This is a genomic window from Bradyrhizobium sp. P3_C3 (assembly GCF_056402655.1).
The window spans coordinates 1-53,499 of sequence record NZ_JBFUGY010000047.1 but is presented as its reverse complement, the minus strand read 5'-3'; the positions used below and the strand labels follow the sequence as shown (position 1 = coordinate 53,499).

63 protein-coding genes and 5 pseudogenes (1 of these 68 only partly in view) are annotated in these 53,499 nt (G+C 60.0%); 33 read left to right on the top strand and 35 right to left on the bottom strand.

Features of this window, described 5'->3' with window-relative positions:
- Both AC1DW2_RS36470 and AC1DW2_RS36465 read right to left on the bottom strand, forming a co-directional pair.
- Window positions 1–172: pseudogene (locus AC1DW2_RS36470) on the bottom strand (M24 family metallopeptidase) (its annotated part extends 245 nt beyond the left edge of the window); the annotation flags it as partial.
- A gap of 50 nt (window positions 173–222) precedes the next feature.
- The gene (locus AC1DW2_RS36465; protein ID WP_135217137.1) at window positions 223–882 is read right to left on the bottom strand and encodes a GntR family transcriptional regulator; all 660 of its coding nucleotides are present in this window, start codon (window positions 880–882) and stop codon (window positions 223–225) included.
- Window positions 883–1,109: 227 nt separating this feature from the next.
- Between AC1DW2_RS36465 and AC1DW2_RS36460 the strand changes: the two genes are divergently transcribed.
- The 10 genes and pseudogenes from AC1DW2_RS36460 to AC1DW2_RS36415 all read left to right on the top strand — a co-directional run bounded on the left by AC1DW2_RS36460 (window position 1,110) and on the right by AC1DW2_RS36415 (window position 9,931).
- Window positions 1,110–2,129, top strand: a complete 1,020-nt coding sequence (locus tag AC1DW2_RS36460; RefSeq protein WP_208088271.1) for a TRAP transporter substrate-binding protein — start codon at window positions 1,110–1,112, stop codon at window positions 2,127–2,129.
- A 75-nt stretch (window positions 2,130–2,204) separates the two neighbouring features.
- On the top strand, window positions 2,205–2,714 hold the full coding sequence (locus tag AC1DW2_RS36455; protein ID WP_071915797.1) for a TRAP transporter small permease: 510 nt from the start codon (window positions 2,205–2,207) through the stop codon (window positions 2,712–2,714).
- A gap of 22 nt (window positions 2,715–2,736) precedes the next feature.
- Window positions 2,737–4,017 (top strand): TRAP transporter large permease, encoded by a 1,281-nt coding sequence (locus tag AC1DW2_RS36450; RefSeq protein WP_071915796.1) that lies wholly within the window; start codon window positions 2,737–2,739, stop codon window positions 4,015–4,017.
- A gap of 30 nt (window positions 4,018–4,047) precedes the next feature.
- Window positions 4,048–4,542, top strand: a complete 495-nt coding sequence (locus tag AC1DW2_RS36445; protein ID WP_208088270.1) for a type II 3-dehydroquinate dehydratase — start codon at window positions 4,048–4,050, stop codon at window positions 4,540–4,542.
- 13 nt (window positions 4,543–4,555) lie between these two features.
- Window positions 4,556–5,212: a hypothetical protein gene (locus AC1DW2_RS36440; protein WP_208088269.1), complete on the top strand. Its 657-nt coding sequence runs from the start codon at window positions 4,556–4,558 to the stop codon at window positions 5,210–5,212.
- A pseudogene (locus AC1DW2_RS36435) lies at window positions 5,212–5,652 on the top strand (sugar phosphate isomerase/epimerase family protein); the annotation flags it as partial. The gene AC1DW2_RS36440 and the pseudogene AC1DW2_RS36435, both read left to right, overlap by 1 nt.
- A 46-nt stretch (window positions 5,653–5,698) precedes the next feature.
- Entirely contained in the window at window positions 5,699–6,028 is a 330-nt protein-coding gene (locus tag AC1DW2_RS36430; protein WP_208089629.1) for a hypothetical protein, read from the top strand.
- 9 nt (window positions 6,029–6,037) lie between these two features.
- A complete protein-coding gene (locus tag AC1DW2_RS36425; protein WP_477008372.1) occupies window positions 6,038–7,768 on the top strand; it encodes an FAD-binding protein in 1,731 nt (576 codons plus the stop codon).
- Between the two features lie 562 nt (window positions 7,769–8,330).
- Window positions 8,331–8,750, top strand: coding sequence for a CopG family transcriptional regulator (locus tag AC1DW2_RS36420; RefSeq protein ID WP_208088267.1), 420 nt, complete (start codon window positions 8,331–8,333; stop codon window positions 8,748–8,750).
- A 5-nt stretch (window positions 8,751–8,755) separates the two neighbouring features.
- Window positions 8,756–9,931 carry an extracellular catalytic domain type 1 short-chain-length polyhydroxyalkanoate depolymerase gene (locus tag AC1DW2_RS36415; RefSeq protein WP_208088266.1) on the top strand — a complete coding sequence of 392 codons (1,176 nt, stop codon included), beginning with the start codon at window positions 8,756–8,758 and terminating at the stop codon, window positions 9,929–9,931.
- Between the two features lie 14 nt (window positions 9,932–9,945).
- Here the strand turns inward: AC1DW2_RS36415 and AC1DW2_RS36410 are convergent, their stop codons facing one another.
- The 3 genes from AC1DW2_RS36410 to AC1DW2_RS36400 all read right to left on the bottom strand — a co-directional run bounded on the left by AC1DW2_RS36410 (window position 9,946) and on the right by AC1DW2_RS36400 (window position 12,455).
- Complete coding sequence (locus AC1DW2_RS36410) at window positions 9,946–11,037, bottom strand: sensor histidine kinase (protein ID WP_208089537.1); 1,092 nt, start codon at window positions 11,035–11,037, stop codon at window positions 9,946–9,948.
- Between the two features lie 29 nt (window positions 11,038–11,066).
- Window positions 11,067–11,858 (bottom strand): alpha/beta fold hydrolase, encoded by a 792-nt coding sequence (locus AC1DW2_RS36405; protein WP_041959899.1) that lies wholly within the window; start codon window positions 11,856–11,858, stop codon window positions 11,067–11,069.
- 369 nt (window positions 11,859–12,227) lie between these two features.
- Window positions 12,228–12,455, bottom strand: coding sequence for a hypothetical protein (locus tag AC1DW2_RS36400; RefSeq protein ID WP_041959901.1), 228 nt, complete (start codon window positions 12,453–12,455; stop codon window positions 12,228–12,230).
- A gap of 442 nt (window positions 12,456–12,897) precedes the next feature.
- Here AC1DW2_RS36400 and AC1DW2_RS36395 point away from each other — a divergent pair, with 442 nt between their 5' ends.
- The 3 genes from AC1DW2_RS36395 to AC1DW2_RS36385 all read left to right on the top strand — a co-directional run bounded on the left by AC1DW2_RS36395 (window position 12,898) and on the right by AC1DW2_RS36385 (window position 14,932).
- The gene (locus tag AC1DW2_RS36395) at window positions 12,898–13,059 is read left to right on the top strand and encodes a DUF2934 domain-containing protein (RefSeq protein ID WP_071910726.1); all 162 of its coding nucleotides are present in this window, start codon (window positions 12,898–12,900) and stop codon (window positions 13,057–13,059) included.
- Window positions 13,060–13,819: 760 nt separating this feature from the next.
- Window positions 13,820–14,404 carry a phosphatase PAP2 family protein gene (locus tag AC1DW2_RS36390; RefSeq protein ID WP_041959903.1) on the top strand — a complete coding sequence of 195 codons (585 nt, stop codon included), beginning with the start codon at window positions 13,820–13,822 and terminating at the stop codon, window positions 14,402–14,404.
- 129 nt (window positions 14,405–14,533) lie between these two features.
- The gene (locus AC1DW2_RS36385) at window positions 14,534–14,932 is read left to right on the top strand and encodes a cupin domain-containing protein (protein ID WP_049802973.1); all 399 of its coding nucleotides are present in this window, start codon (window positions 14,534–14,536) and stop codon (window positions 14,930–14,932) included.
- A 246-nt stretch (window positions 14,933–15,178) separates the two neighbouring features.
- Here AC1DW2_RS36385 and AC1DW2_RS36380 read toward each other — a convergent pair whose 3' ends face one another.
- From AC1DW2_RS36380 to AC1DW2_RS36350, 7 genes are all read right to left on the bottom strand, one after another.
- Window positions 15,179–16,042, bottom strand: a complete 864-nt coding sequence (locus tag AC1DW2_RS36380) for a transglutaminase family protein (protein WP_208088265.1) — start codon at window positions 16,040–16,042, stop codon at window positions 15,179–15,181.
- On the bottom strand, window positions 16,039–16,380 hold the full coding sequence (locus tag AC1DW2_RS36375) for a SemiSWEET family sugar transporter (protein WP_080588637.1): 342 nt from the start codon (window positions 16,378–16,380) through the stop codon (window positions 16,039–16,041). The genes AC1DW2_RS36380 and AC1DW2_RS36375 overlap by 4 nt, the downstream gene beginning before the upstream one ends.
- Before the next feature lie 30 nt (window positions 16,381–16,410).
- Complete coding sequence (locus AC1DW2_RS36370; protein WP_166350969.1) at window positions 16,411–16,584, bottom strand: hypothetical protein; 174 nt, start codon at window positions 16,582–16,584, stop codon at window positions 16,411–16,413.
- Window positions 16,585–16,676: 92 nt separating this feature from the next.
- Window positions 16,677–17,165, bottom strand: coding sequence for a YciE/YciF ferroxidase family protein (locus tag AC1DW2_RS36365; protein ID WP_038935021.1), 489 nt, complete (start codon window positions 17,163–17,165; stop codon window positions 16,677–16,679).
- A gap of 104 nt (window positions 17,166–17,269) precedes the next feature.
- Window positions 17,270–17,482 carry a hypothetical protein gene (locus AC1DW2_RS36360; protein ID WP_038935022.1) on the bottom strand — a complete coding sequence of 71 codons (213 nt, stop codon included), beginning with the start codon at window positions 17,480–17,482 and terminating at the stop codon, window positions 17,270–17,272.
- 202 nt (window positions 17,483–17,684) lie between these two features.
- Complete coding sequence (locus AC1DW2_RS36355; RefSeq protein WP_306330529.1) at window positions 17,685–18,953, bottom strand: hypothetical protein; 1,269 nt, start codon at window positions 18,951–18,953, stop codon at window positions 17,685–17,687.
- Between the two features lie 26 nt (window positions 18,954–18,979).
- Window positions 18,980–20,158, bottom strand: coding sequence for a zinc-dependent alcohol dehydrogenase (locus AC1DW2_RS36350; RefSeq protein WP_041959905.1), 1,179 nt, complete (start codon window positions 20,156–20,158; stop codon window positions 18,980–18,982).
- A 137-nt stretch (window positions 20,159–20,295) separates the two neighbouring features.
- Here AC1DW2_RS36350 and AC1DW2_RS36345 point away from each other — a divergent pair, with 137 nt between their 5' ends.
- From AC1DW2_RS36345 to AC1DW2_RS36330, 4 genes are all read left to right on the top strand, one after another.
- A complete protein-coding gene (locus AC1DW2_RS36345; protein ID WP_244433023.1) occupies window positions 20,296–21,039 on the top strand; it encodes an SDR family NAD(P)-dependent oxidoreductase in 744 nt (247 codons plus the stop codon).
- Between the two features lie 202 nt (window positions 21,040–21,241).
- Window positions 21,242–21,364 carry a hypothetical protein gene (locus AC1DW2_RS36340; protein ID WP_256461343.1) on the top strand — a complete coding sequence of 41 codons (123 nt, stop codon included), beginning with the start codon at window positions 21,242–21,244 and terminating at the stop codon, window positions 21,362–21,364.
- 897 nt (window positions 21,365–22,261) lie between these two features.
- The gene (locus AC1DW2_RS36335; protein WP_038935029.1) at window positions 22,262–22,714 is read left to right on the top strand and encodes a YidB family protein; all 453 of its coding nucleotides are present in this window, start codon (window positions 22,262–22,264) and stop codon (window positions 22,712–22,714) included.
- Window positions 22,715–22,748: 34 nt separating this feature from the next.
- Window positions 22,749–23,012: a GlsB/YeaQ/YmgE family stress response membrane protein gene (locus AC1DW2_RS36330; RefSeq protein WP_038935031.1), complete on the top strand. Its 264-nt coding sequence runs from the start codon at window positions 22,749–22,751 to the stop codon at window positions 23,010–23,012.
- 43 nt (window positions 23,013–23,055) lie between these two features.
- Here the strand turns inward: AC1DW2_RS36330 and AC1DW2_RS36325 are convergent, their stop codons facing one another.
- The 4 genes from AC1DW2_RS36325 to AC1DW2_RS36310 are packed head-to-tail and all read right to left on the bottom strand — an operon-like array spanning window position 23,056 to window position 25,863.
- Window positions 23,056–23,799, bottom strand: coding sequence for a hypothetical protein (locus AC1DW2_RS36325; RefSeq protein ID WP_039147009.1), 744 nt, complete (start codon window positions 23,797–23,799; stop codon window positions 23,056–23,058).
- A complete protein-coding gene (locus tag AC1DW2_RS36320) occupies window positions 23,796–24,212 on the bottom strand; it encodes a phage holin family protein (protein ID WP_038937498.1) in 417 nt (138 codons plus the stop codon). Before AC1DW2_RS36320 ends, AC1DW2_RS36325 begins: the two co-directional genes overlap by 4 nt.
- On the bottom strand, window positions 24,209–24,889 hold the full coding sequence (locus AC1DW2_RS36315; protein ID WP_039147013.1) for a hypothetical protein: 681 nt from the start codon (window positions 24,887–24,889) through the stop codon (window positions 24,209–24,211). Before AC1DW2_RS36315 ends, AC1DW2_RS36320 begins: the two co-directional genes overlap by 4 nt.
- 11 nt (window positions 24,890–24,900) lie before the next feature.
- Complete coding sequence (locus tag AC1DW2_RS36310; protein ID WP_039147015.1) at window positions 24,901–25,863, bottom strand: hypothetical protein; 963 nt, start codon at window positions 25,861–25,863, stop codon at window positions 24,901–24,903.
- Window positions 25,864–26,772: 909 nt separating this feature from the next.
- Between AC1DW2_RS36310 and AC1DW2_RS36305 the strand changes: the two genes are divergently transcribed.
- Window positions 26,773–26,985, top strand: a complete 213-nt coding sequence (locus AC1DW2_RS36305) for a DUF6894 family protein (protein ID WP_477008371.1) — start codon at window positions 26,773–26,775, stop codon at window positions 26,983–26,985.
- Between the two features lie 67 nt (window positions 26,986–27,052).
- On the opposite strand, the gene AC1DW2_RS36300 is transcribed toward AC1DW2_RS36305, so the two are convergent.
- On the bottom strand, window positions 27,053–27,763 hold the full coding sequence (locus AC1DW2_RS36300; RefSeq protein WP_039156768.1) for a Crp/Fnr family transcriptional regulator: 711 nt from the start codon (window positions 27,761–27,763) through the stop codon (window positions 27,053–27,055).
- 538 nt (window positions 27,764–28,301) lie between these two features.
- Between AC1DW2_RS36300 and AC1DW2_RS36295 the strand changes: the two genes are divergently transcribed.
- The 3 genes from AC1DW2_RS36295 (at window position 28,302) to AC1DW2_RS36285 (ending at window position 29,306) form a co-directional block, all read left to right on the top strand.
- Window positions 28,302–28,481, top strand: coding sequence for a hypothetical protein (locus AC1DW2_RS36295; protein WP_038936801.1), 180 nt, complete (start codon window positions 28,302–28,304; stop codon window positions 28,479–28,481).
- Between the two features lie 188 nt (window positions 28,482–28,669).
- On the top strand, window positions 28,670–28,867 hold the full coding sequence (locus tag AC1DW2_RS36290) for a hypothetical protein (protein ID WP_080588752.1): 198 nt from the start codon (window positions 28,670–28,672) through the stop codon (window positions 28,865–28,867).
- A gap of 286 nt (window positions 28,868–29,153) precedes the next feature.
- Window positions 29,154–29,306, top strand: coding sequence for a hypothetical protein (locus AC1DW2_RS36285; RefSeq protein ID WP_157788456.1), 153 nt, complete (start codon window positions 29,154–29,156; stop codon window positions 29,304–29,306).
- Between the two features lie 408 nt (window positions 29,307–29,714).
- Here the strand turns inward: AC1DW2_RS36285 and AC1DW2_RS36280 are convergent, their stop codons facing one another.
- The 3 genes from AC1DW2_RS36280 to AC1DW2_RS36270 all read right to left on the bottom strand — a co-directional run bounded on the left by AC1DW2_RS36280 (window position 29,715) and on the right by AC1DW2_RS36270 (window position 31,708).
- Window positions 29,715–29,987 (bottom strand): hypothetical protein, encoded by a 273-nt coding sequence (locus AC1DW2_RS36280; protein WP_039147023.1) that lies wholly within the window; start codon window positions 29,985–29,987, stop codon window positions 29,715–29,717.
- Window positions 29,988–30,146: 159 nt separating this feature from the next.
- On the bottom strand, window positions 30,147–30,416 hold the full coding sequence (locus tag AC1DW2_RS36275) for a hypothetical protein (protein ID WP_039147026.1): 270 nt from the start codon (window positions 30,414–30,416) through the stop codon (window positions 30,147–30,149).
- Window positions 30,417–31,270: 854 nt separating this feature from the next.
- On the bottom strand, window positions 31,271–31,708 hold the full coding sequence (locus AC1DW2_RS36270) for a YybH family protein (protein ID WP_038936809.1): 438 nt from the start codon (window positions 31,706–31,708) through the stop codon (window positions 31,271–31,273).
- A gap of 819 nt (window positions 31,709–32,527) precedes the next feature.
- Between AC1DW2_RS36270 and AC1DW2_RS36265 the strand changes: the two genes are divergently transcribed.
- From AC1DW2_RS36265 to AC1DW2_RS36250, 4 genes are all read left to right on the top strand, one after another.
- Complete coding sequence (locus tag AC1DW2_RS36265) at window positions 32,528–32,680, top strand: hypothetical protein (protein ID WP_155794972.1); 153 nt, start codon at window positions 32,528–32,530, stop codon at window positions 32,678–32,680.
- 369 nt (window positions 32,681–33,049) lie between these two features.
- Window positions 33,050–33,259, top strand: a complete 210-nt coding sequence (locus AC1DW2_RS36260; protein ID WP_080703855.1) for a hypothetical protein — start codon at window positions 33,050–33,052, stop codon at window positions 33,257–33,259.
- 140 nt (window positions 33,260–33,399) lie between these two features.
- The gene (locus tag AC1DW2_RS36255) at window positions 33,400–34,476 is read left to right on the top strand and encodes a glycosyltransferase family 4 protein (protein WP_208088261.1); all 1,077 of its coding nucleotides are present in this window, start codon (window positions 33,400–33,402) and stop codon (window positions 34,474–34,476) included.
- 12 nt (window positions 34,477–34,488) lie between these two features.
- Window positions 34,489–35,484 (top strand): L,D-transpeptidase family protein, encoded by a 996-nt coding sequence (locus AC1DW2_RS36250; protein WP_477008370.1) that lies wholly within the window; start codon window positions 34,489–34,491, stop codon window positions 35,482–35,484.
- A gap of 396 nt (window positions 35,485–35,880) precedes the next feature.
- Here AC1DW2_RS36250 and AC1DW2_RS36245 read toward each other — a convergent pair whose 3' ends face one another.
- From AC1DW2_RS36245 to AC1DW2_RS36215, 7 genes are all read right to left on the bottom strand, one after another.
- The gene (locus tag AC1DW2_RS36245; RefSeq protein WP_477008369.1) at window positions 35,881–36,159 is read right to left on the bottom strand and encodes a hypothetical protein; all 279 of its coding nucleotides are present in this window, start codon (window positions 36,157–36,159) and stop codon (window positions 35,881–35,883) included.
- A gap of 63 nt (window positions 36,160–36,222) precedes the next feature.
- Entirely contained in the window at window positions 36,223–36,486 is a 264-nt protein-coding gene (locus tag AC1DW2_RS36240; protein ID WP_039147035.1) for a GlsB/YeaQ/YmgE family stress response membrane protein, read from the bottom strand.
- Between the two features lie 9 nt (window positions 36,487–36,495).
- On the bottom strand, window positions 36,496–36,960 hold the full coding sequence (locus tag AC1DW2_RS36235; protein ID WP_038936814.1) for a YidB family protein: 465 nt from the start codon (window positions 36,958–36,960) through the stop codon (window positions 36,496–36,498).
- Window positions 36,961–37,033: 73 nt separating this feature from the next.
- A complete protein-coding gene (locus AC1DW2_RS36230) occupies window positions 37,034–37,654 on the bottom strand; it encodes a general stress protein (RefSeq protein ID WP_038936815.1) in 621 nt (206 codons plus the stop codon).
- Window positions 37,655–37,691: 37 nt separating this feature from the next.
- Complete coding sequence (locus tag AC1DW2_RS36225; RefSeq protein ID WP_039147037.1) at window positions 37,692–38,012, bottom strand: PepSY domain-containing protein; 321 nt, start codon at window positions 38,010–38,012, stop codon at window positions 37,692–37,694.
- 444 nt (window positions 38,013–38,456) lie between these two features.
- Window positions 38,457–40,238 (bottom strand): thiamine pyrophosphate-requiring protein, encoded by a 1,782-nt coding sequence (locus AC1DW2_RS36220; RefSeq protein WP_039147039.1) that lies wholly within the window; start codon window positions 40,236–40,238, stop codon window positions 38,457–38,459.
- A complete protein-coding gene (locus AC1DW2_RS36215) occupies window positions 40,235–41,260 on the bottom strand; it encodes an aldo/keto reductase (protein WP_038936817.1) in 1,026 nt (341 codons plus the stop codon). The genes AC1DW2_RS36220 and AC1DW2_RS36215 overlap by 4 nt, the downstream gene beginning before the upstream one ends.
- A 189-nt stretch (window positions 41,261–41,449) precedes the next feature.
- Here AC1DW2_RS36215 and AC1DW2_RS36210 point away from each other — a divergent pair, with 189 nt between their 5' ends.
- Window positions 41,450–43,978, top strand: a complete 2,529-nt coding sequence (locus tag AC1DW2_RS36210) for an excinuclease ABC subunit UvrA (protein WP_208088260.1) — start codon at window positions 41,450–41,452, stop codon at window positions 43,976–43,978.
- On the opposite strand, the gene AC1DW2_RS36205 is transcribed toward AC1DW2_RS36210, so the two are convergent.
- Both AC1DW2_RS36205 and AC1DW2_RS36200 read right to left on the bottom strand, forming a co-directional pair.
- A complete protein-coding gene (locus tag AC1DW2_RS36205; RefSeq protein WP_477008368.1) occupies window positions 43,907–44,203 on the bottom strand; it encodes a hypothetical protein in 297 nt (98 codons plus the stop codon). The two genes, AC1DW2_RS36210 and AC1DW2_RS36205, sit on opposite strands and share 72 nt — an antisense overlap.
- A 41-nt stretch (window positions 44,204–44,244) precedes the next feature.
- Complete coding sequence (locus tag AC1DW2_RS36200; protein ID WP_080703857.1) at window positions 44,245–44,472, bottom strand: response regulator; 228 nt, start codon at window positions 44,470–44,472, stop codon at window positions 44,245–44,247.
- 401 nt (window positions 44,473–44,873) lie between these two features.
- Between AC1DW2_RS36200 and AC1DW2_RS36195 the strand changes: the two genes are divergently transcribed.
- Window positions 44,874–45,389, top strand: coding sequence for a phasin family protein (locus AC1DW2_RS36195; protein ID WP_038936820.1), 516 nt, complete (start codon window positions 44,874–44,876; stop codon window positions 45,387–45,389).
- Between the two features lie 104 nt (window positions 45,390–45,493).
- On the opposite strand, the gene AC1DW2_RS36190 is transcribed toward AC1DW2_RS36195, so the two are convergent.
- Window positions 45,494–45,694, bottom strand: a complete 201-nt coding sequence (locus AC1DW2_RS36190) for a hypothetical protein (protein ID WP_148311915.1) — start codon at window positions 45,692–45,694, stop codon at window positions 45,494–45,496.
- A gap of 543 nt (window positions 45,695–46,237) precedes the next feature.
- Here AC1DW2_RS36190 and AC1DW2_RS36185 point away from each other — a divergent pair.
- Window positions 46,238–46,408 (top strand): hypothetical protein, encoded by a 171-nt coding sequence (locus AC1DW2_RS36185; protein WP_166350983.1) that lies wholly within the window; start codon window positions 46,238–46,240, stop codon window positions 46,406–46,408.
- 45 nt (window positions 46,409–46,453) lie between these two features.
- On the opposite strand, the gene AC1DW2_RS36180 is transcribed toward AC1DW2_RS36185, so the two are convergent.
- Both AC1DW2_RS36180 and AC1DW2_RS36175 read right to left on the bottom strand, forming a co-directional pair.
- On the bottom strand, window positions 46,454–46,630 hold the full coding sequence (locus AC1DW2_RS36180; RefSeq protein WP_477008367.1) for a hypothetical protein: 177 nt from the start codon (window positions 46,628–46,630) through the stop codon (window positions 46,454–46,456).
- Window positions 46,631–46,812: 182 nt separating this feature from the next.
- A pseudogene (locus AC1DW2_RS36175) lies at window positions 46,813–47,040 on the bottom strand (helix-turn-helix domain-containing protein); the annotation flags it as partial.
- Between the two features lie 14 nt (window positions 47,041–47,054).
- Here AC1DW2_RS36175 and AC1DW2_RS36170 point away from each other — a divergent pair.
- A pseudogene (locus AC1DW2_RS36170) lies at window positions 47,055–47,282 on the top strand (ABC transporter substrate-binding protein); the annotation flags it as partial.
- Between the two features lie 92 nt (window positions 47,283–47,374).
- On the top strand, window positions 47,375–47,998 hold the full coding sequence (locus tag AC1DW2_RS36165) for an AMP-binding protein (protein ID WP_208089628.1): 624 nt from the start codon (window positions 47,375–47,377) through the stop codon (window positions 47,996–47,998).
- A 160-nt stretch (window positions 47,999–48,158) separates the two neighbouring features.
- Here the strand turns inward: AC1DW2_RS36165 and AC1DW2_RS36160 are convergent, their stop codons facing one another.
- The gene (locus tag AC1DW2_RS36160) at window positions 48,159–48,326 is read right to left on the bottom strand and encodes a hypothetical protein (RefSeq protein WP_374762047.1); all 168 of its coding nucleotides are present in this window, start codon (window positions 48,324–48,326) and stop codon (window positions 48,159–48,161) included.
- Between the two features lie 180 nt (window positions 48,327–48,506).
- Between AC1DW2_RS36160 and AC1DW2_RS36155 the strand changes: the two genes are divergently transcribed.
- Together AC1DW2_RS36155 and AC1DW2_RS36150 are read left to right on the top strand one after the other, a co-directional pair.
- Window positions 48,507–48,788 (top strand): hypothetical protein, encoded by a 282-nt coding sequence (locus tag AC1DW2_RS36155; RefSeq protein ID WP_148311916.1) that lies wholly within the window; start codon window positions 48,507–48,509, stop codon window positions 48,786–48,788.
- A 389-nt stretch (window positions 48,789–49,177) separates the two neighbouring features.
- On the top strand, window positions 49,178–49,402 hold the full coding sequence (locus AC1DW2_RS36150) for a hypothetical protein (protein ID WP_039147044.1): 225 nt from the start codon (window positions 49,178–49,180) through the stop codon (window positions 49,400–49,402).
- Window positions 49,403–49,406: 4 nt separating this feature from the next.
- On the opposite strand, the gene AC1DW2_RS36145 is transcribed toward AC1DW2_RS36150, so the two are convergent.
- Window positions 49,407–49,862 (bottom strand): hypothetical protein, encoded by a 456-nt coding sequence (locus AC1DW2_RS36145; protein ID WP_063777775.1) that lies wholly within the window; start codon window positions 49,860–49,862, stop codon window positions 49,407–49,409.
- Window positions 49,863–49,953: 91 nt separating this feature from the next.
- Window positions 49,954–50,247: pseudogene (locus AC1DW2_RS36140) on the bottom strand (cysteine hydrolase family protein); the annotation flags it as partial.
- A 2,442-nt stretch (window positions 50,248–52,689) separates the two neighbouring features.
- On the opposite strand from AC1DW2_RS36140, the gene AC1DW2_RS36135 reads away from it, so the two are divergent.
- Window positions 52,690–52,875 carry a hypothetical protein gene (locus AC1DW2_RS36135; RefSeq protein WP_038936825.1) on the top strand — a complete coding sequence of 62 codons (186 nt, stop codon included), beginning with the start codon at window positions 52,690–52,692 and terminating at the stop codon, window positions 52,873–52,875.
- The last annotated feature ends 624 nt before the right edge of the window (window positions 52,876–53,499 follow it).

Here is a 53,499-nt window from a genome sequence, read left to right as displayed (position 1 = left end):
TGGGCAGATAGCGGCTGATGCCGATCGCTTCCATGTAATCGAACTGGAAGTGATAGTAACCGCCGAGCAGGTACTGAATGTTGTGCTTCGCGGTGACGATCAGCACGTCGATGCCGAAATCGTCGAGCAGGCCGTCGAGCCTTGCCGTGGAGAACGGAATTTTCGAACTCATTGATCGTTCTTCTTCGCTGACGACTTGATCTCTTGGGCGGGCGAAGGCGGTCAGCTGTCCTTCCAGGAGGACAGCGCATGCGCGACGCAGCCATTGATGTGGTCGCTGAGGACGGCCCTGGCGCTCTTGATGTCACGCTTCAGAGCGGCTTCCAGCAAGGCCTTGTGCTGGTTGATCGTCTCCGTGCCGCGGTAGCGCAGCGCATAGCGGAAGTATTTGTCGAACACGATCGCATGGGTATGCATCAACTCGCGCGACCCGCAGCTCGAGATCAGCGCCTGGTGGAATTCGCCGTCGTAGCGCTTGCGCAGCTCGGGATCGTCGCCTTCCTTGAGGACGGTGCGTTCGGTCGCCGCCAGCTTGTGATGCGCGGACACGACGCGGCCCTCCCACTCGACGTCGCCGGCCCGGAATGACTCGGCCATCGCGTGATGCTCCAGCAGGATGCGCAGCTCGGCGAGCTCGCGCAGGTTCTGGATCGAGATCGGCGCCACCTCGAAGCCGCGCTGGCCTTCGGCGACCACAAAACCCTCGGACGTGAGGCGATTGAGGATCTCGCGCAGCGTCGAGATGCTGACGCCGTAATCTTCCTTCATGGCATCGAGCTTGAGACGCCCGGCAGGCGTGAGCACGCCGAAAATGATGTCGGAGCGAATGCGCTGATAGCCGCTGTCGCCTGCCGACATTGGCCGTTCCTCGAGTGTCGTCATGCGCTCTAGTCCCGCTGTCCGGATTGCCGGCCCGCCGTGCGGCGGCCGAACCATCAATGTTGCCAGCAATATAGCAGACCGACGACACATGACGTCTACTGAAATCTCATATGAAATTGATTTTGTCGTTTGACATGGAAATATATGTATGATGTGTAAATAAACGGAGGGTACGGAAAACAAGGCCTTAAGCCGCCGTTCGTGCCCCGGTGAACAGGGAGGAAACGATGAGCTTGTTGATACGGGCGCTGTCTGCGACGGCGATCTGCGTGGCGCTGACGGTCGGCGCATCCGCCGCTGACGACATCCAGGAGCGGACGATCAGGTGGGGCCACCTCAACAACACCGATCACCCTGTCAGCTTTGGCGTGCAGAAGTTTGCCGAGATCCTGCTGGCGAAGAGCGGGGGCAAGATGAAGGTGCGAGAGTTCGCAGCCTCCCAGCTCGGCAATGAGTTGCAGCAGCAATCGGCACTGCGCGGCGGCACGCAGGAGATGCTGTCGGCCTCGACCACCTCGCTCGCAACCGTCATTCCGGAATTCGGCCTCGTCGACTTCCCGTTCCTCTTCAACACGACCGAGCAGGCCGACGCGCTCGCGACCGGTAAATTCGGCAACGCGATGATTGACACGCTGCCGTCGAAGGGGCTGATCGGTCTCGGCTATTGGGGCCTGGGTTTCCGCAATGTCACCAACAGCACCCGCCCGATCACGAAGGTCGAGGACTTCAGCGGGCTCAAGCTTCGCGTGATTCCGAACCCGGTCTATCTCGAAAGTTTCAGCGCCTTTAAGGCCAATCCGGTCCCGATGGCCTTCGGCGAGCTGTATTCGGCGCTCGAGACCCGCACCGTCGACGGCCAGGAGAATCCCTACACGGTCATTCTCTCGAACAAGTTCTACGAAGTGCAGAAATACGTCTCCGCGACCAACCACACCTTCACCCTGAACATCATTCTGGTGAGCAAGGTGTTCTGGGACAAGCTGTCGCCGACCGAGCAGCGCCTGATGCGCGAGGCTTATGCAGAGAGCCGCGACTACCAGAAGGAGCAGACGCGCCTTCAGACCGAAAAGGCGCTGGCGGAATTGCAGGCCAAGGGCATGCAGTACAATGCGATCGCACCTGAAGAGACCGATCGCATGCGTAAGACAGTGCAGCCGGTCGTGGACAAGATCTCGGCCAATCTTCGGTCCGAGACGGTGAAGCTCTTCAACGACGAGGTCGAGCGCATCCGCAAGGACGTGAAGTAGCCGACGTCTCCATCACGCAGGCGGCGGGGCCGGCCACTGGCCGGCTCACACCCCTCATTTGCCCGGACGTCACGCATGGCGCGAGCTCTTGACCTCTACTGCACGTTCCTGAAAGCCGTCATTGCCGCGTGTCTTGCAGTGATGGTGGTGCTGGTGTTCGGCAACGTCGTCCTGCGTTACGGCTTCAACTCCGGCATCACGATTTCGGAGGAGCTGTCGCGCTGGCTGCTGGTCTGGCTGACCTTCCTCGGCGCCATCGTCGCGCTGCGCGAGCACGCGCATCTCGGCGTCGACAGCCTGGTCCGCATGCTGCCGGCTTACGGAAAACGCATCTGCTTCATCATCAACTATTGCCTGATGCTGTTTGCCGATTGGCTGCTGCTCTCGGGCAGCTGGCGCCAGACCATCATCAACATCGACGATCGCGCGCCGGCGACCGGCCTTTCGATGGCCATCTTCTACGCGGTCGGCGTGATCTTCGGCGTATCGGCCGCAGTCATCCTTCTCTACGACCTCGTCCGCGTGCTCACGGGACAGGCCAGCGAGGCCGATATGGTGGCAGTCAAGGAATCGGAAGAGCACTGATGCTGACCATCGGGATCACGCTATGACGATCGCCGTCTTTACCTTATCGCTGCTCGGCGCCATGGCGCTCGGCATGCCGATCGCCTTTGCGCTGATCGTCTGCGGCGTCGCCCTGATGAGCACGATCGACATGTTCGACGCCCAGATCGTGGCGCAGAATGTCATCAACGGCGCGGACAGCTTTCCGCTGATGGCCATTCCCTTCTTCATGCTCGCGGGTGAGATCATGAACAAGGGCGGCCTGGCCAAGCGTATCGTCAATGTCGCGCTCGTTGCCGTAGGCCATTTCCGCGGGGGGCTTGGCTACGTCACGATCCTCGCGTCCTGCATCCTGGCTTCGCTCTCGGGTTCGGCCGCGGCCGATGCGGCTGCGCTCGCGGCTCTACTGGTGCCGATGATGGTTGCGGCAGGGCACAAGAAGTCCTATGCGGCGGGTCTCGTGGCGGCGGGGGGCATCATTGCCCCCGTCATCCCGCCCAGCATCGGCTTCGTCATCTTCGGCGTCGCCGCGGGCGTTTCGATCTCGAAACTGTTTCTGGCCGGCATCGTGCCCGGGCTGCTGCTCGGCGCTGGGCTTTGCATGGCGTGGGCGTGGGTGGTGCGGAAAGAGAACCTGACGCCGCCGCCGCGAGCCTCGGGGGCTGAGATCATCAAGGCCGTCGTCGATGGTTTCTGGGCGCTGATGCTGCCGGTCATCATCGTGGTCGGCCTGCGTTTCGGCATCTTCACGCCGACGGAAGCCGCGGTGGTTGTCGCCGTCTACTCCCTGTTCGTCGCGACCTGCATCTACCGTGAACTGAAACTGTCGCAGCTCTACGCCATCTTCGTCTCCTCTGCCGTGACGACGAGCATCGTGATGTTCCTTGTCGCCGCGGCGCTGGTATCGTCCTGGCTCATCACCGTGTCCGAGATATCCGCACAGGTCGTGACCCTGCTGAAGCCCTTCATGGGCAACAACACGCTGTTGATGCTCGCGATCATGGTCGTGGTGGTCATCGTGGGGACGGCGCTCGACATGACGCCGACGATCCTCATTCTCACGCCGATCCTGATGCCGATCATCAAGGCGGCGGGCATCGACCCCGTCTATTTCGGCGTCCTCTTCATCATCAACAACGCCATCGGCCTGATCACGCCACCGGTCGGCATCGTGCTCAACGTCGTCTGCGGCGTCTCGAGGATCAGCATGGAGGATATCATCAAGGGCGTCTGGCCGTTCATGATCGCGCAACTGATCGTCCTGTTCGCGATGGTGCTATTCCCGGGACTGGTGACGATTCCGGCGAAATGGTTCGGCGGCTAGTCACATATGTCGACAAAGGAGAGGCGAACAATGGCCGCTAAGATCATGATCCTCAATGGACCCAATCTGAACTTTCTCGGCATCCGGGAGCCGCACATCTACGGCCGGACGACGCTGAAGCAGATCGAGGTCAGCTGCCAGGCCCTGGCCGACCAGCTCGGCGTATCGATCTCATTCCACCAGACCAATATGGAGGGTGAGCTCGTCAATCTGATCCAGTCCGCCTATGGCAACGCGGATGCGATCATCATGAATCCGGCGGCCTATTCCTTCACCTCGATCGCGCTGATCGACGCACTGAAGATCTTCGAGGGTATCAAGATCGAGGTGCATATCTCGAACATCCATGCCCGGGACGAGCTTCACCGCCACTCGATCACGTCGAGTGCCTGCACGTCGGTTATTTGCGGCTTGGGTCCGTACGGCTATCTCGCCGCGATCCTGGCAGCCGTTCAACGGCTTGGACAATTGCCTGAAACCATTCCGCAGGCCTTGCACGGGCTTGCCGCCGCTGCCACGGCGTAAGGAGGAGAGCAACATGCGCGGTGCAGGATTTCTCGCCATCTGGAGCGACGTCGAGGCGCACGACCTGACCGATTACCGGCACTGGCTGACGCGCGAGCACACCACCGAGCGCGTGACGACCAAGGGCTTCCGCGGGGTGCGCGTCTTCCGCGCGGCAAGGGACGACATCAACCGCTTCTTCATCCTGTACGAGCTCGATGCGCCCGAGGTGCTCGACGGCGAAGCGTACCTCGCGCGCCTCAACGCGCCGACGCCCTGGTCGCAGCGCATCATGCCAAAGCTCAGCAATTTCATGCGGGGCGGGGGCATCATGGTCGCGCGCGCGGGGCGAGGCGAGGGGGCCACGATCATGGCGCTGCGGATCGAGGCTTTGCCCGCGGACGCCCGAAAACTGGCTGAGGCGCTCGTTGCATGCGACGGAATTGCCGCCATTCAGATCGGCGCGACCGACGAGGCGCGCACATCGGTGCCGACGGCCGAAAAGGGCATGCGAAAGGACGAGGGCTTTTTCGCAGGCCTATTGCTGATCGAGGCGCTCGACGTCGCCGCGTTGCAGGCCGCCTTGCAGCAGGCGCGCGCGATTGCGCCCGACATCCTGGGCCGGGCGAGCGAGCCGGAAGTCTACCAAGGCATGTTCGCGCTCGACGCCCGCATCGCGGACTTCGGCTGATGGCCGTCTTCTCGCTCGCTGCCCTGACCGTGCTCGATCTCGCGCCGCCCGAGATGATCGAGCTGGCGGCCCGCTGCGGCTACGAGAAAGTCGGGCTCAGATTGCTGCCCGCGACGCAAGGCGGAATTGCCTATCGCCTGATGGACGATGCGCCGCAGATGCGAGAGACGCTGCAGCGGTTGCAGTCGACGGGCGTGACCGTCGCCGATATCGAAGTCGTCGCGTTCAGGCCGGCGACGGACGTCGCGTCCTTCACGCCCTTCTTCGAGGCGGGCGCGCGCCTCGGCGCCAAACATATTCTCGTTGCGGCCTACGATCCGGACCTGGCACGGTTCTCGGACCGCTACCGGCAGTTTTGCGAAGCGGCTGCACAGCACGGCCTGACATCCGATCTCGAATTCATGCCCTGGACCAGCGTTCCGGACCTGAAGACCGCGATGCGGATCGTCGCCGATATCGATCACCCCGCGGCCGGCGTTCTGGTCGATGCGCTGCATTTCGATCGATCGCAAAGCGCTTGCGGATATCAAGGCTATCCCGGCGAAGCAGCTTCACTACTGGCAACTCTGCGACGGTCCGGCCGAACGCCCGGCGACGACCGAGCAGCTCATTCATGCCGCACGCGAGGAACGGATGTTTCCAGGCGAGGGCGGCATCGATCTCGTCGGACTGACACAAGCCATGCCCGACAGCCTGACCATCAGCATCGAGGTCCCGACCGTTCAGCTGGCGAAGACCGTCGATGCCGTAACACGGGCACGCCGGGCGCTCGCGGCGGGCAGGGCCGTGGTCGAGAGGGCGCGCGCCGCTTCGTAAGAGGGTGGGATGCCGCAAGCCGATCGCGTCTGGGACATCGAGACCGACCTGCTGGTCATTGGCGCAGGTGCGGGGGGCATGACGGCGGCGCTGGTCGGCGCCCTCGAAGGGCTCGGCGTTATCCTCAGCGAGAAGTCGGACATGGTGGGCGGCACGACCGCAACCTCCGCCGGCACCGTCTGGATCCCGGGCAACCGGCAAGGGCGGCGCGCTGGAACGCCTGATACGGTCGAGGCCGCGCGCACCTATCTCGCCGCGATGCTCGGCGAGCACGCGACCGACCAGCGCGTGGATATGTTCCTGAAGGCCGGCCCGATCGTTCTCGATTATCTCGAGCAGAAGACGAGCGTGAAGTTCGCGGCACCGCCGGTCCATCCCGATTACAAGCAGCTTCGTGGCGCTGCGATCGGCGGTCGCGCGCTCGGAGCCGTGCCGTTCGACGGCCGCGAGCTCGGCGACGATTTCGTGCGAGTCAGGCCGCCACGTCGCGAATTCATGGTCCTCGGCGGCATGATGGTCGGGAAGGCGGACATTCCGGCGCTGCTGGCGCCCTTCCGCAACTGGACCAACTTTCGACACGCCGTCGGCCTTCTCGCCCGGCATGCGCTGGATCGGCTGCGCCACAAGCGAGGAACGCGCCTGATCATGGGCAATGCGCTGGTCGCGCGACTGCTCGACAGCATCCGCCGCGCCGGCGTCGAGCTGCGATGTGAGACGGCGCTTCGCGAGATCATTTGCGAGGGCGACGACATCGTCGGTGCGGTCCTCACGTCTCCGACCGGAGAGGTCGCCATACGCGCCCGCAAGGGCGTGGTGCTGGCAACTGGCKGCATCGGCTGGAGCCGCGAGCTTCGCGAACGGCTGTTTCCACATGCCGCGCGCCGCTTTTCGCTCGCGCCCTCATCCAATACAGGTGACGGAATCCAAGCCGCCGAGCGTGTCAACGCCATCATCGAGCGTGACCTCGAGAGCCCGGCCCTGTGGATGCCGAGCTCGGTGATGGCGCAAGCCGACGGCCACGTCTCGGTCTTCCCGCACATCATGCTCGATCGCGCCAAGCCGGGACTGCTCGCCGTCAACAAATCCGGCCGACGCTTCGTGAACGAAGCGGACTCCTATCACGACTTCGTCGCCGCGATGCTGCGTTCGAACGCATCTGCCTCGTCAGCCACGCCGGCCTTCCTGATCTGCGACAGGGCCTTCATCAAGGATTTTGGCATCGGACTGGTTCATCCCGGGACCAAAGACCTGACCGAGTTCTTGCAAACCAATTATTTGATCGAAGCCGAAACGATCGCAGAACTGGCACAGAAAATCCCTATCGATCCAGATCAGCTTGCTGAAACGGTCGAACGATACAATCGGTATGCCGAGAGCGGGGTCGACGAAGATTTCGGGCGCGGTTCAAGCGAATTGAACCGGTTCAATGGCGACGCCCGGAGCAAGCCGAACCCTTGTCTGCGCCGGATCGGCCCAGGACCGTATTATGCCGTCGCCGTATGGCCCTCGGACCTCGCCAGCAGCGCCGGTCTACGCACGGATTCCTGCGCACGCGTATTGTCTCGCGACGGCACGGTTCTATTCGGTCTCTACGCCGTCGGGACCGATTCATCCTCGATCTTCCGCGGCACATATCCGGGGCCCGGCACCATGATCGGCCCGGCCATGGTCTTCGGCTGGTGCGCCGCGATGGACGCAGCGGCAAAGCTACGCGGGCTTCTCGATCTGGCGCCGCGCTAGAAGCTACGGCCCCCGCCTGAGCGACGCCGTCCGAGATGGTCAATGCACCCATGCCACCGCTGCCTCCGCTCGCGGAGCGGGCGAAGCGAAGGCGGGAACGGCGCGAGCGTCGTCGCGAAGGACGCGAACGAGCTCTAGCGACCGCGTCCTGAAGGCGTAAGCGCGCCAGAAGGCCGTGAAATCCAGGTGGTAGATCATGGCCGCGACGAGCGAAAGCAGCTGTCCACCGCCGCAGAAGATCGTGATGGTTTTGAATTCCTCCGCGCCGTCAGTCGAGCGGACCGCGCTCGACGTTACGGCAGGGCTCGTTAAAGGTCTCAAGCGGAATTAGGTTCGTCGGCCTCCCATGCCGGGATCGGAGTAAACGAAGGCAACCATCCAGCTAAGGCCGCAGGCATCTTACCCTGCGTTCTGCTCGACCGTCTCGATCGTCATCGAGACGGTTTTCGCCGCCGCGGACAAAGCCCGGCACTTTCTCCAAAGTTCCATCACGTGCCCTCTTGTAAGGACCGCGTGCCATCCATATACCAGCCATACAGATGGTAAATGGATGGCGAGAAGCATGCCTTCGAATATTCAAGAACTGAGGCCGAAGCCTCCGGAAACCGAAAAGATCACCATCAATCTCGGCTTCGTCGATCTGGGCCACGTCGATCTGATGGTGAAGGACGGGTTCTATTCGAACCGCACGGATTTCATCCGGACGGCGATCCGCAATCAGCTCGAGCGTCACGCCGACGTGGTCAAGCAATCTACCGCCCGTAAAGGCTTGGATCTCGGCCTCCGGAATTACACGCGCGCGGATCTCGAAGCGGCGCAGCGAGCCGGCGAGATGCTGCACATCAATGTGCTTGGCCTTGCCAGCATCGCGCAGGACGTTACGGCCGAACTCGCCCGCGCAACTATCGGCTCGGTTTCCGTGCTCGGAGCCCTCCATGCCACCCCCGCGGTCAAGGCCGCTCTCGCCGACAGAACAAGGTGAACACGATGTTGAATCACGACACGCTGCGCGAAGCCACGCGGTTGACGCGAGCGGGGCAACTGACCGAAGCCACGGCGCTGCTGCAGCGCATGCTCAAAGGCGAGCATGCGCCCGCTGCGGCATCGCTCGTCCCGCAGCTCGTCGGCCTTCCAGACGGCGTTCCGCCCACCATCGACCTCAAGTCTAGCCGCCTCGGCTGGGCCGACCTCAAAGCTCCGGCTACCACGGCACGTTTGCACCGGCCGCTGTTCGATCGGGCCAAGGGCGGCACCTGGCTTGGTCTGCGGGGTGCCAAGCACGCGCCTGCTTCGATCACCGACATCGCGCCGGAAGGAACGAAGTTTATCGACGGCACCTACAGCAACGAGGCCGGAAGCCGAAGCTACAAGCTGTTCGTCCCCAGCGGCTACCAACGAGGTCAACCGCATCCGCTGGTCGTCATGCTGCATGGCTGCACGCAGTCGCCGGACGATTTCGCAGCCGGCACCAGAATGAACTTCATCGCGGAAGAACAGAACTGCCTGGTGGTTTATCCGGCACAGCATGGCGGCGCTAATCCGTCCAAGTGCTGGAACTGGTTTCGCGCGGCTGACCAGCGCCGCGACGAAGGCGAGCCCTCGCTGATCGCGGGCATCACTCGCCAAGTCATGCGTGACTACTTAATCGATCCAAAGCGCGTCTTCGTCGCCGGCCTCTCAGCTGGAGGCGCCGCTGCAGCAATCATGGGAGCCACCTATAGTGATCTATACGCTGCAGTCGGGATCCATTCCGGCCTCCCTTGCGGAGCCGCCACCGATATGCCCTCGGCGTTCACCGCCATGCGGCAAGGGGGCAAAGGCGCTCGTCCTGCGGCGACTGGCCCGATGATCCCGACCATTGTTTTTCACGGCGATCGCGACACCACCGTGCATCCAGGCAATGGCGCCCAGGTCGTCGAACAGACTATCGGAGCGACCAAGACGCAGAAGAAAGTGCATCGCGGGCAAATTCCGGGAGGGCATGGATATACCCGAACGACCCACGTCGACGGCCAGCGGGAGATTTTGGAGCACTGGAACATCCACGGCGCCGGCCACGCTTGGTCCGGAGGGAGCCCCGCCGGATCCTATACGGACGCAGAGGGGCCGGATGCCACGAAGGAAATGCTGCGATTCTTTCTGGAGCATCCGCACGCCGGATGAATCTTGAAGCGGAGCTACTCCGACGGCATCGTGAATGTGAAGCGCGTCTCCTTCGGCGACGACGAGACGGTCAAAGAGCCGTCATGCGCCTTCGCGATCTGAGAAGCGATATATAGCCCCAATCCGAGTCCTTGCCTGCTTGCGCGGGCCTCGCCACGAAAGAACGGCTCGAACAGCTTCTCCATCGCCGCTTCCGGTATAGGCTGGCCGGCGTTGGCGACCCAGAGCTCGAAAGAACCGCCGCGCGTTTCGGCGTGAACGACGATCGGCTGGTTAGAGGTGCCATGCGTCAAGGCGTTGCCTAGAAGGTTGGAGAGTAGCTGACCAACACGCGTCCGGTCGCAATCAACCGGCCGGTCGATCGCGAAGTCCGCAAGGATTTCCCTCCCGGGCGATCCCATACGCAGTTCGTCTACGACCTGCTCGAGTTCAGGTTGGAGTGGCTTTCGGGTGTCGCGCCGCAGGGTGATGCCACCGCCCAGCCTGCCACGCGCGAAGTCCAGCACGTTGTCGATCATCGCGCTCATCCGGATGACGGTCGACTGCAGCATCGCGGTGACCCGGTGCTCCTGCTCGCTCTGTACCGTCCGATCGAGGATACGGGCGCCGGCGCTAATCGAGGCGAGCGGATTGCGCAGATCGTGACCGAGAACGGCGATGAATTGTTCGCGAAACCGCGACGTCTCATTTTCCAGCCGCAGCACCTCCTGCGTGGCCTTTTCCGCCGTCACGGCCAGATCCTTGGCCGACAGAAGCTCCGTTTCGTACCGGCGCCGGTCGGTCGCCTTGATCAGCGCGATGCGGATGCCCAGCGCGTTCCCGTTCGGATCGCGGCGCTCATTGGCGTTCGCGATGATCTGCAGCGGATCGCCCGCGGCCGTAAGCATGTCGATCGCGAACTCGTTGAAGAAACCCTGCATCCGGAGTAGGGGCGCGATATGGGTTTCGAAATAGATACGCCCAGGAAAGGTGAGGAAATCACTGAAGCGCTTCCCGAGCATCGCGTCCGCGTCGTGACCGGTCCATGCGAGGAACGTCCGGTTCACGTGCTCGATGCGCGTGTCGGCGCGCAGCGTGATGTAGCCGCACGGCGCATTTTCGATCATGTCGTCGAAGTCGAGACCGGCGACGCTCACTAGACGAACGTTCTCATGGCGTCGACCACCTCTTTAGGGGCGCTGAGATTCGGACAGTGTCCGGTCGCGTCGAGGACGATCATCCGGCTGCCCGGGATGTTGCGGTGGACGAACTCGCCGACCTCAAGCGACGCGATGATGTCCTCCTTGCACTGGAGGATCAGCGTTGGAACGGCGACGCCGGCCAGGTCCTTGCGGTTGTCGGAGGTGAAAGTGACTCGGGCGAACGCCTTGGCGATCTCCGGATCGGTTCGGCAGAAGCTGTTCGTCAGTTCTTCGCCGAGTTCGGGCCGGTCGGGATTGCCCATGATTGCGGGCGCCATCTGGGTCGACCAGCCCATGTGGTTGGACTCAAGGAACTGCAGCAATTCCTCGATCTGCGCGGCACCGAAGCCGCCGACGTATTCGTCATCGTCGATGTACCGGGCAGAGGGGCCGACTAGGACCAGCTTGCCGAACATTCCGGGAGCCTTCTGAGCGGCAAGTACGCCGATCATGCTGCTGACGGAGTGGCCGACGAAGATGGCATCCTCCAGTTCGAGTTCGCGCCCGATTTCGACAAGGTCGTCGGCATACCCCGATAGGCTGGAGTATTTGGTCTTATCGTAAGCGGCGAGATCCGACCCGCCTGCGCCGACCTGATCGAACGTTACCGTCTCGAAGTCGTTCTCGAACGCCGGAGCCACGAACCGCCACATGTTTTGGTCGCAGCCGAACCCGTGACCGAACACGATAGCCCGGTCCCCGGCTCCTCGAACATTCACGTTGTTTCGCTCGATTACGCCTGACATCGAATACCTCGGAAATTACGGCGCGATGCCCCATCTGCACCTTATCCGGGATCAGGTCGAGCTTGCGAGTCCTTAGCGCGGAACCCTGTCATTTATCGCTGTTCGACGGACCAGTTCGATCCGACTGATGCTGGCCAGGTCTCCTTGCCGTCGTTGAGTGCATCTACAAACCGAGTTGTGGCCCTACCGGCCGTCATCCTGGCGGCCGAGGTATTACCTTTGAAAAGTCTGGTTGTTCGAGCCCCTCGGCCTGCTGACATTCGCACGGCATTCCGGCGCCGCATTGACAGCCCTTCTCATTCCAAGCTTGGAAAGGGTGGTTCTCGCACACGCAGCCCAGCCCAAAGCAGATCTGGCAGTCGGGATCTATCAGGTGACTAACTCCAACGAACAGTCGGCACACAATCTCTTATAATCGCTGATGGCTGTGTTCGAGAGCATCAAGACACGGTGTTCACCACGCCTAACCATTGCTTCCACCGACTCCAGCAGCACCTTGCTCGCAACCTCGGGATCACCGAGGTTGCCCGTCCGCTCCAGGTAATCCCAGGCGATCTGGATCGAGTTTTCCATGATAACGGGCAGGGGCTCACTCATGCGAGGAAACGACCCTAAGCTTGGCGAGTTCCTTGCGTCTCCGTGCTCTCCGATTCGTGGCGCCCGCACCGGCAATTTAGGCAGCCGTACCTATGGTGGCTCTGCGCCACGACGGCGGCCGACGCCGAATGAGGGCGTTTTTCCGAAGAACAGCGGCCAAAGTCGTCTGCGACCAAATAGACGGTCTCGTCACCGTTCGGGGCGATCGACATAAGCCGTCGAGACTGACGCATAAGCAACTCACACGACGGAACCGGGATTCAATTTGTCGACGTCCGATTCGTCGCTGTTACAGTGCGTACGCAGTTGGAGCGCAACACAGAGTCGGCAAAACAGCGCGACGGCCTGAACAAGAGGCTTCTTTGGTTCACAGGCAGGTTTATGGGGGGATGACCGGATTAGTAACCCCTCCGATTGCCCCTACTTGGGCTGGAGAAGGCCCATGAATAGGCGAATCGATGAAGCCGTTGCGGCCCGCGCCTACGAGTTGTGGGAGCAGGCAGGCAAGCCGGACGGCCGAGAAGAAGACTTTTGGCGCTTGGCCGAACAGGAATTGCTCAACGAGGATCAAGGCTCACCTCGACGCACACCGGATACGCTTTAGGCGAGGAGCTACCCGTCATACCCGAGCTTCCCGGCTATCACTGTCCTGCGCGACGCTTAGGTAATTTGGCGGGCGGTCTTTCGAAGACACAAGGCAGAACCGGCAACGGACTGGCCGCAGACGGATCGTCCGTCATCCCCATCGGGAAGCCAAAGGGTTTGGAACGCTTTCCGTACAGATCTTTTGATTTAGTCGCGGTTCAAGCGCTTGTTCGGAGGGTTGCGGCACCCTGATAGAGAGAAGATCGAGTTAATGGCTTCTGTCAAAGCGGAATTGGATAGATACTTTGAATTGTTCCGGCGACGGGTGCCTACGAAGGTGTCGGCCTTCATTCTGTGGCTACGAGAACCATCCTCGTTTTGGGTCCGTGTCGTTGTCGCCGGGTTGCTCATCCTAGGAGGCGTCTTCAGCTTTCTGCCTATCTTCGGCCTCTGGATGCTGCCTCTAGGCCTTCTTCTTATCGCACAGGACATCCCTATTCTACAGAAGCCTCTTCTCATGGCTTTGAGGTGGATCGAGGCCAAGTGGGAGCAGCTGAGAGCGCTCTTTAAGAAGAAACCATCAGGCTGATGGACATGATCCGGCACGCTCACTCTATCCGGAGCGTCACCCGATAAGCGGGCGCCAAACAACTGCACGACCTGCGTATCGGTGCCGCACAAGTCACCTTGCCGCGCGGTGAAACACCTCGCGATGACAGCACAATGAACTTGGAACCTGCACCGGAGTTAACGATGGCAGATCGCAGAGTGACGAGGTGATGGCAGCAGTCAGGGTCAAACCCACGAAGCCCGACGTGGTGATCGCGCGGACCGTGTCGCGCAACACCAATCATCGTACCGAGATGGTCTCGCGCGGGCTGACTTGGGGCGCCGACGAGAAAATCCTTCTGGCGCTCGCGACCGTCGGCTGGTTTGCGACGCGTGGTAGGTCGGAGCAGCTGCAGCGGGCGGGCAATCATGCGCTGCTCGTTACGGTCGTGGTCTCGCTGATGCCTCATGGTATGAAGTCGGTATTCGATCAGACCCGCCCGGACCGCAAGACTGTGCTGGGTCACATGCACGGGGTCTCATTTTCCGGAAAGCGCGATGACGCGTTTCCCTCGGGACACGCCCTCCATATGGGCGCGCTGGCCTCCGCCGCCGGCACTTTAACGCCTCTCCCGCGGAGAATGATTCGAGCCTTAGCGATCGCCCTTTCCCTGACGCGGATAGTCGTGCTGGCGCACTGGGCTAGCGATGTGGTCGCGGGCTTCGCGCTGGGTGCCATCATAGAGCGGCTGCTGCGCTTGTGGACCGGCTATCCGCTTTGGACATCGGAGAAGAGCGACCGTGTCCATTTTTGAGAACGTCAAGGAATACATGCAGCGCGCGACCGGCCTGCGCCGTCCAGGCAGGAAGGAAGCTCCGGAACTCGCTTGTGCCCGAAAGCCTCACACGTTCCGCTTCAAGGATGACGGCTCGGACCCAATCACTTGCGATGGCCGTTCATCATCTACCGTGGCGCCGTCGATTTTGGCGACGGGCACGACCCGGCGGCCGTGATGGAGGATCTCTTCGAGGCCAACAGCTGGGGCGACACTTGGCGCGACGGCATCTACAGCTATGTGCATTATCACTCCCGAATTCATGAGGTGCTTGGCATCGCCCGCGGCAAGGGCCGGGTACGCTTCGGCGGCAACAAGGGCCGGATATTCACGCTGAAGGCTGGCGACGTCGCGATCCTGCCCGCCGGTACCGGCCATCAATGCCTGTTCGCCGAAGAGGACTTCCTCGTCGTCGGCGCCTATCCACCGGGACCTACGACGAATGCACGAAGGTCGAGGATCGGCCGCGCGCGCCGAAGGGCTCTCGACCCGCGGAGATCGATCTGAAATGCCGGAGGATGTCGCGCCTACATCCTAGTCCCGGATGGCCTAGTTAGCAGCTTGTCGATCTCCCCTTGAAGAGGCCAAGGAGCGGGTCGAAAAGCAAGTGGACGGCCATGACGTGCCGCCTGCAGGATTTGCGATCTCAAAGCCCAAGAGTAAGGCGCTGCCATTTACTCTGCCGATACTGGACTCGGGGACGATCCTGCCGTGCACTCGACGTATCGATCGGTGGAATAATCCGGAGATGCGTTAGGCGGTGACCGAGACAGTCACGCCCATGCTCAAGAAGCTATCGCTTGGGCCAAAGAAGCTTCCTGATACTGGCATGCACTGGCTGATATCGCGGGCAACTGCGACGGGGATCAGATTTCGACCACCGACGCTGCGGTTCGTCGGGTCGAAGGTGACCCAGCCCGCACCTGGTAGGAACACCTCGGCCCAAGCATGGGTCGAGCCAGCATCGCCCGAACCTAGGAGCTGATGGCTCGGGTCGTGGAGGTAGCCGGAGACGAGCCGCGCGCCGAAGCCGAGCTTTCGTGCGGATTCGGCGAACAAGACTGCAAAGTCGCGGCACGATCCCCACCCGCGGTCGAGTGACTCCTCGGGAGATTGCGTGCCCTCGATTTCACGGCTTTGGTACCGAACGCGCTGGGCGACTCCGGCGTTCAGGTCTTTGAGCAGTGAAAGCGTATCGGTTGGGTTGCTACGTATAAACCCTCTCGTCCAGTTTTGCAGTCGCCCGCCCGGATCAGGGTATTGGGCAATAGTTAATGCGCCGAGGTCGGTCCATTCTTCGTCGGAGTAGCGGAACGGGTATGAAATGGCCGAGGCAGCGATATCGAACACCGGCCAATCGACTGCATCGAGAAGAATATCGGCTTCGCTGCCAATAACGAGCGTCGGGGCTGTGTCTGCAAAGTTGATCAGGGCGACAGTGTTGCCAAACACATCCTGGGCCCACTTGGTCACAGCGTCCGGCGTGATCGTCAAGATGTGTGACATCAGCCGCAATTCGCGGCTTTCGCGAGGGCGTAGCATCAGGCGGTGTGGAGCGAGATGTACTGCCTCTCTAAAACGATAGGTGGTCGTATGGCGGATTCGTAGCGCCGTCATCTCGGCCTCCGTTTGTCAGGCCCATGGATTCTACAGCGGCCTCGCGACCTGAGATCCCGTATCTTGCAGCAGAAACGATGGCCGCGAGCGTGGCGCAAATCACGTTCGCGCCGACGATCATCCAATCGAATAGCACCGTAGACGATCCAAAACCCGAGACCGAGGGTCAGCGCCCAGAGCATGAAGAGCGAGAGATCCTCCGTGGACCCGCGTGGCCACGCCTCGCGGACCTGCGGCACATAGGAAAGCGACGCGAGTAACGCCGGTATGCCGCCTAGATAGCAAACCGGGCCATCGAGCACGTTCGGGCGACCCACGACGTGCCAAGTGCCATGCATCCGATTAAGTCATACGGCCAACTAGACCAACTAGGCGTTAGGCGCGGCCTTTGTGGGCTGCGTGCTACTCACCGGGTCAGAAGCCGGCAAGCTGTCTTTCAAGCCTCTCTCAAGTTCATCGTCTTGCTTCTTATCACGGCGCATTTCCTGCTTGGGATCGGCGGCGTGTTTGTCAGTCGGCGCCGAATTGAACTTTTCACTCATGTGATTGTCTTTCTAAATCGAAACGCAACGCTGCATTGAGAGCCGGGAAGGGCCGTCCGAAGGGCGGCGCTTCCCGATCCTTACAGGGTGGTTCAGGCTGCTTCCGCGTTGACTGCCGTCTCAGCAAGCTTTGTCAGCGCATCGTCGGTCTTCTTCTCTTCGGCCAACGTCTGATCCAACAACTTGACCGCATCCTTCATACCAAGCTTCGTGGCCCAGCTCTTAAGCGTCCCGTACCTGGATATCTCATAATGCTCGACCGCCTGAGCGGCAGCCAAGAGCCCGGCATCAAGTGCCGGCTCACCCTTGTACTCGTCCATGATCTCGGTGCCCTCATCGAGAATGCCTTCGATCGCGTCACACTTCTTTCCGCGCGCCGGCTTTTCGAGAAGCTCGAAGATCTGTTCGAGGCGAACGATTTGACCTTCGGTCTCATCGTGATGTTTTTCAAATGCCGCCCGAAGTTGATCGGAATTGGCGGCCTTCGCCATCTTCGGCAGAGCCTTATAGATCTGTTTTTCGGCGTAGTAGATATCCTTGAGCGTATCGAGGAAAAGCGCATTTAGATCTTTGTCGGCCATTGGAACGCTCCATAAGCAAAAGGATTGATGCACGGCAACATGAGGTTGAGACGATTGTTCCTAGCCAAAAGCAGCCCGGCCGATTCTGGCTTCAGCGAGCCGCCCTACGTCGCAAGAACTGCAAAGATGTTGACGATCGGGCCGCTTGCCCTCTGATGTGCAAGCGGGATGCGGGCTGGCGGGTTGTCGAAGGCGCTACGCATATCCAGCCCATGCTCGGCAAACGGATCGTTGCGCAACTCAGAGAAAACTAGGGTCAGGCGCACGACGAATTCTTGTGGTTGCGCCTTCTGTACGAAAATCGTCGATGAGATCATGTGCGCCCTGACGTGCGAGAAGCTGGCCCGACTTGTCCGGGGTATCGGCCTCACGGCAGAGCTTCGTGCTCTCACTGTTCGTCAGTCATGGGTCGAGATGGGCATTCCAGGTCCAACGGCCTTCCCGTGCAGGCCAGTCCAGGATTGAAAGGCCAATATAACGAGCCTGACCTTGACTGAGCATTGTCTCTAACGCTCAGGATCAGGAAACTGAAGCAAGCCACCAGTCGCCGATCGCTCGCGTCAGAGCGATCCAAAGGCTCGAGGGGAGATCAGGCACGGCGATGCGGACGCTGTAACGGTCGGTCGTCAGGTCGTGAAACCATTCGGTCGCGGCAAAATCAAAGCCGAAACTTCCAGCGTGACGGATTGGAAAGCCGACTTCGCTTAGCTCCTCGCTCATGGCTGCGGCCGCCTGCCGGGCTGCCGCTTCGTCGAGAGGTTCGCGAGATCCCAACGTGACGTATAGTCCGTGAACGGGCTGCAACTGCGACGGCACGCCTCGCAGCCTCAAGGCGAAATGCCGGGAGGAGAAACGACCGTTGCGAAGGATCGAGGCCATACGCCTCCTCGTCAGGCGACGGTAAGCGGATGTGCCTACGAATGGCGGAAAGTGCGCGGGTAAGGCTGCGTTGCCCAGGAGCCTTATGGCGTTGCGCGTTTCCGCCATAAGCTCTTCGAGGCATGAGGAAGGAATCCGCTGTGTCGCGAAATCGCTGCGGATCAACGTAATGGAACCTAGCCGCCCGTACTCCGCACCCAACGAATCCAACTTATTGTGACTCCGGACCAGGATCAGCGGAACGCCCCGGCGCCTCGACCACCTGATTACCTGCTCAATACGTCCCGAACTGCCGGTGAAACATGTTGTGTCGAAGATGATGAGGTCGAAATGCGGCTTTCCGCAATTGACGACATCGCCGAAATCGCGAGACGCGATGCATGAATCCAGCAACAGGACTCTGCGAGAGGTACTGTCCGTCGAGAAACTCTGGATCGACCCGATTACCAGGTGCAGTTGCTGCGCATAGCCGTCGATCAGTTCTAATGTTTCCCCGTAAGAGCCTGGCAGCGCAACGACCTCGCCACCTTTCATCGACTTGGAGAGTGCGAGGAGTAGCGAAGCAATCGCCCCCATTCCCGATGCTGTGTAGAGCGTTTGTCGAACGTGCCGCTCATCGAGCGCATAGAATGACGGTCCTTCTACGGCCAGGTCAGCGCGTTGATAGTCATATTGAAACTTGAAGGGCCCGCTGGATGGACGCGCGCTGCCGGCCCATGCGGTCTCGGTGGCGTTCCACTCCTGCATCTCATGCGCGGCTCTGAGGGCTGCGGTTAGCTGAAATTTACGACGAATGACTTCGGCGACCGAATCAGGGAGATCCAGTGATAGCGGTGCAGCCAGGCAGCTGTTCAGAAGCTTCAGTTCTTCCAGCTTGCGATCGAAATACGCGTCTGTGCTCTCCATCATAATCCTGCTCGGATAGCCGGCAGTCGTCAGGCTCCGAAAGGCTTCATCACAACTTTGATGCAACCGTCCTTCTTGTCCCGGAAGGTCTTGTAAAGTTCCGGCCCCTCCTCGAGTGTTGCCCGATGGGTGATGACGAAGGATGGATCGATTTCGCCCTTTTGGATGCGCTCCATAAGCTTCGGCATGTAATGCTGGACGGGGGTCTGGGCCATCCGGAAGGTGAGGCCGCGATTAATGGCGCTGCCCATAGGAATCTTGTCCAGATACCCGCCATAGACGCCGACGATCGAAACCGTGCCGAAATTTCGGCAGCACTCGATCGCCTGTCGAAGAACGTGCGGCCTGTCCGTTCCCATGAAGGTCGCGACCTTGATCCGGTCGATCACAGAGCCAATGCTGGCAGTGGTTTCAGGCTCGGTGCCAACGGCGTCGATGCAGGCATCCGCGCCGCGCCCGCCGGTCAACTCCTGGATGCGATCGTAGATGTCGTCGTTCTGGAAATCGAGTGTGATTGCACCCGATTGTCTGGCGAGTGCCAACCGTTCAGGAACGGTATCGATCGCTAGCACGCGCTCCGCCCCCAACAAAAACGCGCTCTTGATAGCGAACTGCCCGACAGGACCGCATCCCCAGACAGCCACTGTTTCGCCGCCCTTTATGTTGCAGAACTCGGCGGCCATGTAGCCGGTCGGAAAGATGTCCGACAGGAACAGCACCTGTTCATCGGTGAGACCTTCCGGGACCTTGTAAGGACCGACATCGGCGTAGGGCACGCGCAGGTACTCCGCCTGACCGCCGGCAAAACCACCGAGCATATGCGAATAACCGAACAAACCGGCCGGAGAATGCCCCCACATCTTCTCGGCCATCTTGGCGTTGGGGTTGGACCGCTCGCATCCGGAGTAGAAGCCGTTCTTGCAGAAGAAGCATTCACCGCAGGAGATCGTGAAGGGCACCACGACGCGGTCGCCGACGTTGAGCTTGGTATTGGCTTTGCCGACTTCGACGACCTCGCCCATCGTCTCGTGGCCCACCACGTCGCCTTTTTCCATGCTCGGCATGACGCCGTCGAGCAGATGCAGGTCCGAACCGCAGATCGCGCAGGCAGTCACCTTGATGATGGCGTCGCGTCCATGCTCGATCTTGGGATCCGGCACGGTCTCGCACCGGATGTCGCCTTTGCCGTGCCAGGTGAGAGCTTTCATGTAGGGAACTCCAAGCGAATGATGACGGCTAAGCTTGCTTGCGTCTCGAAGTCCTATCGCGTTAGGAACGGCGGCTGCCTAGCGCGATTGGAAAGGTAACTTGGGAGATAGCGGAGAGCCGAGATGGACAGGCAATCGTGACCGGCGCATCGACGGGAATCGGTTACCAGTTTGCGCGCATATGTGCGCGCGAAGGGTATGACCTTCGGATTGCCGCAGACGAGGTGGAAATTGAAAAGGCGGCCGCCGACCTGCGACGTGAGCCTGGCGCGGAGGTCGTCGAGGCGCTCCACCTCGACCTCGCCAAGCAGGAAGGCATCGACAAGCTCCACGCGGCCATCGGGGGCCGTCCGATCGACGTGCTCACGGCGAATGCCGGGCGTGGACTTGGGCATCCGTTTCTCGATCAGGACCTCGCCCGCATTCGCGATGTCATCGACACGAATGTGACCGGGACGACTTGTTTGCTGCATAGGCTCGGAAACGACATGAGCCGGCGTAATCAGGAGCGCATTTTAATCACGGGCTCGATTGCCGGCTTTACGCCCGGCAGCTTCCAGGCCGTTTACAACGCGTCGAAGGCCTATCTGAATTCACTGTCGTTTGCGCTTTGCGAGGAGCTTCGCGATACCGAAATCAGCGTGACCTGCCTCATGCAGGGCGCGACCGAGACCGAGTTTTTCAAGCGCGCCGACATGCTCGACACCAAGGTGGGCTCAGAGGACAAAGACGATCCTGCCATGGTCGCGCGCCAGGGCTTCGACGCCATGGTGAAAGGCGAGGGCGATGTTGTCCAGTCTGCAGTGGCAAATGTGACGCCCGCGGAGATGCTCGCAAAACAGCATCGTAAAATGGCGGAACCTGGCTCCGCCAAGCATTAGCCGGCGAACAGGAGGAAATGTCATGCTTACGAAATCAATGCTGGTTGGCGCCGTCTTGGCTTTCAGCTCAACTATCGCTTTCGGCGGCCCTTGCAATACAGCTAACCGCGATGCCGGCTCTGGACCCGTCACGACGGGCCAAGCGAGTACGAGCACGGGCACCCCCTCGCCAAACGCCAAGGAGCATCCGCCAACTTCTGCCATGAGCAAGTCGAGCGAGAACACCGCAACCTCGTCGCAGGACGCCCAGCGCCAGATGCAAAGCCAGCCGACGGCAGCTGAACAGTCGAAGACGACCACCGGCGCCCGCGACAATGATTGCTAGGCGGAAAAACTCCCAGGCCGAGCGCGAGAGGTTGGTGGTGGCCCTGCTTCTCGTGCTCGCCGTCTAGTAGAGGAAAGCCAGAGGATCCATATATTCTGCCGTCGCCGTATCGGTGCATAGGATCGTAGGGTTACACAGCGGTTGTCTTTCCTCGGCGTGGAGGGCGAGGAGTTCATTGATGGATGAAGCGGTGAAATGGACGGAACAACCAGTCGTGGGCCGACCGGCGCACGGCTACGTGCGCGTTCGCGGTGCTCGCTGGTTCAGCACAAGAGCTAGTTGCCAAAGGTACAGCGAGCACGCCGTGCAGCGCAGTACTTAGGATGTCGACCGACTATCAGTTATAGTCAATCGGGCCTCAGATTGGCGGCAATCGCCGCCAAAAGCGGACTTCAAATCAAGAATAGGAAGGGTCTTTTAGATCGGATCGACGACGTTCAGTGTGGGCGCGCGGACTTTGGCGGCATACTCGTTTACGACGTCAGCCGTTGGGGGCGCTTCCAGGACATTGATGAGAGCGCGTATTATGAGTTCTTGTGCAAGCGTAAGGGTGTGCGTGTTGAGTACTGTGCAGAGTTGTTCACGAACGGAAGCTTTTCCAGCATCGCGAAGAACCCAAAGCGAGGCATCGGAAACTCCGCCGCAGCAGTTCGCAGGGAATTGTCGAGATAAGGTTGAAGCGCGAGAATCATCGACATTGGCCCCAGAACGTTGGAACATCTAACGGCCATGACGGCCCCCGCATACAACCCTCAGAGATGACCTGCGCTTCTGTTCTCCCATCGACTAAGGCGGCTTCGGCCTAAGACTTCCGGGCGGTAGGCTGCGTTCGCGTGCCTAGGAACAGAACCGATGCGTCAGAGTTCGAGCTGTCTAACCTTATCACGGAGTTGCAAAATGACCCGCGGAATGCCGTCCATGACTGCGCTTTTAGGACTGCTCGCCATTGCCGGATATCAGAATCGAGACAAGCTGGCGGAGTTGCTAAAGGGCCCGGGAGCGGGGGCGTTAGAGCCCCGTAGTTCTCAACAGCCGCTTGGTGGGCTGCTCAGCAATCTTACGGGCATGCTCAGCGGGGCCGGAGTCAGCGGACTGCTTCAAGGAGGGATCGGCGAGCTGCTGGAGAAATTCAATCAAAATGGCCGCGGTGACGTAGCTCAGTCCTGGATCAGCGCAGGGCCCAATAAGAACATTTCGCCTCCGCAGCTGAGGGAAGCAATAGGCCCAGACGTGTTGGAAAAGCTTGAACTGGAGACCGGGCTTTCTCAAGAGGAGATTCTCGCAAGGCTATCCCGGGAGCTCCCCTCAGCAGTCGACAAATATACGCCGGAGGGACGCCTACCCAATTGAACTGCCGCCACGTCGCTTTTGAAAGGAATGAAGAATGAGCATTCTTTGGACCATCGTTATTGGCTTCATCGCCGGGGTGATAGCCAAGTTCATCATGCCGGGGGACAACGAACCAGCCGGGTTCATCCTAACGACCATCCTTGGGATCGTTGGTGCCTTCGTTGCGACTTACCTTGGGCAAGCCCTTGGCTGGTATCGTCCTGGCGAAGGCGCAGGGTTGATAGGCGCCGTGGTCGGCGCGGTCATCGTGCTATTTGTCTATGGCTTTGTGGTCGGCAGACAACGAAGACCAATCTGATGAAAGTGGGGGCATCAAGGCGAGCTCCGTTCATTCCGCAACCTTAGCCGGGTAGGGGGGACCTTACTTTGGCGGTGGCTGCCTCGGCGGCATCCATGCCGGTTTGCTTTACCCTATCCAGGGCTTCGGCACCTTTGTCGCCGACTTCTGCGATCACTGTATCTGAGGCTTCACGCAAGGCCTGCGATACCGCGCCGGCGCGACGATTAAGGTCGGCCTTCATTTCGTCGGCGACTTTGCCGATATATTCGTTCTCAATTTCGGAAGCGCGAAACGCGCCTGCGACTGCTGCCCCGATCGCCATGCCCACAATCCCAAGCACTAGGGGTTGTCTTTCAAGCAACTCAGTTAGTGACGATTGCGCACCGGTGAGTGCTTCCTTACCTGGAAGCGCATTGCCGAGCTTGCCAAAGTTCTCCTGCAAGAAGGCGACGCCATCGTCGAACCGATCCTGAACGCTGTCGGCAGCTCCTGAGACTGCATCGGAATCCGCTGCGGTGGCGCCGCGCAAAGTTTCGCCGACGCCCAGCGATCCCTCGTCGTCCATTTCAGGTGCCGTTGGAGGCGCCACAGTCTGCTTAATAGCCGACGCTGCCGACCTGAGAGGACTCGTCCCAGCATCGGCCACGGGTGAAACTGCATCCACAGCCGAGCGGGTCGCGGTCTTCAGCTTCTGGTCGCCAGCCACCAGCCAAAGCGCTCCACCTCCGATAAGCGCAGCGGCAAGGGGGTTTTCCCGGGCCGCCGTCACCAAATTGTCGATAAAACCGCTCTTTGTGTTGCTCATCGCACCATTCCTTTCATGGTGTCCTTATCCTTTTCAAGCTGGCCGATCGTTTCTTGAGGTGCCAGATTGCGCATATCAAGTCGTTTGATGCCGACTGCAAAGAGCACGGCAGCGATTACCGCCGCTATGAACGCCGATGTGAGATACGATACCGGTTGTGACCATCCTGCGGAGACCAACGCCGCGGACAGGGCAAACAGTGCCATGACGATCGCCGGAATCACCAGAACGGCACCACCTGCAATCAAACCCAGCGCGCCACCGAGTTTCTGAAGCTTGTCGCCAACCTCCGCCTTGGCCAAGTCTATTTCGTTCTGGAAGAGCTTGGCAAACTGCGACATGGTATCGCCCAGCAGCGTCGAGATGGCCCGAAACTCGCCCCGGCTGGTTTTGATATCGTGCTCGATGCTCATGGTACGGTGTTGCCCTGTGAGGATGACGTCTGTTGCGAACTCGGACCGGGCCGCGCGGAACCTTGAGGCCAAGTTTCTTCTCTCGCCGAGAACGGGGCGTCACGGGACTTATGAGCGTCTTCCGACGACGATTTGTCCGCTGTGCCACTCCGCTTTGATGATGACGATTGCTCGCCGGATGCTTTTAGGAAGCGGACCGCTGCGAAGCCTGCCAGCACTGATATTCCGAGAAAGGCCGCGGGCTGACGCTTGGCGAAATCAGTTGCGCCTTCTACGAGATCCCGGAAGCTGCCATCGCGGATCTTCTGGGCGGCTTCTTCGACATAGTCGGCAGCAGAACCGATGCCGCGTGCAGCGAACGGTACGTCGCTCTCGAATGCTCGGCCGGCTTCACGCATGTTGCCTGCGAGGCGCTCAACGAAATCGGCGCCCGTCCGCTGCTGCTCGCGGGCCTGGCTCTGGATCTGGTCCACAGTCCCTTCCGTCACCCCTTTTGCTGCATCCGCCGCTTCGCTGAATTTGTCCCGCGCGAGATCGGCCGTTGCCTGAAAGGCATCGCCAGCGCGCTGCTTCATCTCTGCACCGGCTTCACCGATCTGTTCCTTCAGATCCTTCGAGGGGCCCTTGTCTCGGTTAGGCGCGAACTGCGTAATGTTGTTCGGGTCCACATCGTTCATGATGGTTTCCTTCAGGTGTTGGTGTTTTGGGAGGGGCTAAAGGCGGCTTTGACGACGTCGTCCGCAGCCTCTTTCAGAATGCCCGCGACATCCTGCGTCATACGACTGGCGTGGGTGCCGAGATCGGCCTCGGCGACCTTTTGCGCCGCCGCGTCGGCTGCCGACGTGGTTGTCTCTTTCGCTGCCTCGAATCCGGATTGGGCCGCAGCGGCCGCAGCCTGCTTCACGCCATCGCTGGCCCGACCCATCACCTTGCCTTCAACCTTGGTCTCGGGAAGAGCCGCAGCGATGATAGCGCCGATCGCGATGCCCAAGCCTCCGATCAGAGCAGCATTGTCGCCGATGGTCTGACGGGCCTGGTCAGGCGCGTTCGTCGCCGCATCCTTGGCTGCGTCGATGCCACTCTTGAGTTTTTCACCTGCAAAACTGGCAGCCTTTGTTGCGCCTGTCCGCAGATCATCCGCAAGGCCGACGGCCCGATCTTGTGCGTCTTCAGCCATGCCAGCGGCTCGGCTTCGAGCGGAGGATAGCTTTTCTGTGGCGTCGCCCTGCATGGCCCGGGCACCCTCCGTCAACTCCTCGAGCATTTCTCCCGCTCTATCCATTGCCGGACCGGAAGCGTCCGCAGCGCGATCACGCACTGTCTTCGAGGTCAGGGCAAGCCCGGCGCCGATCATCAGAAGTGGCAACGGGACACCTCGCGCCAATCGCAGCAGCGGAATTCCTACCGCAGCGCCCGCGGCCACTGCGCGCATGGGATTGCTCATGATCTGCTGCTTGAGCCCTTCAATCCAGCTTTGGGTCTTGTGGCTGACATATTCGGAGACTTCGGATTTAATGTGCTGCGGCGAGACCTTGTGGCGGATGTCCTCGGCGGTGTCCGATATCTGGTCTCTTAGTCGCCCTACCGTAGCTGCCAGCTCTGCGCGGCTGCGTTCGGACTCATGCCTCAACTCCTCCACTGATCGCGCCATCGCTTCACCCTCTTGCTTTATTCTTGTGCTTCATTTCTTGGATCTAAGGACGAACACACGCTTTGTTGAATCGTTCCTAACTGAACAAGGGTGACGCGCCGCCGGCCAAACTCTCCGCTGCGCGCAAGACTTTGGTACGTGAAAAAGTCGGAGCAGCGGTGGCGTGCCGAGAGGGGAGCTCGGGGAATGTCGCGTCCGATCGTAGGATCTCGCAGGACTCGCGCTTGCGCGGGCGGGCACAAGCGATCCGATACGATCGGCGGCACTGCCTGCCTTGTTAAAGTTATCGCAGCTCAAATCGAGACATTCTGCCGCGGCTGGCGGAAATGCGTTCGAGCAAATTCGCTTCCCACCTAAGCCAGGAGCCTTGTGGTTGTTACCGGGCATACTCCCTGTACCGCGAGGAGCGCGGGCTTTGGGACGGGTTTGAGTTCAACGAACGACGTCCTGGCCGGGAGGTCGCGATCGAGACTGGGCCTTTTCGCTGGAGAGGCGTGCTCAAATGTCGATTTTCCGCGAAATGCTTTCCCAGGAATAGTTGACCAGTGTTGTCTGGGCCGGCACAGAGCGCTCGAGGGCTCAGCGCGAGCGGGGACCACCTTAAACGTGCGCTAACGGAGCTGCCGCTCAACGCGGGGTGGCGCTTACTTCTCAAGCGGACCAGCGATGGTGCTCTTCTTGGTGCGCATGCTCGTTGAGCCGTTCGGCGAGCTGGTCGGCGAGCTCTTCTGTCTCGGTATTTGCTTTCCGAGCGCGGTGGCCTAATTAGGAACGCCACCCTGTAGCTGCTCTTGTCCCTCTATCACCGGGACCGATCAAGGCAACCCCTGACTGAGAGACACGACCGCGCTCCCGCCCAAACGGAGGAGCGTCTATGCCGCGCTACTACTTCCATATTTTGAACGGAAAATGCTTATCGATGACGTCGGCGTTGAAGTGGCCGACACCGAGGCAGCGAAACTTGAGGCAGTGAAGTACGCAGGTAATGTCCTGACGTCTGAGCATCCCACCGACATGTGGAAGGGGATACCATGGGAGTTGAAGGTCACGGACGGCCCTTCGCCCAAGGAAGGTCGAACTTTGCTCACCCTCACGCTAACCGCTGAAATCAACCCCACTTAGGTGCTTTCTGTGGACGCAGTCGCGCGACGAAGGCATCGGGCCTCGCGCGCGGCTTCGAAGGTGGCGGCTATCTGCTCAAACTCTTCGATTGCTCCACCAGCGTCGTGTAACATTCGCAAGATAAACGTGCGAGAATCTGCCGATCGAGGATGCTGATTTCTCCACGGGCGTAGTGAATGGCGCCGGTGTTCTGTATTTTTCTTGCGACCTCTGTGACCGAGGTGCGCCGCACGCCCAGCATCTCGGCCAGGAACTGTTGGGTTAGATTAATGGTGTTGCTTCCTGCGGTGTCAGCCGTTTGGAGGAGCCATCGGCAGAAGCGCGCTTCAATGACATGAACGGCATTGCAAGCGACATTGATCCGGGCTTGAGATAACAGGATTTCGTTGTAGCCTACGCAGAGGTTTCGCAGTGTGGTGCTTTCTCCCGTTGCCTTGCGAAATCGGCTTGCCGGAATTCTTGTCACCTCGGCTTTGAGCTGCACAACGACCCGAACAAGAGAAATATGCGCGCCAAGTCCGGCCATGGCTCCAACAACGCCTTCCCGGCCAACGGTCGCGGTTTCGATCGCCCTGCCGTCCTTCAAGACGGCTAGCAGCGAGAGCATGCCCAGGTGTGGGAAGTAGACGTTTTCGGTCTCGTCTCCGGCTTCGATGAGGATTACACCCTGGTCGAGTTGCTCGACGACCATGTAAGGTGAGAGCAAACTAAATTGAGCGTGCGGCAAAGATCCGAGAAGATTGTTGGTATGTTTCGCCGAAGCGCTGTTTTTGGCCAATGCGGCTCCCGCCCGGTCGGTCGGGCCGATCTCCGCGGGACGGATGCGCTCCGAGAGCACGCAAGCGGGAATAGCTTGTATAGGGAACTTTAGGTCAGCCTGTCGGTCCGATTTCCGTCACAGCGACGCTACAGGTCGGGGAAACTCACGACGGGAAAAACCCTCTACATAGGGCAAAGTCTAGGGCGAGACTTCGTTCCTGGCCGCGGCGAAGTATTTGGGACTCGCTTTTCTTGGTCCGATATCGGACACTCAGGGGGTCACCGCGAGGACATTGGCTGTTATCGGTGATGAGAACGCCGGTTGCGCTCCCGCCCTCTCTCACAGGGAGCGGCGCCATGCAGCAGCAGCGACGCCGTTTCAAACAAATACTCTCACTCGAAGGACGTCTCGCTCAAGAGGCGAGGCGCCTGCGAGAAGAAGCCGAGAGTCTTCCACTTGGCAGGTTACGCGACGAAGCCATTCGCCGAGCGCGCCAAGCGGAGACCGGCTCGCACATAAGTGAGTGGCTGCTGTCTCCCGGACTTCGCGCGCCCACGTGAAGGATTACCGCGCGTACCTCCTCGATCAGGACGGACACATTTTCGGCGCCCATGGCTTCGATGCTGTGGACGATGAAGAAGCCTTGCAAAAGGCAAGGCGCCTCGTCGACGGTCACGACGTCGAGATCTGGCAACTCGCGAGAAAAGTCGGGCAAATCAAGACCGCGATTGACTAGCTGCTCGTCCTGCTTTGATTTTGGGAGCTCCGGAGTCTGTTTCATTAACTTTTGGCGTTGGTGCAAAAGTGAACTTATGTCCGGTATCGAACAATGCTAACGTCGGTCATCACCGCACGGTCCTTGGCTCTTATCGGTGATGAGAACGCCATTAGCGCTCCCGCCTTCCTCAGGAATGGAGCAGCGCCATGCAGCGACGCCGTTTCAAGCAAACAGTCCCCCTTGAAGATCGCCTTGCAGATGAGGCGAAGCGCCTTCGTGAGAAGGCTCGCTCGCTTCCGCCAAGTATCGAGCGGGAGCGCGCAATCCGCAAGGCCCGGCAAGTAGAGACCGGCTCTCAAATGAGCGAGTGGCTGAGGTCGCCCGGTTTACAGGCCCCGAAATGAGACCAGCCAAAGAGGTACCTGAAGGTACGCCCCTGATTGAAGGCGCTGCACAACTGCTGCGGCGCGCTCGCGAACTTCCCCTCGGCGGCGCCAGAAACGAGCTTCGACAAATAGCGAGGGTCATGATCAAACTTCATCGGATCGGTTTTCGCGACTACATAGAGATCATGAGAAAACCTACGATGCATTGAGGCAATCCGGCGTCGCGCAGCGTCCACTACCGTACATTGCTAATATTGAACAATTTTGCTTCTCCCTCGTCATATTTAAAACGGGGAGAAGCAAGGTGGTCATAAAAAACGAACGCGTCGAACTCGAAATGAAGATCATGAAGTACCGCGCATTCCTCCGACAGATGGCATTAGACCCCGAGACAGAGGCGCGCATCCAAGAGATGATCGCGGATCTGGAAAGCCGGCTGCGATCCATCGACGAGTAAAGCCGCCTTAGTTGGCGGCTTTTTTCAATCAGCAGCATTCGTTTTTCCGCATAGGCCAGCGGCCTTAATGGCGTCGCGCCATTCTGATGGGCGTTCCGCCGAACTAACACTCTTGCTTGGAACCGATTGGCAAGCGATCGATTGTCACCGCATCATCGGCCGTACTCCGCCTTAGGCGTCGGTGACTGAGAGACCGATTGGGCTCCCGCCTGCGTAGCATGGGAGCGTGCCTTGGTCGAACAGCCCCACATCAATCCGTATTCAGTCCACGCGCGCATCTGCCTTGGCGTTGCAGCCTTTGGCGCCGCACCGTTTGTTGCGGCGCTGTTCATGGGCATGCGGTAGGGCCGCCTGCGCCAGCATGGACAAGCGGCGCGGCCGTAGAAGTAAAGCCAGGAAGAGACTGGCTTACTTCATGTTACCTGGCGCCACCTTCGTGCCGCCTTGGTCGCTGCCGGGACCAGAGCCGCCCTGGCCGGATGCATCGGGTTTCACCATTCCGCCCTTGGCCATGCCGTCTTTGCTCATGCCGGTGGTGCCTTTGGTCATCGAACCTTTGTCCGTATTGTGCATGCCGGGCTTCTGCATGTTGTCGGACTGCGAAGCGGGCCTGGAATTCTGAGCGAAGGCGGTACCGCACATAAGGCCGAGGGCGGCGGTAGCCATAATGATCTTCTTCATCGAAAACTCCTGTTTGGATTCGTGCGGGGCCAACGGGAGCGCAGAAGCCACGTTCCTAAACCGTCCGTTCAGAAGGAAAGAAAATCTACCAGGGGTTCTGAAACCAATCCGGGTCGGGACCGTACCGCCCAGGCTTTCGGAAGAGCTGCCAGAAGGCTTTTATTTGCGGGCCAGCAGGTCTTCACTGGACGGCATTAGCTTCACGTAAGTCCCGCTCTCGTGCAGCTGGAGCGAACCGCGCTCGATCGCGTGTTTGAGCCCGGCGCCGAACTCGCTGCCACTGCCCTTCAGCTTGAACAAGAAGGGCGCGTTGATCCTCTCGATAAAGATGCGGTCTTCCTGAGCGGCCTCGACGCTCGCTGCGAGCTCGACGAGCTTGCGCGCGGCCGCCTCCGGATTTGCGTAGGGTCGTTCTTCGGTGTGCTTCATCGGTATGTCCCATTGGCCGCCTGGCGACATAGATGTGCTGGCGGTGGGGATAGCTCTCCGCCGGCTTCCAGCTGTCGAATGTGGTGCCGCAGACGCAGCGAATGAGCGTGCTTCGGATCTCGCTGTCGAGCTTCTCGCTCCGCGCCCGCTTGGCCGCCATCACGGCGCGCCAGTCGCGGTCTTGGCGCCATTCGGCGAAGGCATTGTGGGTGATGTTTGGCTGTAGATCCGACCATGCGGCCCCGAAAGCCTCGCGCGCGGCTTCGAAGGTGGCCGCTATGCCACTCGGCCATGTGCCTGGCTCCATGCCGGGATAGAAGCCGATCGACCAACCCCATTCATCAGCGTGCACAGGCACGCCGGCGCGAGGCTTGCGCATGGGCCTAGGTCGGCCCCAAGAGGTTGGTCAATAGGCGTGCGTAATCGTGCTTAAGTGGTAGCGCGTCTTACCGCTCGTTCCGCATATATGGACTGCTTTCCGAAACCAAAAGCACTGACGGATCGGAACTGGGCAGACCCTTGTGGCCGAACGAAGCTTTCGGCAGAGCCGCGGTGCAGATACTCGCGATCAGAGCGATTGAAAACAAGGCCGCTATCACAATCCAAAGGTCCCTCTGCATGTCAGCGTTCCGAAGCAGAGTATCGATGGCAACGCCAACGCAAGGCTTGGTGAGTCGTTCCTATCAGGGCTAATCAACGGCGCCGACGTCGGCTTAGGGGATTCAAGCAGTTTCTGCTCAACCAGAATATTGCCGGTTTTGAGCCAAAGCGGGCATCTCTAGCACTGGGCCAAGTAACCCTTTTGGGTGTCCGGCAAGGCCACCGCCTGACCGGACCGACGAAGCTCGACCGCTTTAGTTGAACGTTTGCAGCCTCAATTTGAGGGATCCATCGGCTTGGCGTTCGAAGACGTGCGTCGCCAAGCCACTGAAGGGAGACGGCTTGCCCTCCTTGTCCTTACCCGTGGCACTCCACTTGGCTGTGCCGAATACGATTTTGTCGTCTCCGCCGGCGTCGACCATCTCCAATTTGTGACCCGTTACATCGTTGGCGAAGAGTCCGGCAAAGAACTTTTCGATCTCAGCCGGACCCGACGCGACCTGATGTGTGGGCGGCATCAATTTTGCCGTCGCGACATAGGAAGCCCCGATGGCTTTCTCGTCCTGCTTGTTGAATGCGGCATCCCAGGCGGCGTAAGCCTTCTCCACGTCCCCCTTGGCGTCCGCGGCCAACGAAACGCCCGGCGCGCCGAGCAGGCAAATGACTAGTGCTGATGTTTGAGCCCACCTCATAGGATACTCCTTTTGGATAAAACGCCTTGCCAGATCGCTCAGATAATGAGTCCGGTAGTCTGCCGCGCGGCTGTGCTCCCGCCAGCATGAGACACCGTCGCCGGTCGCGCTGTAGCGGCCATTGGTTAGGAAGGAGGTGCAGGCGGCGCTAACTTCAACGGCGCCAATCACCTCGGGAGTCCACATCGCGCGCCATGACACCGCTAATGCAACCGGTCACACATGCGCCGAACTTCAACCACCATGACCAGTTCTGCGAAGGCACATTCATCATGGTTGGTTGGGAGGATTCCACCCAATAGTTCGCGGAACAGCAATTCCGGGCAATTACCGTCAACGGCGCTGACAAATGGGAGACGCGGCACACCATTGCCTAGGTCGGAAATCCCTGCGTTGGTCACAGGCCGTGAAGTCACGACCGGATGACACTCGGGCCCCGAACGTAAGCTCTCGCGCTTCAAGGAAGCGTATCGGCAGATTAAGAACGGTCGAGATGACGTGCCCGATCCAGCCATCTTTGCAGGTGAAGCTTTGCCAATCCTTGGTCAGATCGCACCCGATGGATTTCAGTGTCGGAAAAGCGGCAAGCTCCGGGACTACGTCGAGGTGCTGGTAAACGGCCCATTGCGGCTATGAACTTGCTTGACCCGAAGCCGACGATCCCGAGTGCAGCATCTCGCGGGTGCAGCATCAGGCTTGGACCCCCGATTGCCATATTTTCCCACCGCACTATCTTAACGTGCGCTGGAACACACGGATTGATCCTCCATTAATCGACACGAAGGACGCTGAATTTACGCGATTGGGCTAGCTCGCTCCATGAACAAGAACCGGGAAAAGCGGATACTGGAAGAGCGCCTAGAGCGCTGCCGGCGGCTCGCCAAGGAATTTCCGAACGACCTAACCGCAGAGCACCTGCGCCAGATTGAAGTCGCCCTCGTCGACGACATCAGAGCCCTAGAACAGCACTAAGGCGCTCCGTCTCTACCGGAACCAAGGGGAGTGCTGTACGTTGCCGCGCTGCCCTTAAAAGTAACACCATTGAATCTAAGTGGGTCGAGGGTCTTCTCCGGCCGCTCGGCAAGTATGGAAGTAATCCGGCGCAGGGTTTGCTCTTGCTCGTCGATCTTACTCGCATCGGCCATGGTTTAGCATTCGGGCACTGGAGCTCGAAGCGATGGGATTGCGCTTGGACGGCGATGGCGAACTCCAAGTGTCCCGTGAGCCGTCACGGCCTCGATACGGTCCAGCTCCGTCACTGAGCTTAAGATTTTCGGGAGGAAACCTCCGCTCGGGCGATGAGTTGCCGTCCCACGATGTCAATTTTGTTGGACCCGGAACATGGTCGACGAAGCCCTGCGGCGGCGAGCCGTGGATACAGTTTGGTCCCTCCATCGCGCGAAGCATCGCGACGTGGATGCCGCGGACAGCCGGCGTTGTCTGCTGCGGCGCCACCTTCAAGGAAGATGGGAAGCGCGCGTGAGCGAGGTCGAAGAACTGACCGGATTCGGCCTGGCCTACTCGAACCGTCTCCCCAAGGACGAATGTTGAGGCTTATGGAGAAGCTCGTCAGGCAATTGGTGGCAAGCACCGCGAGGCCGGTCTGGACGCTGTTGATCATCTCCGAGCTCGTTTCGGCTGCCATCATGCTGATCCTCCTATTGATGTTTCCAGTCTAGAGGATCGGCAAGATGCGCATTGCTCAGCTTGCTCCCCTCGCCGAAAGCGTTCCCCCAAAGCTCTACGGCGGCACCGAGCGGGTCGTGGCGTGGTTGGTGGACGAGTTGGTAGAACTCGGTCACGAGGTCACACTATTCGCGAGCGGCGACTCAAGGACGAAAGGCAAACTCCAACCCGTATGGCCACGCGCGCTGCGCCTCGGTCGGAAGGGCGTGGACCCCAATGCGGCCAGTGCCGTGCTGCTGGAGGCCATCGCCAGGCGCGCGAAAGACTTCGACGTGATCCACGCACACATCGATTGGTTGCCGCTTCCGCTGCTCAGCCGGCTCGGCGTGCCCTTCCTGACCACGATGCATGGTAGGCTAGACCTCCCCGGCCTGCCGGACGTGGTGCGCGAGTTTCCCGGCGCGGGTTTCATCTCGATATCCGAGCACCAGCGCGTGCCGCTTCCTGACGCAAACTGGATCGCCACGATACAGCACGGGCTGCCTTCGCACCTCTTCCGCCCGTCTTTCGATGAGGGATCCTATCTCGCCTTCCTCGGTCGCCTTACGGCGGAGAAAGGTCCCGAGGACGCGATCCAGATCGCGCGGGCGGCCGGAGAGCCACTGCGCATCGCCGCCAAGATCCCGCGCGGTGAGACCGGATACTTCAAGAAGAAGCTTGAGCCGCACATAGATGGTCGAACGGTTCAGCTTGTGGGGGAAGTCGATGATGCGAAAAAGCAGCCGTTCCTCGCCGACGCAGCGGCCCTCCTGTTCCCGATCGATTGGCCTGAGCCCTTCGGTCTCGTCATGATAGAGGCGATGGCTTGCGGGACGCCCGTGATCGCCTACCGATCCGGATCCGTGCCGGAAGTCGTTGAGGACGGCGTGACGGGTTTCATCGTCGAGAATGAGGACCAGGCGGTAAGGGCGGTTGGAGAGCTTGGCCGTCTCGACCGGAGGGTAGTCCGCGCCCGCTTCGAAGCGCGCTTCTCCGCAAGCCGGATGGCGCGAGAGTATGAGCGCGCCTACCGAGGCTTGATCGTCGATCCCGGCGTGAAGGAAACGGACCTTTGCCCAGGTGCTCAGCCGTCGATACCATGAAAGGATTTGGTGATGTGGCCTCGAAAGGTGAAACACATCATTGTTCTCCTGGCCGTGATGGCCGGCCCGGCGGCGCGGTGCGCCGAAATGGGCGCGGCTGCTATCGATGCCGCCGAACCATCGAAGAAGATCTTGTCGAACGAGAAGCCGACGCCGGCGGGGGTTCGGTTACAAGTCCTGCTCGACCGGGCCCACTTCTCGCCAGGTGAGATCGACGGCAGATTCGGCGAGAACGCGAAGAAGGCCCTACGCGCCTTCGCGGAGGCGCGGCAATTGCMGAGCTCGGACGTTCCGACCGAGGACGTCTGGAACGCACTGCGCGCGGACGATCGGCGGGTCACGGCGAACTACACGATCACCGAGCAGGATGTCGCCGGACCTTTTCTTAGCAAGCTCCCGTCGAAGATGGAGGAAATGAAAGACCTGCCGAAGCTGGGTTTCACCAGTCCGCGAGAAGGACTGGCCGAGAAATTTCATATGAGCGAGCAACTGCTGGCGGCGCTCAATCCCGGGCAGCGCTTCGACCGCCCCGGCGACGACATCATCGTTGTGGATACTGGCAGTGCAGAGGCCGGCGCGCCGTCGAGGGCGGACAGGGTCGAGGTCGACAAGAGTCGGCAGACCGTGAAGCTGTTCGACAAGTCTAACGTGCTTATCGGCTTCTATCCGGCAACGGTCGGGAGCGAGGAGAAGCCGTCGCCATCCGGCACTCTGAAGGTGACCGAGGTCGACCGAAATCCGACCTATCGCTACAATCCGGCCTACCACTTTAAGGGCGTTCAATCCCGAAAACCTTTCACCATCAAGCCGGGCCCCAACAATCCGGTTGGAACGGTGTGGATCAACCTCACCGCTGAAGGATACGGCATTCATGGCACACCGTCGCCCGACAAGGTCTCGAAGGCGGAATCCCATGGCTGCGTCCGTCTGACCAACTGGGATGCGGAGCGGGTTGCAACGAGCGTCGCGAAGGGCACTCCGATCGCCTTCGTCGACGGCTCACGATGACAGCAAATGCACCGCGAGCGTGGCCCCCCGGCGCCGATTGGCGTGAATGACTCCGGTCGGTCAGGTCGGCGAGTGTTTATCGAGGTAAGCGCAGCATCGAACCCGGAACCTGTTCTGGCGTTGAGTAGCCTGGTTGGCGCCGGCTGTTTATCGAGGAGCCATTGGAGGAGGAGTGGAATGGATACGGCCGAAGGTTCGAGCGCTAGCTTCCCTACCAGGTTGCCTCGCGACGCACACTAAGCCGCTGGAGCTTACGCCCGCCGACGGCAACGGCGGTGAAGAGCTTTTTCAAGGCAGCTACAACACTCGTTTGCGACCCCTATGTTCCAAACGTTCAGACGTCACGGTTTCGGACTTGGCGGCGGCGTGGGTGCGGCTTGAGAGGCTGAGAGGGCATCAATTGCTCGGCTGCTGCGGCGCTATGGTATCGCCGCCTGCATGAGGAACGCACGTACCATTGCTAAGCAGGCGTTTGGCCTGGAGGTCGCGCATCTTTGAGTATTCGCGTCGTCGCTCGATATTTGCCGCGGCCCATCGGTCCCAGACCTTGAAGGCGTCGGTGTAGTGCTTTCGCATCTGCTCCTCGGCGGCAAGGCAATCGGCGAATTTGTCGAAGACCAGGTCGGTGTTGACCGGTGTCATGCCTCCTACCAGGACAACGAGCATCCATTTCATCTGCTGTGCCTTTCGCGCCGGACGGATATTCGCGTTTACGCGAAGAATTTCCGGTCACCGCGGTTAGATAGCCCGTCGACTGCGACCGGCCACAAAACCGTAGACAAAAAGCACGATGATAGCGCCCACGACCGCCCCCACCAGCCCTGCGCCTTCTCCAGGCCGATACCAGCCTAGTGACTGGCCAAGATAGGTCGCAAAGAACGCTCCCACTATTCCCAGGATCGTGGTCAGGATGAAGCCGGAGGGCTCGTTGTCGCCAGGCATGATGAACTTCGCGATGACGCCTGCGACGAAGCCAATGATGATCGTCCAGATGATGCTCATATCTCTCCCCTAGCCTTGCGATCCCGATGGAGCCGGAAGACGTCCGTCAGGCGTGTATTTGTCCACCGCTGCCGGCAGCTCGCGAGACAATCGGTCGAGAATCTCCTGCTGCGACAGGCCGGTCTGCTGCTCCAGTTTTTGAAGGACGTCCGGACCGATAGCCTGCTGGAGTTCGGGCGGGGTGACTTCCCGGTTTGGCCCTTGATTGATCCAGGATTGGGCCGCATCGCCCTGTCCGTTCTGCTTGAAGTGCTCGAGCAACTCGCCGATCCCGCCGTTCAGCAGCGAACTCACGCCGCCGCCTCCTACAAGGCCGCCAAGATTGCCGAGCATACCGCTCAGGGAATCCTTGGCACCCGCCGGCTGACCGGAGGTAGCGTTGCGAAACATGTCGGCGAGCTTGTCCCGATTTTGGTAACCGGCGATTGCGAGCAAACCCAAGAGGGCGGTCATTGATGGCATTCCGCGACTCATCTTCGGCTCCTGAGTTCGATGGGCAAACGTACGCAAGAAAAGGGCGACCCGCCTTGGCGGGCCGCCGGGTAATTCATCGCAGGCCGGTGCCGTAGAGCTGGCGCTCTCTCCGGACCTCCTCCGCGCCATAAGGCTGGGCGGATGGATCATAATTTTTCCACCCTGCCTTCTGCCAGGCTGCGCTCCGGTCGCGCAGGTTGACGGCGGACTGATTCAAGATCGCTTCGTATCGCGTCCGATCCGCATCCGGCACACGAGCTGAAACCAGCGTACCGCCGCGCCTCACACCTTCGGCGTAGAGTGGTGCTTCCTCATCGGATACGCCGGCCTGCGTCAGCGCCCCAACGACCCCGCCTGTGGCGCCGCCGGCAACGGCACCGAGCGCGGTCGATGCGAGCCATCCGGCCGCCACGACCGGACCCAGGCCGGGGATAGCCAACAAACCAAGGCCCGCGAGCAAGCCGGCAGCGCCACCAAGACCTGCGCCGACGCCCGCTCCCGTGGCTGCGCCTTCCGCCCGATCGTCCACCCCATCGCGATCGCGATCGACCTTCTTGTCGGTGCTGTACCAGTTGTCGGAATTGTTCGCGACGATGCTCAGATCCGAATGCGGCACGCCCGCGGCCTCCAGGCTCGTCACCGCGCGCTGCGCATCGGAGTAGTTATCGTAGAGACGTGAAATCGTAACCGTCATGCTGAATCCCTCCTAATTTTCGCTGGTGGTCGCCAGGTTACTTGGCCGCGTTCACGTTGCCCTGGAAATCCAGACTGATATTGGTCGAGGCACCGCCTTTGCTGGCCTTTCCGCGCCAAACGCCGTTGTCGTCCTTCTTCAGGGATGTGACGTTACTGTAGCCCGCGTCCTCGATCTTCGACTTGGCCTGGCCCTCGGTGAAGCTGTTGGCGCCTTCAACCGGCTTGCTGGAATTGTTCTGGCCGGAACTGTTGACCGCATTGTTGTTGGGCCGATCGGTCGCCGGCGGATTTTGCGCGAACGACGGACCCGCCAGAAGCGAAGCAGCCGTCAGCAGCAAAAGAAATGTCTTTTTCATATCGTCCTCCTGTAGTGGCAAGGCCCAACATACGCTGAACTGAGAAGTTCCAAGTTTTCCCGGTCCGCAGGGCTTGCATGGAGGATCTAAAAAAGCATCTACAAGAAAGCGGGAGCGAGCTCCGGGGCGCGTACTTGAACCTATTAGAAGGAGAGCCCTGACGTGGTCCAACTCGGACCTAGGGCGACGTGCGCCAACGCGCCCCTGTCAGAAGTAATAGCGAACCTCGTACGAAGCGCAGCGCGGGGTTATAGTACATTTGCTGAGGCTGATGCGGCAGGCGCGGTATCCCAAAGCGCAACGTGTGATCCGCCCTTAGCTGTGTTCAGGCGTGCACCGTGTCTTTTGATTCGGAACACCGCATCGCCTTCAAAGTTGGAAATTAAGTAAGCTACCCGCCGTCGGCGGAGGTCGCAACGCGTTGAAGCGCCGCGGGCCCCAAATTCAATCTCTCTTGCCGAATAGGCCGTCGACAACTTGTCTTGCGGTGTCGCCGATGACACGGCCAGCGCCTCTGTCTCCTTTAGCCATTGCAGACATAAAGGAGAGGGCCTCCTTGAACGTGACGTGCGGCGGCAGCGGAGCCACCTCAGAATCTGTCTTCACTTCCAGCACGACAGGGCGATCGCTCGAAAGGGCCTCCTGCCATGCGGATGCCAGGCGGCCCGGGGAATCAACGAAGATCCCCCTGAGCCCGAGCAGTTCGCCAAATTTGGCATAGGCAAAGTCGGGGATATCCTGCGAAGCCTCGAATCTGGGGTTTCCCTCCATGACCCGCTGCTCCCAAGTGACTTCATTGAGGTCCTGATTGTTGAATACACATACGATCCATCGCGGATCCGCCCAACGCTTCCAGTACTTCTGGACCGTGATGAGTTCGGCCATGTTGTTCATTTGCATTGCGCCATCGCCCACAAGTGCGATGACCGGCCGGTCCGGATGGGCGAACTTGGCCCCGATGGCATAGGGGACTGCTGCGCCCATCGACGCCAAGCCTCCCGAAAGCGATGCAACCTGGCCCTGCTGCACCCGGAAATCGCGGGCATACCAGTTGGCGCAGGATCCGCTGTCACTGGTCACGATGGCGTTAGCAGGTAGCAAGGGTGACATTTCCCAAACGACGCGCTGCGGATTGACGGGATTGGCTTCCGCCTTAGCCCGACCTTCCAGCTTCTTCCACCACCCAGTTATGTTGGTCTCGATCGTCTTCGCCCATTCCCGGTTCTCCTTGCGCTGGATTAGGGGCAGGAGCGCCTTTAGCGTTGCTGCGGCATCGCCGTGGAGGCTGACGTCGACCGGATACCGCAGCGACAGCATCGAGGCTTTGATGTCGATCTGGACGGCGCGTGCGGCCCCGTCTTTGGGTAAGAACTCCGACCAGGGAAAGCCCGTGCCGACCATCAGTAGCGTATCGCAGCCTTGCATGAGATCCCAGCTTGGCTCGGTCCCGAGCAGGCCTATCGCGCCGGTAACGAACGGCAGGTCGTCCGGCAACACATCCTTGCCCAGCAATGCCTTCGCAATGCCGGCGCCGAGCAAGGTCGCCATTTCGATGAGTTGAGGAGCGGTGCCACGAGCGCCCGCGCCGACCAAAATGGCTACCTTCTTGCCGGCATTCAGGACCTCGGCCGCCTCGGATAAGTCCGCATCCTCTGGAATGATCTTGGGTTTGGAATAGCCCACTCCAGACCGCGTAAATCCGTGCGCCACCGCGGGCTCTTCGTATTCCTCGTCCTGAATATCTTTCGGCAAAATAATGACGGAAGGTGTGTTGTCGGCCTTAGCGACCCTGATGCTGCGGTCAAGGAGGTGCCGCACCTGGGCAGGGGACGAGGCTTCCTGTACGAAGCCGGCGACGTCCGCAAACATCCGGTCTAAGTTAAGTTCCTGCTGGTAACTGGCACCTCGAACGGTTGCTTCAGCTTGCCCGCAGATAGCAAGAACGGGAGCATGGTCCAGTTTACCATCGTACAATCCCGTGATGAGATGAGTTGCTCCCGGGCCGCCGGTCGACAAGCACACCCCTAATTCACCTGTGAACTTGGCGTGCGCGACCGCCATGAAGGCGGCCATCTCCTCGTGCCGCACCTGGATGAATTCAATGCTGTCGGCGCGCTGCAGCGCGCCGATCACACCGTTGATGCCGTCGCCCGGATAGCCATAGATGCGGCGCACGCCCCAAGCGTGGAGCCGTTCGACCACAAAATCGCCGACCTTCACGCTCAAGCCTCCGAAGCAGCAGGGAGCGAGGCGCTTTTCTCGATGAGGCCTTGTTGTTTGAGATCACCCCAGAAATCCGAAGGGATCTTGGCCTGGAGCGAATTCCAGTCCTCCTGGATCTGTTGAGCGCTCCGTGCCCCCACGACCAGAGCGACCGCGACGTCGGCCGCCGCCGAAAACTGAAGTGCGGCAGTTCGGAGGTCCACGCCATACCGAGAGGCGATCGTCCTGAGCTTCTCCCGCTTCTCGATGACAGCTGCGGGAATCTTGAAGTTCTCTTTTCCGTAATTGTAACGTGGACTTCCTGAGATGAAGCCGGCGTTGAGAGAGGAGCCGATGACGAGCGAAACGTTCTTTTTTCGCACGACCGGGAAAAGTTCGTTCACCGCACTTGCGTGATCGATCAACGAGTATTGGCGGGCGCACAGGCAGACGTCAGGATCCGCATCTTCCATGACTTTGAGGATGGGAAGCGGGGTATTCACGCCGATGCCCCAAGCGCGGATGATGCCCTCGTCACGCATTTTGGAGAGCGCCGGAAACGCGCCTTTACGGGCGATTTCGTACTGTTCTTCCCAGCCGTTCGGAAAGAAGGCGAAATCCGGCGAGATGTCGTGCACGAAAGCCACGTCCAGGCTGTCGACGCCGAGGCGCTGCAGGCTGTCTTCGATCGAGCGGCGCACACCGTCCCCCGTATAGTCAAAAATGATGTCATTGGGCGAATCTGACAGCGGATAAATATCCGCATGTTTGTTGTTCTTTGACGCCTTGAAAAGCTTCCCGACCTTCGACGAGAGCATATAATCTTCGCGCTTCTGGTTATGCAGAAAATGACCGAAGCGACGCTCGGAGAGTCCGAACCCATACCAAGGCGCCACATCGAAATATCGAACGCCCATCGCCCATGCGCTTTCAAGGGTTGCCTCGGCTTCCTTATCGGTATGCTTGTTGAACTCGTTCCCGAGGGAAACGCCACCGAGGCCGAATCGGAATTCCGGTTTGAAGATCTGTCGCGCGCGGTCATTCATAGAAAATCCTCTATATTTGTCGGGAATTGAACGACGGGCGCGAGAGCCGGTTCCTAGATGTAAAATCACAGGAGCTCGGGCTTTCGGCGCTAAGGGACGGCCGGTGACCGTTACGGAACCGGTCATTTCCCGGAGACTTTCCTCTTCGAGACGGCCACAGCGTTTCCGCGAGTGGCGAGGAACCGTACGATGGACAAGTCGCTGATCGGCGATAAGGGCGAGCAGAATATCCATACAGACGACGGTTTCGTCCGCGTCCGCGGAGCCCGCGAGCACAATCTGAAGGACGTTTCGCTCGAGATACCCCGAAATGCGCTCGTGGTGTTCACGGGCGTGTCCGGATCCGGGAAGTCGTCGCTCGCCTTCGGGACCTTGTACGCAGAGGCCCAGCGGCGTTACTTGGAATCGGTCTCACCGTACGCCCGCCGCCTTTTCCACCAAATGGCAGTGCCCGAAGTGGCCTCGATCGAGGGGCTTCCCCCCGCGGTCGCTTTGCAGCAACAGCGAGGCTCGCCGACGACAAGGTCATCAGTCGGCAGCGTGACGACCCTGTCCAATCTGCTGCGGATGCTGTACTCGCGCGCCGGCGACTATCCGCAGCATCAACCGTTGCTATATGCGGAGTCGTTCTCGCCCAACACGCCCGAGGGCGCTTGTCCCAACTGTCATGGCATCGGACGCGTCCATGCGGTCGACGAACGTTCGCTCGTTCCCGACGACACGTTGACCATCCGCGAGCGGGCCATAGCCGCGTGGCCAAGCGCGTGGCAAGGCCAGAACCTGCGCGATATTCTCGTTACCCTCGGCTACGACGTAGACAGGCCGTGGCGCGAATTGCCGAAGAAAGATCGGGACTGGATTCTGTTTACTGACGAGCAGCCGACCGTGCCGGTCTACGCCGGCTATACGCCTGCCGAGACGAGGCGGGCTCTGAAGCGGAAGGAGGAGGCGAGCTATCAAGGTACTTTTACCGGCGCGCGCAAATACGTGCTGCAGACGTTCGCCACGACGCAAAGCGCTATGATGAAACGCCGGGTGGCGCAATTCTTGTCGAGCTCGAATTGCCCAGTCTGCAAGGGGAAGCGGCTTAAACCCGAGCCGCTGTCCGTCACTTTCGCCGGAATGGACATTGCCGAGGTTTCGCGACTGCCGTTGAACCAGCTCCGCTTGTTGCTCGGCGGGCATCTCGACAAGAAAAGGAATCAATTCGTCGGCCATCCTGAGAAGGCTCTCGTGGTGCAACGGATAACGGAGGACATGTCGGCACGCCTTGAAGTGCTACTTGATCTCGGTCTTGGCTATTTGACGCCCGAACGCAGCACGCCGACGCTGTCGCCAGGCGAGCTACAGCGGCTTCGATTGGCGACGCAGGTCCGCTCTAATCTGTTCGGAGTGGTCTATGTCCTGGATGAGCCCTCTGCGGGACTGCATCCGGCGGACACGGAAGCCTTGTTGCGCGCTCTCGACCGCCTGAAGTCGGCCGGCAACTCGCTCTTCGTCGTCGAACACGAGCTCGATGTGGTGCGGCACGCCGATTGGATCGTCGACGTCGGCCCCGACGCAGGCGCGCAGGGAGGGCGTATTATGTACAGCGGTCCCCTGGCAGGACTGAAAGACGTGGAAGCGTCTCGGACGCGACCTTACCTCTGTGGCCAGCACGGGAGGGTGGCAAGGCCTCCACGAAACCCCCGCGGATGGCTCAAGCTTCGCGGTGTTACGCGCAACAATCTCAATCGGCTAGACGCGGAAATTCCGCTCGGCGTGTTTACGAGCGTCACGGGGATTTCGGGATCCGGCAAGTCGAGCCTCATTAGTCAGTTTCTTGTCGATGCCGTGGGCGACGAACTGGGCCAGCGCAAAGAGGCGGGCGACGAGGACGACAAGCTAGAGACTCCGGTCGAAACCTTAGGTGGCGAGATTGCGGAAGGCCTCGATGACATCAAGCGATTGGTAGTCGTGGACCAGAAGCCGATCGGCCGTACGCCGAGATCGAATCTCGCGACTTACACCGGCCTGCTGGATCATGTTCGCAAGATATTCGCCTCAACCAAACAGTCGCGTGCAAGGCGCTATGACGCGGGCAGGTTCTCCTTCAATGTAGCGAAAGGCCGTTGCGAGACGTGCCAAGGGGAAGGCTTCGTCTGTGTCGAGCTTCTCTTCCTGCCGAGCGTTTACGCTCCCTGTCCGACTTGCAAAGGCGCGCGGTACAACGCCAAAACGTTGGAGGTCAAGATCCGGAACAAATCAATCGCTGACGTGCTGGCGTTGACTGTGGACGAAGCGTTCGAGTTCTTCAGTAGTGAGGATTTTCTACGTCGTTGTCTGGGCGTGCTTCGCGACGTCGGGCTCGGGTATATCCGGCTCGGCCAGTCGGCGACCGAACTGTCAGGAGGCGAGGCGCAGCGGGTCAAGCTCGCCACCGAGCTGCAACGGGCGCAGCGTGGTCAGACACTCTACGTATTGGATGAACCGACGACCGGACTGCATCCCTCGGACGTCACCAAGCTGATGAGACAACTGCACGGCCTCGTCGCGGCGGGCAACACGGTCGTCGTGGTCGAGCACGACATGACGGTGGCTGCCGCCAGCGACTGGATCATCGACATCGGGCCCGGTGCCGGCGACGAAGGGGGTCGGATAGTGGCTTCAGGCACGCCGTCGCAGGTCGCGAAGAAATTGCGGAGCCGGACAGCGAATTATCTCGCAGCCGTTCTCTAACATCCTGAATCCGCGGACGTCGTTATGGGTTCGATTGGTGAGCGTCGCCGAGCTCGTGGTAGCCGGTCGCGAGACATTCCATTTAGCCTCTGCCGCCTTCAACGCCGCCAGGCGCTTATGTAAAAAGGCCAGGATCATGATTTCGTCGGGCGCCAGTTGCGCGTATTGCTTCTTGAATGTTTGAGCTATTTTCGCTTCGATCATATCGACGAATTCGCCGGACATCGCCGAGTTTCCGGATCAGCTTGGTGTCGCCGAACCGGCCTCTATCCGCCAGCGCGGGGCGCGACGGGAGGAAAACAGGTCGCATGGATCACCGGGCGTTTGGGATCCTCCTCTCTGCAACGTTCGGCGATCTGCCATCCGTCGATGCCTCCGGGCAGCTTGACGTCCGTGATGAGAACGTCGCCGACCCGCCGCCCGTACCACGCCAACGCTTCTTCGCCGTCAGCCACATGGATGACCTCGTACACTTCCTCTCGCAAAGCCTCCACCGCGAACTGATAGTACTACTGCTAGTGATAGAGCATTCAACTTGCTCCAGCGATACGGCCTATCAATGGCCGAAGGTTCGCTTCAAGGAAGTCTCGCGAAAATCAAGGCATGAACGCTTGTATAGTCGCCGCAACTTAAAGCGGTCTTTGGACAGCACACGAGCGGAGGGCTGATTGTTCTCAGACTGACGCCGTTGAGCATAGGTCAGGAACATCGCTAGTTAGACGTTTGTCGGTTGGAGTTGCGACCTAAAATCATCGTCGACATCGCAGAACGTGCGATTGATCTCAGTTGATGCGGAACTCCAACAATGCACGGGTTTGGAACGCCACGTCACAAAGCCTGTTGTCGTCTCAGAAATGACCGTTGTGGTCGCACCCCCATTTTCTTGGAGCGTCAGATGAACAAACGCAAACCGGCGACAGCGCCAAAGCGCGCCCGCAATCCGAAAATGGCCATGCGGGCCCAACGGAACAAGCAGAACATTGTTAGAAGCCCGAAAGAGAATTTACTTCGCTCTGTTGCGGCAGTCTCGATCGAACCGCCTCCTAAGCTTCATGATCCTAAACACGAGGTTCCTATCATTGAGCCTCCGGTGGATGCCTTACCAGACGACCTCAGTCAGAGAATGTCGGATAGCGATCCAACGAAAGGCTTTGCTTTAGCGACGGCAAACATGCAGGCGTATCAAGCGAGGCTTCTTGAGATAGCCGAGGCCAACGCGCAATTTGCTTTTGAATTCGGCCTGAGACTTGCGACGATCAGGTCACCAACTGAATTTTTCGGCGTCATTACGGAGTTTACAAGCAGACGGGTCGATATGTTCGGGCAGCATTCGAAAGAATTGGCGGCATATCCGTTCTGGCGCATCAAGCGCCCCCAAGAGCTGACGGCTCTGCCGGGACGACAACTGTAAGCCGTACCCGCTGCGGCAAAGGATGGACGCAAACGCGGATTTCGAATGGGGCGATGCCGCCGCGCTTGCGCGCGTTAGGATCCTGCATGGCGTGCATACTCGTGCTAAATGGTAGCGCGTCTTAGCGCTCGTTCCGCGTAGGCGTACTGGCCAGACAGGAGATTTTGCAGGATGATCTCGACGTCGGTGTCAGCCCCATCTGTCTCACGCCAGGCGCAACCGGCGCGCGGGCCGAAGTCTTCAAGCACCAGATAGATGTCGCGGTCGAGGCAGTCGGCCGGCATGATCGAGGGCGAGGAACGCATACGCTACTCCGATACGACAAGGGCGAGAGACGGCCCCGGCTCCGGGGAAACAAGGGGGTTTAGGCCGGGGCCGCTCCGCCAGCTCTGGCAGCGAGCCAGCGACGATTCAAATCTTCGCCTGCTCTTGTCGTTCCCCTTGAGTCCCTTGTCTTAGAAGAAAAGGGCCCCAGCTCAAATGGGGGATGAGCTGGGGCCTAGAGGTTACCCTCGACGAGCATCGAGGGCGTCGGGAAAACTTGGCAAATGCAACGATGTTCCTGGCTCGGCAGTGAACCCCCGCGGCCAACAAACTCAACGGAGCAGGGTAGCGCCTGATGCACGCCGATCTTGCGGCCTCGCCGGTTGTGGCAGCGAGCCAGCGATGACTCAAATATTCGCCGCCATTGTGTTCCCTCATGCTAGCCAACAGGGCGTGCCGCGCCGATCGTGCGGAACGTCGGATACCGACCGAAATAGGCTCGCGAACGAGAATTAGGCCATTGGTAGGAACCAAGGGATTGCTCGCCCTGTTGCATGTTGTTCCTCCCTCTAAGGAACAGCCTCATGGCCGACGAGAACACCAAAAATCCAAATGAGAAACAGCCCGGCGAGAATCCGGACGGCAAGTACCATTTCAATCCTGGGAACATGGCCGGAAAGAAGCCCGGGGATTCGGAACAAACCGCCGAAAACCGTGGCGAGCCGCACGAGGACAAAGAAAAACCCGCCGGCTAATTGCTGGTCACTCGCAGGTGCAAAATAGGCCGGGCGACGCGGGCGTCATCCGATCTTTCGAAGATCGAACTCATTTGCTCCGGTCTCTTTTTCTGCCTCGTTAGCGGCGGAAAGCTTGTCTCTTATGTATTTCGTTAGGTCGCCAACTTCGTTGATCATGGCTTCCTCAGAGACACCTTGACCGCTTGCCCCCTCGACGAGGCGGCGCACGAGATCGTGCACGTTGCGCCGGGCGTCGAATATTGCTCCGCGGCGTGAAAACTGTTCTCAACCCAAAAATCGATGTACTCGCGGACCTTGCTCACCGAAACGCCTCGTACTTCTTTCCCGGGCAGACGTTAAAGTTGGGAAGAAGACATAGCAAGGCCGTCTCGGAAGGCGTTGTTACCAGAGACTGCTTCGACCTATCTGCTCAAGCTCTTCGGTTGCTCCACCAGCGTCGTGTGGCATTCGCAAGATAAGCGTTCCAGAATCTGCCGATCGAGGATGCTGATTTCTCCACGGGCGTAGTGGATGGCGCCGGTGCTCTGTACTCTTCTTGCGACCTCTGTGACCGAGGTGCGCCGCACGCCCAGCATCTCGGCCAGGAACTGTTGTGTTAGATTGATGGTGTTGCTTCCCGCGGTGTCAGCCGTTTGTAGAAGCTATCGGCAGAAGCGCGCCTCAGCCGGCCTTGACGGCCGATGAGTCCGGCGTGAGCGCCACCGAAATCAACATCGGCGGGATATTCCCGTTCTGCGGTCCCGCATCGTCGATCGGCCTGATCGGTAAGGGCGTGTCGGCCTACGTGCAGTCGATCAACGATCAGGGCGGCATCAACGGCCGCAAGATAAGTTACATCGCGATGGACGATGCCTATAGTCCGCCGAAAGCGGCAGGGTACGGCACCACCGAACGGCGCCCACCATCGCCACCACGCATTGGGCGACTCACACGCCGGGTGAGTTGGGACTTCCGGCGCCCGGGGTGGAATTGAAGCTTATCCCCGCCGGCGATACTTTTGAGGCCCGCGTGCGCGGCCCTAACGTGATGCCAGGCTATCTCGGCGGGCCGGATTTGACGTCGGCGGCCTTCGATGAAGAGGGGTTCTACCGGGTCGGCGACACCATCTCGTTCGTCGATCCTGCCAACCCGAGCCGTGGTCTGCGCTTCACCGGCCGGGTTTCCGAAAACTTCAAACTCGCCAACGGGACATGGGTGGCGGTCGGCAATATTCGGGCCGCGGCACTGGCGGCCACCCCCGGTGTGCAGGACGTCGTCATTGCCGGCGAAAATCGTCAATTCTGCGCTGTGCTGACTTGGTTGAATCCGGTCATGGCCAGGCAGCACGCCGCCAACGCCGATGGCAACCTGAATTGCGACCCCGGCGTGATCGCTTTTCTCCAACAATGCCTCCGAACTTACAATACCAGTGTCGGAAGCAGCGAACGTATCTGCGCCTTCACGCTCCTTGACGAACCGCCCTCGCTGGCGGCCGGYGAGATCACCGACAAGGCTTACATCAATCAACGCGCCGTCCTCACCAACCGGGCGGCGCAGATGGAGCTGATCTATTCGTCCGAGCCATGCGGCCAGGTGATCGTCATTTAGGCGATTGCTCTACCGGAGTTCATCGCAGCCAGAGGGCATTGCCATATTCCAGTTGCAGCCGCTCCGTCGACTGCAGCGCGACGTCGACGTTTGCGCGCGCCGATTTCAATGCGCGTGCCAGAACCGGGGCGTGGTATGCCGCCTTGGCAGGCGGACGGGACTAAGCCTGATTGCGAGAGGGCAGCGGGGTGCCGTCGACCAGATCCGTCGGAACTGCCTCCTCGTCGGCGCCTGCCGCTCGGCCTTCGAGGATTGCGTTCAGTCGGGCCAGATCGAGTTTGCCCTCGGTCCGCGAGATCACGATCGTCGCCACGCCATTGCCGATCACGTTGACCAGCGCGGGCCTCGCTCATGAACCGGTCGATGCCGAGGATGAGCGCCATGCCCGCGACTGGGATGGTGGGGACAACCGACAGCGTCCGGAACCTTGCGAAGGATACTAAGTTCAATGAACCCGCGCCGGGCTCGTTCGCTGCGGCGTAAATAGCCAATATCAGGGAACCCCGCCGTGCATCGATCGATCGCAATCGCTTTCGCAATGACCTTTTCTTGCGTCGCCGCCACGGCATCGGCCGAGCAATGCGAGGACAAGCTCCAGCAGGATAAATCTCAGCAGAACTCAGCCGACGAGGCCCAAGTGAGGGGCGATCTCAAGGCCGGTTCGCAATGCGCTACTCCAGGCGATAAGGAAGAGTCAGCAAAGAAGAACGAGGACAGAGCCGCAAAGCTCAAGAGCGAAGGGAAGGTGGAAGACCACACCACCACCGGCCAGCCAAATACCAAAGAATAAGGCCAACGGCGATGCAACCGCAATTTGTATGTCTGCTTAGGATGAGTGGCATAACGCAAGCTGAGCAAATTAACACCGCTAGCCACCCGATGCCTCACGTCACTCGATTACATCGTCGGCACCAGCGAGAAGCGTCGCCGGCACGCTAAGACCCTATTTGCGGTCGCAAATTACCAATTCGAATTTTGTCGATGCCACCGCCAGCTGGGTGAGGTTCGGCCATCGACGGCGCGGAGATCGAGATCAAAAAAGCCCTGTGACGTCTGTAAAAACCTGAGTTTTCGCGTCATTCAGGTCCAATAATCGGGAATGCCGCTTGTTTCCAACGTCGGTTCCCAACTTGGAACTTCCGGCTTTGGAGTTCGTTCAGCCGGGATAGGAGAAGCGCCATGATCCTTGAAAGCTTCGATCGCCGTACACTCGCCAACATGGAAGCCGCGCTTGAGCGGATCTGCGACGCCAGACCGGACGGGGCTGATCACGAATTAAGATCCTTGATTGCCGACAGCATAGTCGCCTGCGCGAGGAAAGGGCAGACGTCGATCGGCGCTCTGACCGAGGCGGGGGAGGCTGCGCTCGCACGCCGGGCCATTTCAGACAGGAAGCAGGCCTGAACCTTTACCGGGCCGCGCGATCCGCAGGCCGAGACGCGGCAGCTTCCTTGCCGGCGCGCGGCAGCCAGCGCCATACGCCCAGCAGGTTGATCACAAGAAGAACGGCGTTCTGGATGATGAGCCAGTTCTTCGGCTCAAATATCCCGTTGGCGATCCATGCGATGGATGCTGCGATGAAGAGAGCGAACCCGCACACGGTGATGCGCGCGTTCCAGTTCGCCGCCACCATGGCGGCTGCGATAATCGACACGGCGGCCGGATTCCAGACGCATCTCTCCGAAACCAGCGAAAGCTCACGTTCCAGCCGCTCGCGCAGGGTGCGCCAGAACTCGGGTGCGAGCTTTGCCGCCATGACTTCGATGACCGCGATATTGTCCCGCTCGGTCTCGTGGCCGCTGCGCCATAGGCCCTGGCCGGGCGCCCGGACAAAGCTGGTCGCGCCGCCGAATTTTCCGGTCATTTCTTCCAGGAATTCCTCGAACCAGCGTTGCGAAACCGGCTCTCCGTCTCCTGCTCTTTCGGCAGGAGAATCTGCACGAGGTAGGATTTACTCATTTTACAAGCCTTGCCCTGGCGCTGCCCGGCCAGCTGCCGAGAAGCGTTTCGGTCGTTAGGCATTCCACCTGCTGCCCGAAGCGGTTCATGTAGATGTTCATCATGGAATCATGCGTTTCGTCAGCCGAACTGCACAGTGCGTCAGTGACAAGAATGACGCGGTATCCCCAGTCGACGGCGCCGAGCACGGTGGCCAGCACGCAGACATCGGTCTCGCCGCCGGTGACGATGATCGCATCAACATGAGCCGCGCGCAGCTGCTCGTGAAGATCGCTTCCTGTCCACGGCGAGTATGTTCGCCGCGATGCGAGGCCGTATCAAGGAAGGCGATGATGTGAGCCGTTCGCTTTCTCAGGATCGCCGCAAGACGGCGAACAAAAAAGCGAAAGCGGGGCAGCGTGACCGGGGGCGACCGCAAGCCCGTCAACTCCAAGGGACGGAAAGAATCGAGTGCCCGAAAGTAACGCAACCCTCGATCTCTTCGGAGGCGTTTTCCTGCCGGAAGGTATGAAGTATCAGCCGGAGTTTCTCTCTGCTGATGAAGAGCGTGCGCTTCTGGCTGATATTGAGAAGCTCCCGTTCAGAGAATTTGAATTCCGCGGCTTCACCGGCAAAAGCCGCACCATTTCTTTTGGTCGGCGCTATGATGTCAACGGCGGCGGCCTCACAAGAACCGACGACATGCCGGAATTCCTGACGGCGCTCCGCACCCGTGCCGAAGCTTTGGCCGGCCCTTGCGTCTCACAACTTCCAGCAGGTCCTCGTGACCGAGTACGCGCCCGGCGCCGGCATCGGCTGGCACAAGGATCGCTCCGTCTTTGGCGATGTTGCAGGCATTTCACTGCTCTCTTCCTGCACCTGCAGACGGCCAGTATTGTATCTCCTACGCGCACTCTCGTGAGCCCGGCACGTTCTGCACAGGGTCAGCGGAGTATGGCTGTTGGGGTAGCTCCGGACCTCTCCCGCGGAGTAGCGGCACTTGTCGCTGTCGCAATTGGGGTTGTTGTTTGGATTATTCATATGGGCCCCGGTCAGGTCGCGATCTGCCTAAAGCGAACGAAGATTGTGACCCTCACCGCGCCAAAAAAGGYGGCTCCAGCGGTAGGGTCGCGAGCATGCTGGAGCCGCGCAGTCACGATGTGCAAAGCGCTCCGGGACGAATTGGACCGGCGCGAAGCGTGATTCAAATGCTGTCGAACGCCAGCGTTCCTATTGAAGACGTGTTGGGCGGGCTACCCCAAAAATTTAATGTGGCAAGGTATCATTTGAGAGCGCGCGGACGCACCGAAAGCAGAGGGTGCTGCCAGTGCGCGTGACAAGCCGCGCGCTCGCGGCCCCGGCGTCCCGGCTCCTGTCCCAGGCCTCCCGTCGCGGCCGCGTCAGCGATAGAGCAGTGCGAGGACCATCAATGCCGGTGCAATCATGCCCAGCAGGATAATTAGCACGATGAACATTCGCTCGTTCACGGCGGCCTCCACCGGGCTAGAGACCTGAGGCGGGACGTCTAGGGTACTCCGATACAACACACAGGCGAAGAAAACGGCCCCGGCTGCAGGGGTTCAAGGCGGTAGACCGGGGCCGCTCCGCCAGCTCTGCCGGGAGCCGGCGACCACTCAAATATTCGCCACCGTTGCGGTTCCTTTGAGCCGGTCACTTCCCGAAACAAGGTGCCGACCAGCTGCCGGGAAACTTCGGTAGTGGCGCGTCGGGCAAGTCCCGGTGCGTGCGCCTTCTGCCCCGCTATCCGCAGCCGTTTCCTCCGGCGCGCCTCACAAATGTTATTGACGGAACAGAGGTATTCGGGAAAACTTGGCAAAACCGGGGAGGCTGGCAGATTTCATTTCGTAAATTTTGAAACCCGGAAGAAGGGCCGCTGTACCAAGGCAGCGGCCCTTGTCTTGTGGCTCGCATTGGCCTGTTTCCGGGCCAAGTGGCGTAATCACAGTGGCTTTTTTCCGTGCTCGCGCCGCCGTCAGAAATTCGCAGTTTCCACCGAACCTTTGCCGTGGTCCGGCCTATCTGGGGATGGTGCCGTTTGTAGTTTGAGGAATCCGGCCAATGACGGAAAACGCACAGCGCGATGCAGCTCGGCGCAATCGCCTCCTAGAGGCGCGCGCAGAAAGAACTAGCCAGGTTCGAGCAGGCCGAAAACCAGTTCTGCAAGAAGGATCAGGCTGAGCGCGCTGTAGAGCTTCGCCGTCCTCTTAAGTTCAACATCCACTGAGTCGCGCCAGCAGCTTCATTCAGCTGTCATGGCACGTTCCTAGCATGTCATGCGACGGGGCTCCGGCGCGCGGCTCTCCGTCCAACCTCGGCCTAGACCACCAGATGGGCGGAGAGCTCGCCGAGCTCCGAACCGTCGCGGCCAAACTAGCTTTTCAAGCATGTTAATGCCGCCCAGCGCGGAACAGGCTAAATTGTGCTTGCAAACCCTACGGTTAGGACCCGTATGCACGAGGCCAATCATGAAGCACCGTCGCCGGTTCAAGCAAACCAATCCCTCGAAGAGCGCCTTGCCGCAGAAGCCGAACGCCTGAGCGAGCAAGCGAAGAAGCTCCCGCGCGGTCCTGAGCGCGAAACCCTTATCCGCAGAGCCAGACAGGCTGAGACCGGCTCGCATATAAGCGAATGGCTCAAGTCCCCCGGGTTGCAGCCGCCAAAGTGAGCGCTGACAGCGCGCCTAAGGCTGTGGTAAAATTCAGCCGAGGGAGAGGTACGCGGCGGGGCGTGCTATGCGGGACTATCAAGCGCAATTGGAAAAGCTGCGGACCGACGCGGCCGAGTGCAAGCTCATCAGCGATCTTGCTACTGACAAAGCCAAGCGGGACTTGTTCGAGAAGCTGGCCAGCCATCTTACGGTTCTCGCCGATCAGGTCGAGACGGCCATGCTCGAACGCAAGGTCCGTGACGGAACTTAGAAGTGGCACAATCTGCATGGACACCACTTTTAGTTGGTGCCTAATTTTAGTTGGTGCATAATTTTCCCTCAAATTCGCGAGGGAACGCCATGACCGAGCGACTTATTCAGGCAGGCATTGTCACCGTAGGCACCGTGAACGCTGGCCTAATCGTTTGGCTAATATTGACGATTTGAGGCCGCCTCAGTTGGCGGCTCGGCCTGATTTGATTTAGATCAAGAGACGCTGGCCGCCATCAGACACGCTGGGCCTCATGGGAAAGCCTGAGGAACAGAGCGAGCCCAAAGAGCCCAAGCCGTCTCGCTTGGAGGAAGCGCGGCGGATCATTGAGGATTATGTCGCTGAGCTTCGTGAGATCGTTCGGAAGCTCAGGCGCAAGATGAACTAAGGCCGCGGCAGTTGGCTGCCTCTTTCCTCCCGAAGATACAACTTCAGATTCGTTGTCGCTGGCCAACTGCCATCAAAGATTGGCGGCATATTTCGCGACTCGGAGGGAATACCCGATGCGCCTTGCATTGCCTTATGTGGGAATTGGTTTTTGCGCGCTTCTCTCGGGCTGGTTGTCCTTTACCCTGATCTATTGAGTGAGTAGGCCGCCCGGGCCTAGCAAGCGCACGTAAGTCC

Bases quoted from the DNA above. Each gene is read 5' to 3' on its own strand.
- AC1DW2_RS36465 (WP_135217137.1), bottom strand. From the start codon at position 882: ATGACGACACTCGAGGAACGGCCAATGTCGGCAGGCGACAGCGGCTAT.
- AC1DW2_RS36460 (WP_208088271.1), top strand. From the start codon at position 1,110: ATGAGCTTGTTGATACGGGCGCTGTCTGCGACGGCGATCTGCGTGGCG.
- AC1DW2_RS36455 (WP_071915797.1), top strand. From the start codon at position 2,205: ATGGCGCGAGCTCTTGACCTCTACTGCACGTTCCTGAAAGCCGTCATT.
- AC1DW2_RS36450 (WP_071915796.1), top strand. From the start codon at position 2,737: ATGACGATCGCCGTCTTTACCTTATCGCTGCTCGGCGCCATGGCGCTC.
- AC1DW2_RS36445 (WP_208088270.1), top strand. From the start codon at position 4,048: ATGGCCGCTAAGATCATGATCCTCAATGGACCCAATCTGAACTTTCTC.
- AC1DW2_RS36440 (WP_208088269.1), top strand. From the start codon at position 4,556: ATGCGCGGTGCAGGATTTCTCGCCATCTGGAGCGACGTCGAGGCGCAC.
- AC1DW2_RS36430 (WP_208089629.1), top strand. From the start codon at position 5,699: ATGCGCTGCATTTCGATCGATCGCAAAGCGCTTGCGGATATCAAGGCT.
- AC1DW2_RS36420 (WP_208088267.1), top strand. From the start codon at position 8,331: ATGCCTTCGAATATTCAAGAACTGAGGCCGAAGCCTCCGGAAACCGAA.
- AC1DW2_RS36415 (WP_208088266.1), top strand. From the start codon at position 8,756: ATGTTGAATCACGACACGCTGCGCGAAGCCACGCGGTTGACGCGAGCG.
- AC1DW2_RS36410 (WP_208089537.1), bottom strand. From the start codon at position 11,037: ATGATCGAAAATGCGCCGTGCGGCTACATCACGCTGCGCGCCGACACG.
- AC1DW2_RS36405 (WP_041959899.1), bottom strand. From the start codon at position 11,858: ATGTCAGGCGTAATCGAGCGAAACAACGTGAATGTTCGAGGAGCCGGG.
- AC1DW2_RS36400 (WP_041959901.1), bottom strand. From the start codon at position 12,455: ATGAGTGAGCCCCTGCCCGTTATCATGGAAAACTCGATCCAGATCGCC.
- AC1DW2_RS36395 (WP_071910726.1), top strand. From the start codon at position 12,898: ATGAATAGGCGAATCGATGAAGCCGTTGCGGCCCGCGCCTACGAGTTG.
- AC1DW2_RS36390 (WP_041959903.1), top strand. From the start codon at position 13,820: ATGGCAGCAGTCAGGGTCAAACCCACGAAGCCCGACGTGGTGATCGCG.
- AC1DW2_RS36380 (WP_208088265.1), bottom strand. From the start codon at position 16,042: ATGACGGCGCTACGAATCCGCCATACGACCACCTATCGTTTTAGAGAG.
- AC1DW2_RS36375 (WP_080588637.1), bottom strand. From the start codon at position 16,380: ATGCATGGCACTTGGCACGTCGTGGGTCGCCCGAACGTGCTCGATGGC.
- AC1DW2_RS36370 (WP_166350969.1), bottom strand. From the start codon at position 16,584: ATGAGTGAAAAGTTCAATTCGGCGCCGACTGACAAACACGCCGCCGAT.
- AC1DW2_RS36365 (WP_038935021.1), bottom strand. From the start codon at position 17,165: ATGGCCGACAAAGATCTAAATGCGCTTTTCCTCGATACGCTCAAGGAT.
- AC1DW2_RS36360 (WP_038935022.1), bottom strand. From the start codon at position 17,482: ATGATCTCATCGACGATTTTCGTACAGAAGGCGCAACCACAAGAATTC.
- AC1DW2_RS36355 (WP_306330529.1), bottom strand. From the start codon at position 18,953: ATGATGGAGAGCACAGACGCGTATTTCGATCGCAAGCTGGAAGAACTG.
- AC1DW2_RS36350 (WP_041959905.1), bottom strand. From the start codon at position 20,158: ATGAAAGCTCTCACCTGGCACGGCAAAGGCGACATCCGGTGCGAGACC.
- AC1DW2_RS36340 (WP_256461343.1), top strand. From the start codon at position 21,242: ATGAGCAAGTCGAGCGAGAACACCGCAACCTCGTCGCAGGACGCCCAG.
- AC1DW2_RS36335 (WP_038935029.1), top strand. From the start codon at position 22,262: ATGACCCGCGGAATGCCGTCCATGACTGCGCTTTTAGGACTGCTCGCC.
- AC1DW2_RS36330 (WP_038935031.1), top strand. From the start codon at position 22,749: ATGAGCATTCTTTGGACCATCGTTATTGGCTTCATCGCCGGGGTGATA.
- AC1DW2_RS36325 (WP_039147009.1), bottom strand. From the start codon at position 23,799: ATGAGCAACACAAAGAGCGGTTTTATCGACAATTTGGTGACGGCGGCC.
- AC1DW2_RS36320 (WP_038937498.1), bottom strand. From the start codon at position 24,212: ATGAGCATCGAGCACGATATCAAAACCAGCCGGGGCGAGTTTCGGGCC.
- AC1DW2_RS36315 (WP_039147013.1), bottom strand. From the start codon at position 24,889: ATGAACGATGTGGACCCGAACAACATTACGCAGTTCGCGCCTAACCGA.
- AC1DW2_RS36310 (WP_039147015.1), bottom strand. From the start codon at position 25,863: ATGGCGCGATCAGTGGAGGAGTTGAGGCATGAGTCCGAACGCAGCCGC.
- AC1DW2_RS36305 (WP_477008371.1), top strand. From the start codon at position 26,773: ATGCTTATCGATGACGTCGGCGTTGAAGTGGCCGACACCGAGGCAGCG.
- AC1DW2_RS36290 (WP_080588752.1), top strand. From the start codon at position 28,670: ATGCAGCGACGCCGTTTCAAGCAAACAGTCCCCCTTGAAGATCGCCTT.
- AC1DW2_RS36280 (WP_039147023.1), bottom strand. From the start codon at position 29,987: ATGAAGAAGATCATTATGGCTACCGCCGCCCTCGGCCTTATGTGCGGT.
- AC1DW2_RS36275 (WP_039147026.1), bottom strand. From the start codon at position 30,416: ATGAAGCACACCGAAGAACGACCCTACGCAAATCCGGAGGCGGCCGCG.
- AC1DW2_RS36270 (WP_038936809.1), bottom strand. From the start codon at position 31,708: ATGAGGTGGGCTCAAACATCAGCACTAGTCATTTGCCTGCTCGGCGCG.
- AC1DW2_RS36265 (WP_155794972.1), top strand. From the start codon at position 32,528: ATGAACAAGAACCGGGAAAAGCGGATACTGGAAGAGCGCCTAGAGCGC.
- AC1DW2_RS36260 (WP_080703855.1), top strand. From the start codon at position 33,050: ATGGTCGACGAAGCCCTGCGGCGGCGAGCCGTGGATACAGTTTGGTCC.
- AC1DW2_RS36255 (WP_208088261.1), top strand. From the start codon at position 33,400: ATGCGCATTGCTCAGCTTGCTCCCCTCGCCGAAAGCGTTCCCCCAAAG.
- AC1DW2_RS36245 (WP_477008369.1), bottom strand. From the start codon at position 36,159: ATGAAATGGATGCTCGTTGTCCTGGTAGGAGGCATGACACCGGTCAAC.
- AC1DW2_RS36240 (WP_039147035.1), bottom strand. From the start codon at position 36,486: ATGAGCATCATCTGGACGATCATCATTGGCTTCGTCGCAGGCGTCATC.
- AC1DW2_RS36235 (WP_038936814.1), bottom strand. From the start codon at position 36,960: ATGAGTCGCGGAATGCCATCAATGACCGCCCTCTTGGGTTTGCTCGCA.
- AC1DW2_RS36230 (WP_038936815.1), bottom strand. From the start codon at position 37,654: ATGACGGTTACGATTTCACGTCTCTACGATAACTACTCCGATGCGCAG.
- AC1DW2_RS36225 (WP_039147037.1), bottom strand. From the start codon at position 38,012: ATGAAAAAGACATTTCTTTTGCTGCTGACGGCTGCTTCGCTTCTGGCG.
- AC1DW2_RS36215 (WP_038936817.1), bottom strand. From the start codon at position 41,260: ATGAATGACCGCGCGCGACAGATCTTCAAACCGGAATTCCGATTCGGC.
- AC1DW2_RS36210 (WP_208088260.1), top strand. From the start codon at position 41,450: ATGGACAAGTCGCTGATCGGCGATAAGGGCGAGCAGAATATCCATACA.
- AC1DW2_RS36205 (WP_477008368.1), bottom strand. From the start codon at position 44,203: ATGTCCGGCGAATTCGTCGATATGATCGAAGCGAAAATAGCTCAAACA.
- AC1DW2_RS36195 (WP_038936820.1), top strand. From the start codon at position 44,874: ATGAACAAACGCAAACCGGCGACAGCGCCAAAGCGCGCCCGCAATCCG.
- AC1DW2_RS36190 (WP_148311915.1), bottom strand. From the start codon at position 45,694: ATGCGTTCCTCGCCCTCGATCATGCCGGCCGACTGCCTCGACCGCGAC.
- AC1DW2_RS36185 (WP_166350983.1), top strand. From the start codon at position 46,238: ATGGCCGACGAGAACACCAAAAATCCAAATGAGAAACAGCCCGGCGAG.
- AC1DW2_RS36150 (WP_039147044.1), top strand. From the start codon at position 49,178: ATGATCCTTGAAAGCTTCGATCGCCGTACACTCGCCAACATGGAAGCC.
- AC1DW2_RS36145 (WP_063777775.1), bottom strand. From the start codon at position 49,862: ATGACCGGAAAATTCGGCGGCGCGACCAGCTTTGTCCGGGCGCCCGGC.
- AC1DW2_RS36135 (WP_038936825.1), top strand. From the start codon at position 52,690: ATGCGGGACTATCAAGCGCAATTGGAAAAGCTGCGGACCGACGCGGCC.